46 protein-coding genes and 1 pseudogene (2 of these 47 only partly in view) are annotated in these 57,671 nt (G+C 71.1%); 27 read left to right on the forward strand and 20 right to left on the reverse strand.

Annotation, left to right across the window (positions count from 1 at the left end; genetic code table 11):
- From ACX25U_RS11030 to ACX25U_RS11060, 7 genes are all read left to right on the forward strand, one after another.
- Positions 1 to 103, forward strand: partial view of an ABC transporter ATP-binding protein gene (locus ACX25U_RS11030; protein WP_454391056.1) — the 3' portion only. 1,901 nt of this gene lie to the left of the window's left edge; only the last 103 of its 2,004 coding nucleotides appear in the window; its start codon lies off the left edge, out of view; its stop codon occupies positions 101 to 103.
- Positions 100 to 1,959: an ABC transporter ATP-binding protein gene (locus ACX25U_RS11035; protein ID WP_454391058.1), complete on the forward strand. Its 1,860-nt coding sequence runs from the start codon at positions 100 to 102 to the stop codon at positions 1,957 to 1,959. The genes ACX25U_RS11030 and ACX25U_RS11035 overlap by 4 nt, the downstream gene beginning before the upstream one ends.
- Before the next feature lie 25 nt (positions 1,960 to 1,984).
- The gene (locus tag ACX25U_RS11040; protein ID WP_454391060.1) at positions 1,985 to 3,715 is read left to right on the forward strand and encodes an ABC transporter transmembrane domain-containing protein; all 1,731 of its coding nucleotides are present in this window, start codon (positions 1,985 to 1,987) and stop codon (positions 3,713 to 3,715) included.
- On the forward strand, positions 3,712 to 5,478 hold the full coding sequence (locus ACX25U_RS11045) for an ABC transporter ATP-binding protein (RefSeq protein ID WP_454391061.1): 1,767 nt from the start codon (positions 3,712 to 3,714) through the stop codon (positions 5,476 to 5,478). Before ACX25U_RS11040 ends, ACX25U_RS11045 begins: the two co-directional genes overlap by 4 nt.
- Positions 5,479 to 5,758: 280 nt before the next feature.
- Positions 5,759 to 7,810 (forward strand): M4 family metallopeptidase, encoded by a 2,052-nt coding sequence (locus ACX25U_RS11050; protein ID WP_454391063.1) that lies wholly within the window; start codon positions 5,759 to 5,761, stop codon positions 7,808 to 7,810.
- Between the two features lie 242 nt (positions 7,811 to 8,052).
- Positions 8,053 to 9,711, forward strand: coding sequence for a M4 family metallopeptidase (locus ACX25U_RS11055; protein WP_454391065.1), 1,659 nt, complete (start codon positions 8,053 to 8,055; stop codon positions 9,709 to 9,711).
- A 71-nt stretch (positions 9,712 to 9,782) separates the two neighbouring features.
- Positions 9,783 to 10,301, forward strand: a complete 519-nt coding sequence (locus ACX25U_RS11060; protein ID WP_454391067.1) for a DUF1990 family protein — start codon at positions 9,783 to 9,785, stop codon at positions 10,299 to 10,301.
- Between the two features lie 192 nt (positions 10,302 to 10,493).
- On the opposite strand, the gene ACX25U_RS11065 is transcribed toward ACX25U_RS11060, so the two are convergent.
- Positions 10,494 to 13,142: a glycosyltransferase family 1 protein gene (locus ACX25U_RS11065; protein ID WP_454391069.1), complete on the reverse strand. Its 2,649-nt coding sequence runs from the start codon at positions 13,140 to 13,142 to the stop codon at positions 10,494 to 10,496.
- A gap of 352 nt (positions 13,143 to 13,494) precedes the next feature.
- Here ACX25U_RS11065 and ACX25U_RS11070 point away from each other — a divergent pair, with 352 nt between their 5' ends.
- The 4 genes from ACX25U_RS11070 to glgB all read left to right on the forward strand — a co-directional run bounded on the left by ACX25U_RS11070 (position 13,495) and on the right by glgB (position 21,483).
- Positions 13,495 to 15,645, forward strand: coding sequence for an alpha-1,4-glucan--maltose-1-phosphate maltosyltransferase (locus ACX25U_RS11070; RefSeq protein WP_454391071.1), 2,151 nt, complete (start codon positions 13,495 to 13,497; stop codon positions 15,643 to 15,645).
- Positions 15,642 to 17,345, forward strand: coding sequence for a maltose alpha-D-glucosyltransferase (gene treS, locus ACX25U_RS11075; protein WP_454391073.1), 1,704 nt, complete (start codon positions 15,642 to 15,644; stop codon positions 17,343 to 17,345). Before ACX25U_RS11070 ends, treS begins: the two co-directional genes overlap by 4 nt.
- A 93-nt stretch (positions 17,346 to 17,438) precedes the next feature.
- The gene (locus tag ACX25U_RS11080; RefSeq protein ID WP_454391075.1) at positions 17,439 to 18,836 is read left to right on the forward strand and encodes a maltokinase N-terminal cap-like domain-containing protein; all 1,398 of its coding nucleotides are present in this window, start codon (positions 17,439 to 17,441) and stop codon (positions 18,834 to 18,836) included.
- A gap of 43 nt (positions 18,837 to 18,879) precedes the next feature.
- Positions 18,880 to 21,483, forward strand: a complete 2,604-nt coding sequence (gene glgB / locus ACX25U_RS11085) for a 1,4-alpha-glucan branching enzyme (protein WP_454391077.1) — start codon at positions 18,880 to 18,882, stop codon at positions 21,481 to 21,483.
- Between the two features lie 9 nt (positions 21,484 to 21,492).
- Here the strand turns inward: glgB and ACX25U_RS11090 are convergent, their stop codons facing one another.
- The 4 genes from ACX25U_RS11090 to ACX25U_RS11105 all read right to left on the reverse strand — a co-directional run bounded on the left by ACX25U_RS11090 (position 21,493) and on the right by ACX25U_RS11105 (position 26,397).
- Complete coding sequence (locus ACX25U_RS11090; RefSeq protein WP_454391079.1) at positions 21,493 to 23,793, reverse strand: HelD family protein; 2,301 nt, start codon at positions 23,791 to 23,793, stop codon at positions 21,493 to 21,495.
- A 168-nt stretch (positions 23,794 to 23,961) separates the two neighbouring features.
- A complete protein-coding gene (locus tag ACX25U_RS11095) occupies positions 23,962 to 24,294 on the reverse strand; it encodes a thioredoxin family protein (protein ID WP_454391081.1) in 333 nt (110 codons plus the stop codon).
- Positions 24,291 to 24,797, reverse strand: coding sequence for a MerR family transcriptional regulator (locus ACX25U_RS11100; protein ID WP_454391083.1), 507 nt, complete (start codon positions 24,795 to 24,797; stop codon positions 24,291 to 24,293). The genes ACX25U_RS11095 and ACX25U_RS11100 overlap by 4 nt, the downstream gene beginning before the upstream one ends.
- A gap of 193 nt (positions 24,798 to 24,990) precedes the next feature.
- Entirely contained in the window at positions 24,991 to 26,397 is a 1,407-nt protein-coding gene (locus ACX25U_RS11105) for a cation:dicarboxylate symporter family transporter (protein WP_454391085.1), read from the reverse strand.
- A gap of 151 nt (positions 26,398 to 26,548) precedes the next feature.
- On the opposite strand from ACX25U_RS11105, the gene ACX25U_RS11110 reads away from it, so the two are divergent.
- Together ACX25U_RS11110 and ACX25U_RS11115 are read left to right on the forward strand one after the other, a co-directional pair.
- Positions 26,549 to 28,195, forward strand: a complete 1,647-nt coding sequence (locus ACX25U_RS11110) for a sensor histidine kinase (protein WP_454391086.1) — start codon at positions 26,549 to 26,551, stop codon at positions 28,193 to 28,195.
- Positions 28,192 to 28,884 (forward strand): response regulator, encoded by a 693-nt coding sequence (locus ACX25U_RS11115; protein ID WP_454391088.1) that lies wholly within the window; start codon positions 28,192 to 28,194, stop codon positions 28,882 to 28,884. Before ACX25U_RS11110 ends, ACX25U_RS11115 begins: the two co-directional genes overlap by 4 nt.
- A gap of 24 nt (positions 28,885 to 28,908) precedes the next feature.
- Here the strand turns inward: ACX25U_RS11115 and ACX25U_RS11120 are convergent, their stop codons facing one another.
- Entirely contained in the window at positions 28,909 to 29,934 is a 1,026-nt protein-coding gene (locus ACX25U_RS11120; RefSeq protein ID WP_454391090.1) for an ATP-dependent 6-phosphofructokinase, read from the reverse strand.
- A gap of 189 nt (positions 29,935 to 30,123) precedes the next feature.
- Here ACX25U_RS11120 and pta point away from each other — a divergent pair, with 189 nt between their 5' ends.
- From pta to pyk, 3 genes are all read left to right on the forward strand, one after another.
- The gene (gene pta, locus ACX25U_RS11125) at positions 30,124 to 32,205 is read left to right on the forward strand and encodes a phosphate acetyltransferase (RefSeq protein WP_454391092.1); all 2,082 of its coding nucleotides are present in this window, start codon (positions 30,124 to 30,126) and stop codon (positions 32,203 to 32,205) included.
- A gap of 27 nt (positions 32,206 to 32,232) precedes the next feature.
- Positions 32,233 to 33,456: an acetate kinase gene (locus ACX25U_RS11130; protein ID WP_454391094.1), complete on the forward strand. Its 1,224-nt coding sequence runs from the start codon at positions 32,233 to 32,235 to the stop codon at positions 33,454 to 33,456.
- Positions 33,457 to 33,557: 101 nt separating this feature from the next.
- Positions 33,558 to 34,988, forward strand: coding sequence for a pyruvate kinase (gene pyk / locus ACX25U_RS11135; protein ID WP_454391096.1), 1,431 nt, complete (start codon positions 33,558 to 33,560; stop codon positions 34,986 to 34,988).
- Between the two features lie 99 nt (positions 34,989 to 35,087).
- Here pyk and ACX25U_RS11140 read toward each other — a convergent pair whose 3' ends face one another.
- From ACX25U_RS11140 to ACX25U_RS11155, 4 genes are all read right to left on the reverse strand, one after another.
- Positions 35,088 to 36,509: a hypothetical protein gene (locus ACX25U_RS11140; protein ID WP_454391098.1), complete on the reverse strand. Its 1,422-nt coding sequence runs from the start codon at positions 36,507 to 36,509 to the stop codon at positions 35,088 to 35,090.
- Positions 36,499 to 37,047, reverse strand: a complete 549-nt coding sequence (locus ACX25U_RS11145) for a DUF6114 domain-containing protein (RefSeq protein WP_454391099.1) — start codon at positions 37,045 to 37,047, stop codon at positions 36,499 to 36,501. The genes ACX25U_RS11140 and ACX25U_RS11145 overlap by 11 nt, the downstream gene beginning before the upstream one ends.
- 131 nt (positions 37,048 to 37,178) lie before the next feature.
- A complete protein-coding gene (locus ACX25U_RS11150) occupies positions 37,179 to 37,814 on the reverse strand; it encodes a DUF6230 family protein (protein WP_454391101.1) in 636 nt (211 codons plus the stop codon).
- 679 nt (positions 37,815 to 38,493) lie between these two features.
- Positions 38,494 to 39,465: a tetratricopeptide repeat protein gene (locus ACX25U_RS11155; protein WP_454391103.1), complete on the reverse strand. Its 972-nt coding sequence runs from the start codon at positions 39,463 to 39,465 to the stop codon at positions 38,494 to 38,496.
- Between the two features lie 231 nt (positions 39,466 to 39,696).
- Here ACX25U_RS11155 and ACX25U_RS11160 point away from each other — a divergent pair, with 231 nt between their 5' ends.
- Positions 39,697 to 40,311, forward strand: a complete 615-nt coding sequence (locus tag ACX25U_RS11160) for a TetR/AcrR family transcriptional regulator (protein WP_454391105.1) — start codon at positions 39,697 to 39,699, stop codon at positions 40,309 to 40,311.
- 71 nt (positions 40,312 to 40,382) lie between these two features.
- Here the strand turns inward: ACX25U_RS11160 and ACX25U_RS11165 are convergent, their stop codons facing one another.
- The 8 genes and pseudogenes from ACX25U_RS11165 to ACX25U_RS11200 all read right to left on the reverse strand — a co-directional run bounded on the left by ACX25U_RS11165 (position 40,383) and on the right by ACX25U_RS11200 (position 44,587).
- Entirely contained in the window at positions 40,383 to 42,083 is a 1,701-nt protein-coding gene (locus ACX25U_RS11165; protein ID WP_454391107.1) for an acyl-CoA mutase large subunit family protein, read from the reverse strand.
- Positions 42,084 to 42,157: 74 nt separating this feature from the next.
- Positions 42,158 to 42,499 carry a DUF3817 domain-containing protein gene (locus tag ACX25U_RS11170; RefSeq protein ID WP_454391109.1) on the reverse strand — a complete coding sequence of 114 codons (342 nt, stop codon included), beginning with the start codon at positions 42,497 to 42,499 and terminating at the stop codon, positions 42,158 to 42,160.
- A 55-nt stretch (positions 42,500 to 42,554) separates the two neighbouring features.
- The gene (locus tag ACX25U_RS11175; RefSeq protein ID WP_454391111.1) at positions 42,555 to 43,064 is read right to left on the reverse strand and encodes a MarR family winged helix-turn-helix transcriptional regulator; all 510 of its coding nucleotides are present in this window, start codon (positions 43,062 to 43,064) and stop codon (positions 42,555 to 42,557) included.
- Between the two features lie 11 nt (positions 43,065 to 43,075).
- Positions 43,076 to 43,324 (reverse strand): annotated as a pseudogene (locus ACX25U_RS11180) (MFS transporter); the annotation flags it as partial.
- 23 nt (positions 43,325 to 43,347) lie between these two features.
- On the reverse strand, positions 43,348 to 43,551 hold the full coding sequence (locus tag ACX25U_RS11185; protein WP_454391113.1) for a toxin-antitoxin system HicB family antitoxin: 204 nt from the start codon (positions 43,549 to 43,551) through the stop codon (positions 43,348 to 43,350).
- Positions 43,552 to 43,701: 150 nt separating this feature from the next.
- On the reverse strand, positions 43,702 to 43,929 hold the full coding sequence (locus ACX25U_RS11190; RefSeq protein ID WP_454391115.1) for a hypothetical protein: 228 nt from the start codon (positions 43,927 to 43,929) through the stop codon (positions 43,702 to 43,704).
- Between the two features lie 23 nt (positions 43,930 to 43,952).
- Entirely contained in the window at positions 43,953 to 44,246 is a 294-nt protein-coding gene (locus ACX25U_RS11195) for an MTH1187 family thiamine-binding protein (protein WP_454391117.1), read from the reverse strand.
- Entirely contained in the window at positions 44,243 to 44,587 is a 345-nt protein-coding gene (locus tag ACX25U_RS11200) for a DUF3817 domain-containing protein (protein ID WP_454391119.1), read from the reverse strand. Before ACX25U_RS11200 ends, ACX25U_RS11195 begins: the two co-directional genes overlap by 4 nt.
- Positions 44,588 to 44,781: 194 nt before the next feature.
- On the opposite strand from ACX25U_RS11200, the gene ACX25U_RS11205 reads away from it, so the two are divergent.
- The 4 genes from ACX25U_RS11205 to ACX25U_RS11220 all read left to right on the forward strand — a co-directional run bounded on the left by ACX25U_RS11205 (position 44,782) and on the right by ACX25U_RS11220 (position 47,435).
- The gene (locus tag ACX25U_RS11205) at positions 44,782 to 45,414 is read left to right on the forward strand and encodes an AIM24 family protein (RefSeq protein WP_454394205.1); all 633 of its coding nucleotides are present in this window, start codon (positions 44,782 to 44,784) and stop codon (positions 45,412 to 45,414) included.
- 1 nt (position 45,415) lies between these two features.
- A complete protein-coding gene (locus ACX25U_RS11210) occupies positions 45,416 to 46,066 on the forward strand; it encodes an AIM24 family protein (protein WP_454391121.1) in 651 nt (216 codons plus the stop codon).
- Positions 46,063 to 46,866, forward strand: a complete 804-nt coding sequence (locus ACX25U_RS11215) for an AIM24 family protein (protein WP_454391123.1) — start codon at positions 46,063 to 46,065, stop codon at positions 46,864 to 46,866. Before ACX25U_RS11210 ends, ACX25U_RS11215 begins: the two co-directional genes overlap by 4 nt.
- 92 nt (positions 46,867 to 46,958) lie before the next feature.
- On the forward strand, positions 46,959 to 47,435 hold the full coding sequence (locus ACX25U_RS11220; protein ID WP_454391125.1) for a MarR family winged helix-turn-helix transcriptional regulator: 477 nt from the start codon (positions 46,959 to 46,961) through the stop codon (positions 47,433 to 47,435).
- A 222-nt stretch (positions 47,436 to 47,657) separates the two neighbouring features.
- On the opposite strand, the gene meaB is transcribed toward ACX25U_RS11220, so the two are convergent.
- Together meaB and ACX25U_RS11230 are read right to left on the reverse strand one after the other, a co-directional pair.
- Positions 47,658 to 48,614, reverse strand: a complete 957-nt coding sequence (meaB, locus tag ACX25U_RS11225; protein ID WP_454394207.1) for a methylmalonyl Co-A mutase-associated GTPase MeaB — start codon at positions 48,612 to 48,614, stop codon at positions 47,658 to 47,660.
- A 96-nt stretch (positions 48,615 to 48,710) separates the two neighbouring features.
- The gene (locus ACX25U_RS11230) at positions 48,711 to 49,928 is read right to left on the reverse strand and encodes an acetyl-CoA C-acetyltransferase (RefSeq protein ID WP_454391127.1); all 1,218 of its coding nucleotides are present in this window, start codon (positions 49,926 to 49,928) and stop codon (positions 48,711 to 48,713) included.
- Between the two features lie 147 nt (positions 49,929 to 50,075).
- Between ACX25U_RS11230 and mce the strand changes: the two genes are divergently transcribed.
- The 6 genes from mce to ACX25U_RS11260 form a co-directional block, all read left to right on the forward strand.
- Positions 50,076 to 50,516 (forward strand): methylmalonyl-CoA epimerase, encoded by a 441-nt coding sequence (mce, locus tag ACX25U_RS11235; protein WP_454391128.1) that lies wholly within the window; start codon positions 50,076 to 50,078, stop codon positions 50,514 to 50,516.
- Positions 50,517 to 50,726: 210 nt separating this feature from the next.
- Positions 50,727 to 54,575: a polarized growth protein Scy gene (scy, locus tag ACX25U_RS11240; protein WP_454391130.1), complete on the forward strand. Its 3,849-nt coding sequence runs from the start codon at positions 50,727 to 50,729 to the stop codon at positions 54,573 to 54,575.
- 182 nt (positions 54,576 to 54,757) lie between these two features.
- On the forward strand, positions 54,758 to 55,693 hold the full coding sequence (locus ACX25U_RS11245) for a cellulose-binding protein (protein ID WP_454391132.1): 936 nt from the start codon (positions 54,758 to 54,760) through the stop codon (positions 55,691 to 55,693).
- Positions 55,694 to 55,790: 97 nt separating this feature from the next.
- Positions 55,791 to 56,768, forward strand: a complete 978-nt coding sequence (locus ACX25U_RS11250; RefSeq protein ID WP_454391134.1) for an ABC transporter ATP-binding protein — start codon at positions 55,791 to 55,793, stop codon at positions 56,766 to 56,768.
- A 3-nt stretch (positions 56,769 to 56,771) separates the two neighbouring features.
- Positions 56,772 to 57,539 (forward strand): ABC transporter permease, encoded by a 768-nt coding sequence (locus ACX25U_RS11255; protein ID WP_454391136.1) that lies wholly within the window; start codon positions 56,772 to 56,774, stop codon positions 57,537 to 57,539.
- A gap of 113 nt (positions 57,540 to 57,652) precedes the next feature.
- A protein-coding gene (locus ACX25U_RS11260) for an ABC transporter ATP-binding protein (RefSeq protein ID WP_454391138.1) crosses the window boundary here: on the forward strand, positions 57,653 to 57,671 show its 5' end (the start). It continues 1,253 nt past the right edge of the window; only the first 19 of its 1,272 coding nucleotides appear in the window; the start codon lies at positions 57,653 to 57,655; its stop codon lies beyond the right edge, outside the window.

The raw sequence follows: 57,671 nt of genomic DNA on the forward strand, positions 1-57,671 counted from the left end.
CGCCGCCGTGGGCACGCATCACGAACTGCTGCGCACAAACGCCGAGTACGCCCACCTGATGTCAGGAGGGCACTCGCCCGAAGAGGAGGACGAGGACCGATGACGGCCCCCACGACGTCCGTCCCCACCCCCGCGGACGAGGAGGACCCACCGCGCCCCGGGAGCGCCGACGACCCCTTCGACCGGGACGTCCTGCCCACCCCGCCGGGCGCCACGGCGGCGTTGCTGCGTTCCCTGCTCGCCCCCATGAAGGCCCGCGTGGCCGGCACCACGCTCCTGCTGCTGCTCCAGCAGGCGGCGGTCCAGGCGGGCCCGCTGCTGGTGGCGTACGCGATCGACACCGCCGTACCGGCGTTCCGCGACCACGACCACGGGCCGCTGGTCGCGGTGGCGGTCGCCTATCTGCTGTGCGCGGTCGCCTCCGGCGGACTGCAGTGGGCGTTCATCACCGCCGCGGCCCGGGTCAACCAGGACGTGCTGCTCGACCTGCGCGGCCGTATCTTCCGCCACGCCCAGGCGCTCAGCGTCGACTTCCACGAGCGCTACACCTCCGGCCGGCTCATCTCCCGCTCCACCACGGACGTCGAGTCGCTGCGCGAGCTGCTCGACGAGGGCCTCCAGGAACTGGTCACGGTCGTCCTGTCCTTCGTCTACATCTCGGCGATGCTGCTGTGGCTGGACCTGAGCATGGGCGCGGTCGCGGTGGCCTCCTTCGTGCCCCTGTACCTGCTGGTCCGGCTCTACCGGCGGCGCGCCGGGCGGGTGTTCCGGGAGCGGTCGACGGCGATCGCCGCGGTGATCGTGAAGTTCGTGGAGACGATGAACGGCATCCGGCCGGTGCGCGCGTTCCGCCGCGAGGCCGCCAACGACGCCGACTTCCGCGTCCTCAACCGGCGCCACGAGCGCACCAACGGCGACGCGCTCCTGGAGATGGCCCGCTATGTCGTCGGCTCCCGCCTGGTGGCCAACACGGCGGTCGCGTTCATCGTGCTGTGGGGCGCCTACCGGGTGGCGGACGGCTCGCTGGAGCTGGGGGTGCTGGCGGCGGCGGTGCTGTATCTGCGCCGGCTGTACGACCCGATCGACCGGCTCGGCATGTTCCTCAACTCCTACCAGTCGGCGGCGGCCTCGCTGGAGAAGATCGCGGGCCTGCTGGCCCAGACCCCGTCGGTCCCGGAGCCGTCGGCGCCCAGGCGGCTCCCGGCGCTCGCGTCGGACCTGCCCGGCCGCGAGGTCGTCTTCGACGGCGTCCGCTTCGGCTACCGCACGGGCGGCGAGGTGCTGCCCCGCTTCGACCTGACCATCCCGGCCGGCCAGACCGTCGCCGTGGTCGGCTCCACCGGCGCGGGCAAGTCGACCCTGGCCAAGCTGCTGGCCCGCTTCTACGACCCGACCGATGGCCGCGTGCTGCTGGACAGTGTGGACCTGCGCGACCTGGCCGTTCCCGAGCTGCGGCGCGGGGTCGTCATGGTCACGCAGGAGGCGTTCCTGTTCTCCGGCACGGTCGCCGAGAACATCGCCGTCGGCCGCCCGGACGCGACCCGTGAGGAGATCGAGCGGGCCGCGAAGGCGATCGGCGCCCACGACTTCGTCAGCGCCCTGCCCGACGGCTACGACACGGACGTACGCAAGCGGGGCGGCCGTATCTCCGCGGGCCAGCGCCAGCTGGTCTCCTTCGCACGGGCGTTGCTCGCCGACCCGTCCGTGCTCATCCTCGACGAGGCCACCAGCTCGCTCGACATCCCGGGCGAACAGGCCGTGCAGCGCGCGATGGCCACCGTCCTGCGGGGCCGTACGGCCGTGGTGATCGCGCACCGGCTGTCCACGGTGGAGATCGCCGACCGGGTGCTGGTGATGGAGCACGGCCGGATCGTGGAGGACGGCACGCCGGCCGACCTCGTCGCCGGCACGGGCCGCTTCGCCGACCTGCACCGGGCGTGGCGGGACAGCCTGGCCTGACGGCCGGACGGGAACGGGGAGAGCAGTGATCGACGCGTACGAGGACCCGGGCACGCCCGACCACCGGGGCGGGTGGTGGTACCTGTGGTGGCTGGTGAGGTGCCAGCCGGGCCGGTCGGCGGCCGGTGCGGCGCTGGCCAGCGTCTGGATGGTGCTGATGGCGGCGACGCCGTACCTGATGGCCCGGGCGATCGACGACGGCCTGCAGCCGGGGAACATGACGGCGCTGACCGGCTGGACCGGGGTTCTGGTGGCGGTCGGGGCGTTCAACGCCTGGGTGAGCGTCATGCGGCACCGCACGATGACCCGGCTGCGGATGGACGCCAACTTCCGCACGGTCAAGGCCGTCGTCGACCACGTGGTCCGGCTGGGCGCCGCGCTGCCCCGCCGGGTAGGGGCCGGGGAGGTCGTCACGATCGGCGTCGGGGACGTCCAGACCATCAGCCAGTGCCTGACGGTGGTCGGCCCGGGGGCGGGCGCGGTCGTCGTCTACGCGGTCGTGGCCGGGCTGCTGATGTCGGTCTCGGTGCCGCTGGCGGTCGTCATCCTGCTGGGGGTGCCGCTGATCGCGGTGCTCGTCGGGCCGCTGATGCGCCGGCTGCAGGGTGCCGAGGGCGAGTACCGGGAGCGGCAGGGGGTGCTGACCGCGCGGATCGGCGACCTCGCGGGCGGACTGCGCGTGCTCAACGGGCTGGGCGGCAAGGGGCTGTTCGCGGACGCCTTCCGCCGGGACTCGCAGCGGCTGCGGGCGCAGGGCTACAGGGTGGGCGCCGTCACCAGCTGGATGCAGGCGCTCGGGGCGGGTCTGCCGACGCTGTTCCTGGCCGTGGTGACCTGGCTGGCGGCCCGGCTGGCCGCCGAGGGGCGGATCACCGTGGGCGAGCTGGTGTCGGTGTACGGCTATGTGGCGGTCCTGGTGTTGCCGGTGGCGTTCTTCATCGAGATGGGCTACCAGCTCAGCCGTGGCGTGGTGGCCGCCCGCCGGGTGGTGGGGCTGTTGCGGGTGGAGCCGGACGAGGACACCGGAACGCGGGACGCGCCTGCCGAACCCTCGGTGCTGTACGACCCGGAGTCCGGCGTCCGGGTGGTACCGGGGCGGCTGACCGCGCTGGTGTGCGCCCGCCCCGCCGAGGCGGCGGCGGTGGTCGACCGCCTGGGCCGCTACGAGCCGTCGGCGGCCACGTGGGGCGGGGTCCGGCTGGACGAGATCGAGCTGTCCGCCGTGCGGGAGCGGATTCTGGTCGCCGACAACGAGGCCGACCTGTTCGCCGGGACCCTGCGGGAGCTGGTGTGCGGGCGCCGTGACCGTGCGGACGCCGACGTGGCACGGGCGGTGCGCGCGGCCGTCGCCGACGACATCGTGCAGGGGCTGCCCGACGGGCTCGACTCGGCCGTGTCCGCACAGGGCCGCAGCCTGTCCGGCGGCCAGCGGCAGCGGGTCCGGCTGGTGCGGGCGCTGCTGGCCGATCCGGAGGTGCTGCTGGCGGTGGAGCCGACCTCGGCGCTCGACGCGCACACCGAGGCCGCGGTCGCGGACCGGCTGCGCCAGGTGCGCGAGGGCCGTACGGCGGTCGTCACCACCACCTCCCCGCTGGTGCTGGCCCGCGCCGACATTGTCCACTACCTGGTCGACGGCAAGGTCGTGGCCGGCGGCAGCCATCGCGAACTCCTCGACGCCGAACCGGGCTACCGGGCACTGGTGGCGCGGGACACGGAGGACACCGACGCTCTCACCGCAGAGGAGACCGTGCGATGACAGCTCAGGCTCCGGGGCGGCTGCCGGTCGCCGGACCCGCGGACGTGCGACGGGCCGCGGTCCTGCTGATCCGGGCCGACGGGCGGTCCTTCACGACCGTCCTGCTGCTGAACGCGCTGGCCGCCGGCGCCGGCCTGGCCGGTCCGTGGCTGCTCGGCCGGATCATCGACCACGTCCGGGCCGGGGGCGGGGTCGGTGCCGTGGACCGGATGGCGGTCGCCATCGTGGTGTGCGCGCTGGCGCAGTTGCTGCTGGCGCGCTGGGCGCGGTACGTGGGGCACCGCTTCGGCGAACGCACGCTGGCCCGGGTGCGCGAGAAGTTCGTCGACCGGGCGCTCGGGCTGCCCGCGTCGGTGGTGGAGCGGGCCGGCACCGGTGACCTGACCACGCGGGGCACCGCCGACGTGGCCACCGTCGGCACCACGCTGCGGGACGTGGGACCCGAGTTCCTCGTGTGCGTGGCGCAGGCGCTGTTAGTGCTGGTCGCGGTGTTCGTGCTGGACCCGCTGCTCGGCGTCGTCGGGGTGCTCGCGCTGACCCCGATCTGGTGGGTGCTGCGCTGGTACCTGCGCCGGGCGCGGGACGGCTACCTCGCCGAGGGCGCGGCCACCTCGGAGGTCGCCGAGATCCTCGCGGCGACCGCGTCCGGGGCCCGTACGGTCGAGGCGTTCCGCCTGTCCGGGCAGCGGGTCTCGGCGAGCCGGGACGCGCTGGACACGTCCCGGCGCACCCGCTTGTACACGCTGTTCCTGCGCAGCGTGTTCTTCCCGGTGGTCGAGGTGTCGTACATCCTCCCGGTGGCCGGGGTGCTGCTGGTGGGCGGTGTCCTGCACGCGCGGAGCGCGGTGAGCCTGGGCGCGGTGGTGGCCGCGGCGCTGTACCTGCGGCAGTTCACCGAACCGCTGGACCAGATCCTGATGCACGTGGAGCAACTGCAGAGCAGCGGAGCGTCGTTCGCCCGCGTGGAGGGCCTGGCCCGCGCCCCGCGGTCCGCCCGGACCGGCTCCTCCGCCCCCGCTCCCGCGGACGACCGCATCGACGTGACCGGGGTGCGCTACGCCTACGAGCGCGGCGGCGAGGTGCTGCGCGGGGTCGACCTGACCGTGCGGCCCGGCGAACGGCTGGCCGTGGTGGGCCCGTCCGGCGCCGGCAAGACGACCCTGAGCAGACTGCTGGCGGGCGTCGACGCGCCGACCGAGGGCTCGGTCACGGTGGGCGGCGTGCCCGTGGCCGGCCTGGAGCCGGAGCGGCTGCGCCGCCAGGTCGTCCTGGTCACCCAGGAGCACCACGTGTTCCTCGGCACGGTCCGCGACAACCTGCGCGTCGCCGAACCCGCGGCCACGGACGAGCAGGTGTGGTCGGCACTGGCCGCCGTGGGCGCCGACACCTGGGTGCGGGAACTCCCGCACGCCCTGGACACCGAACTCGACACCTCCGCCCACCGCACCGACGGCTCCCAGGCCCAGCAACTCGCCCTCGCCCGCGTGGTCCTGGCCGACCCGCACACCCTGATCCTGGACGAGGCCACGGCCCTGCTCGACCCCACCACGGCCCGCCACGCCGAACGCGCCCTCGCCGCCGTCCTCCGGGGCCGCACGGTCATCGCCATCGCCCACCGCCTCCACACCGCCCACGACGCCGACCGCGTCGCCGTCATGGAGGACGGCCGCCTCACCGAACTCGGCACCCACGACGACCTGGTGGCATCCGCAGGGGCGTACGCGGCGCTGTGGCACACGTGGCACGGGGGCGCCAACACCTAGCGTTCGCATACAGAACACGAATATCCGGACAACGAACGATTTCCGGCCAAGTTTGTGACGTGCTCCTGACAGAGTGGGTCATCTGCTGTCACTCTTCCCCTCGGCCCAGTCACAGCCGCGCCACCCCACAGCACCCCCACAGATCCAAGGCTCCACGGCTGTGCTGCCGCCGGCACCTCGCACCTGGTTCCGCGCTCCGCCCCGTTCTGCCCGGACGGCCGGCCCGCCGTCCGGATCTCCCCTGGTCGCGCGCCCCGCGGCCACGCAGAAGGAGTCAGTGTTGAGAAGCAGCAGTTCTCACAGACGCACCCCCCACATCACGCACCGCCGGACGGCGGGCGTCGCCCTCGCCGGTGTGGCCGCGCTGATCGCCGCGGCCGTGCAGGCCGGCGCCGCGAGCGCCGCCCCCGCCCAGGCGGCCCCCGCCGGGAAGATCAACCCGGCCCATCCGGCCGTGAGGCTCACGCCCTCGCAGCGTGCCGAGCTGATCCGGGACGCCGACGGCGCCAAGGCGCGCACGGCCAAGGACATCGGCCTCGGGGAACAGGAGCAACTGGTCGTCAAGGACGTCGTGAAGGACGGCGACGGCACGCTTCACACCCGTTACGAGCGCACCTACGCCGGACTGCCCGTCCTCGGCGGCGATCTGATCGTCGACACCGCCACGTCGGGGAAGACCGAGCGGGTGCTCAAGGCCACGGGCGCGGCCGTCGAGGTCGGCAGCCTCACCCCCGCCGTGTCGAAGGCGGCCGCCGAGCAGCAGGCCGTTCGGCGCGCCAAGGCGCTCGGCGGCACCGAGGCCGGCGCCGACCAGTCCTCCCGCAAGGTGATCTGGGCGGCGAGCGGCAAGCCCGTACTGGCGTACGAGACGGTGATCGGCGGTTTCCAGGACGACGGGACGCCGAACCGGCTGCACGTCGTCACGGACGCGAACACCGGCAAGGAGCTCCACCGCTACCAGGGCATCGAGACCGGCGTCGGCAACACCCAGTACAGCGGCCAGGTCCCGCTGACGACGACCCAGTCGGGCTCGACGTACACGCTGAACGACGGCGCGCGCGGCGGCCACAGGACGTACAACCTCAACCGGGGCACCTCCGGCACCGGCACGCTGTTCTCACAGGCCGACGACACCTGGGGCAACGGCACCACGTCGAACGCCGCCACCGCGGGCGCCGACGCGCACTACGGCGCCGCGGTCACGTGGGACTTCTACAAGGACTCGTTCGGCCGCAGCGGCATCCGCAACGACGGCAAGGCGGCCTACTCCCGCGTGCACTACGGCAACGCGTATGTGAACGCGTTCTGGGACGACAGCTGCTTCTGCATGACGTACGGCGACGGGTCGGGCAACGCGCGCCCGCTGACCTCGCTGGACGTGGCCGGCCACGAGATGAGCCACGGCGTCACCTCCAACACCGCGGGCCTCAGGTACAGCGGTGAGTCCGGCGGCCTGAACGAGGCGACCTCCGACATCTTCGGCACCGGCGTGGAGTTCTACGCCGGCAACAGCTCCGACCCCGGTGACTACCTCATCGGCGAGAAGATCGACATCAACGGCAACGGCACCCCGCTGCGCTACATGGACAAGCCCAGCAAGGACGGCGCGTCCAAGGACAGTTGGTACTCGGGGATCGGCTCGGTGGACGTGCACTACTCCTCCGGCCCGGCGAACCACTTCTTCTACCTGCTGAGCGAGGGCAGCGGCGCCAAGGTCATCGGCGGCGTCAGCTACAACTCGCCCACGGCGGACGGGCTTCCGGTCACCGGCATCGGCCGGGACAAGGCACTGCAGATCTGGTACCGGGCGCTGACCACCAAGTTCACCTCCACCACCAACTACGCGGGCGCCCGCACCGGCACGCTGGCGGCGGCCGGCGAGCTGTACGGCACCTCCGGTGCCGAGTACAAGGCCGTACAGGACGCCTGGGCGGCGGTCGCGGTCGGCTCCCGCTCCGGCGGGGACGACGGCGGGGGTGGTGGCGGTTCGGCCTTCGAGAACACCACCGACGTGGCGATCCCCGACTACGGCGCGGCGGTCACCTCGTCCGTCACGGTCTCCGGGCGCAGCGGCAACGCCCCGTCGAACCTTCAGGTTTCGGTCGACATCGTGCACTCCTGGCGCGGTGACCTCCAGATCGACCTGGTCGCCCCGAACGGGTCGACGTACCGGCTGAAGAACACCGGTTACGACCCGACGCCGGACGTACACCAGACGTACACGGTCAACGCCTCCTCCGCTCCGGCCAACGGCACCTGGAAGCTGCGCGTCCAGGACCGCGGTCCGGGCGACACCGGCTACATCGATGGCTGGAAACTGACCTTCCCGTAGCCCGCCCGGGCGCCCGGGTGCAGGGCGCCGCTCCGAGGTCCCGCGCCCCGGGACGGCGCCCGTTCATGACGCCGAAACGTTTACCGGACCGTCATTTTTCAGCCAACATCACTTGGCACCGCTGACATGTACGCGTCCTCGGTGTCACTCTTCCTCCACCCGCCGCACGAGCACAGCACCCCCACCACCGCTCCGGCCCGGCATCCCCACGCCGACCGGACACCCCCACATAAGGAGCTTGTGTGACTCCCCTCTACGCGCGTCACAAGCGCACCACTCTGGCCCTCGCCACCGCTGTCGCGGCCGGAGCCCTCCTCAGCACCGCTCTGAGCACCAGTGCTTCGGCCCAGACCCCGGCCGACTCCACCGGCGCGGCACCCCTCGCCGCGGCCCCCGTCCTGCTCTCCGACACGGCCCGCACCTCCCTGATCCAGCAGGCGCAGGCCGACGCCTCCGGCACGGCCCGGGAGATAGGCCTCGGCGCCCAGGAGAAGCTGGTCGTCAGGGACGTCGTCAAGGACGCCGACGGCACGGTGCACACCCGCTACGAGCGCACCTACGCCGGCCTGCCCGTCCTCGGCGGCGACCTGGTCGTCCACACCTCCAAGGCGGGCAAGACCCAGGGCGTCACCAGAGCCACCAAGGCGACCATCAAGGTGGCCACGCTCACGCCGAAGATCGCCGCCGCCAAGGCGGAGAAGCAGGCGCTGACCCTCGCCAAGGACGCCGGCTCGGAGAACACCGCCCCCGACCAGGCCCCGCGCAAGGTCGTCTGGGCGGGCGACGGCACTCCGGTCCTCGCCTACGAGACGGTCGTCGGCGGCCTCCAGGACGACGGCACCCCGAACGAGCTGCACGTCATCACCGACGCGGCCACCGGCGAGACGCTCCACGAGTACCAGGGCGTCCACACCGGCACCGGCAAGACGCTGTACTCGGGCAGCGTCACCCTCGGCACCGCCCTGTCGGGGTCGACGTACCAGCTGTACGACACCACGCGCGGCGGCCACAAGACGTACAACCTGGCCCGCGGCACCTCCGGCACCGGCACCCTGTTCACCAACACCACCGACGTGTGGGGCACGGGTACGGCCTCCAGCTCGTCCACCGACCAGACGGCCGCCGCCGACGCCGCCTACGGCGCCCAGATCACCTGGGACTTCTACAAGAACACCTTCGGCCGCAACGGCATCAAAAACAACGGCGTGGCCGCCTACTCGCGGGTCCACTACGGCAACGCCTACGTCAACGCCTTCTGGCAGGACAGCTGCTTCTGCATGACGTACGGCGACGGCGCGGGCAACGTCAAGCCGCTGACCTCGCTGGACGTGGCCGGCCACGAGATGAGCCACGGCGTCACCGCCAACACCGCCCGTCTGAACTACTCGGGCGAGTCCGGCGGCCTGAACGAGGCCACCTCCGACATCTTCGGCGCCGGTGTGGAGTTCTACGCCAACAACGCGTCCGACCCCGGTGACTACCTCATCGGCGAGAAGATCAACATCAACGGCAACGGCACCCCGCTGCGCTACATGGACAAGCCCAGCAAGGACGGCGCCTCCGCCGACTACTGGTCCTCCAGCCTGGGCAGCAAGGACGTGCACTACTCGTCCGGCCCGGCGAACCACTTCTTCTACCTCCTCGCGGAGGGCAGCGGCGCGAAGACGATCAACGGCGTCAGCTACAACTCGCCGACGTACAACGGCTCCACGGTCACCGGCATCGGCCGCGCCAAGGCGCTGCAGATCTGGTACAAGGCGCTGACCACGTACATGACGTCCACCACCAACTACAAGGGCGCCCGCACGGCGACCCTGAACGCGGCGGCGGCGCTGTACGGCTCCGGCAGCACCGAGTACAACACGGTGGCGGCGGCCTGGACCGCGATCAACGTCACCTGACCTCCGGACAGTTGATCTGCGCGGCCCCCGGGAGGAAGCCCCTCCCGGGGGCCGCCCTACGCTTGGGTCCCATGTCTACCGAGGACTTCACCTACGAGGAGGTCGGCGCGACCCGCGAGCAGGGCCTCTGCCCGCCGGGCTTCCACCCCCTGCACGTGCGTACGCGCATCGGCGAGGGCGAGGAGGTGTTCCGGCGGGCGTCCGAGGCGGTGCTGACGTGGGAGATGCACCGGGCTCTCGGCGTGGGCATCGACACGAGTGCGGAGCGGGCGACGGCCGGTGTCGACGTGACCGTCAGTGTCGCCGGGGTCGTCAAGGCGCCGTGCCGGGTGGTCTGGACGGTCGAGGAAGGCCGTCGTGTCGGGTGGGCGTACGGCTCGCTGCCGGGGCATCCGGAGTGCGGCGAGGAGGCCTTCGTGGTGGACCGTACGGGGGATGGGACCGTGTGGCTGACGGTCAGCGGGTTCAGTCGGCCGGCGAAGTGGTACGCCCGGGCGGCGGGGCCGGCCGCCCGGGGGTTCCAGCACGCGTATGCCCGTCGGTGCGGTGTGGTGCTGCGGAGGCTGTGCGGCGACGTGGCGGAGCCGTGACGCTGTCGGGCGGGGGGGGGAACGCTCGCCCGCGCTTGCGGGGTGCCTCCCTCGAGCTCTTCGAGCAGGGACACCCCCAGCGTCCACCCTCCCCCAGGCTCTCGGCTTCGCTCGAGCCTGGGGGACCCCCATCGTCCCGGGGCCCCCAGGCGTTCAGCACTGGGGGAGGCACGACCGTCCGCAGCTGTCCAGTTACCGCAGTAGTACGCCCGCTCCCTCGCCCGTTTCCTCCGAGGGGACCGTCACCAGGCCCAGTTCCGCCGGGGACGTCAGGAGGGGGTGGGCCGGGAGGATGCGGACCGTGTAGCCGTAGGGGCCGGTGCGGTCCAGGGAGAGCGGGCCCTCGTAGACCCAGCGGCCGTCGGGGTCGGGGGCTCCCGTGGGTTTCAGGGGGACGGCGGTGGCGTCGGTGATGCGGTCCTCCTCGTCGACCCGGCCGGAGACGGCCTGCGCCTCCACGTCGTCCGGGCCGAGGCTGCCCAGGCCCACGCGCACCCGCAGGCCGAGGGTGGTGCCGAGTTCGGCGGGGGCCGTGGACGGGGGTCCCTCCGTGCGTTCAGCAACGGGGGAGGAGGTCTCCACGTGGTCCACCGTCACCTCGTGCCAGGCGCCGCGCACCCGCGCCTTCCACTCCGCGAGCTCGCGCGCCGCGTCCGGGTCCAGGGCGCGGTGGGCGTGGGCGGCGGGGACGTAGAGCCGCTCGACGTACTCGCGGACCATGCGGCCCGCCAGCACCTTCGGGCCGAGCAGGGTCAGGGTCTGGCGGACCATCTCGATCCACCGGTCGGGCAGTCCGTCCCGGCCGCTCTCGTAGAAGCGGGGCGCGACCCGCTGCTCCAGCAGGTCGTACAGCGCGGCGGCCTCGACGTCGTCGCGGTGGTCGGGGTCGTAGCCGACCCCGTCCGCGGTCGGGATGGCCCAGCCGAAGTCGGGCTGGTACCACTCGTCCCACCAGCCGTCCAGCACGGAGAGGTTGAGGCAGCCGTTGAGCGCGGCCTTCATGCCGGACGTGCCGCACGCCTCCAGCGGCCGCAGCGGGTTGTTCAGCCAGACGTCGCAGCCGTGGTACAGCTTCTGCGCCATCGCCATGCCGTAGTCCGGCAGGAAGACGATCCGGTGGCGTACCCGCGGGTCGTCGGCGAAGCGGACCAGCTCCTGGATGAGCCGCTTGCCGCCGTCGTCCGCCGGGTGCGCCTTGCCCGCGACCACGATCTGGACCGGCCGCTCGGGATGCAGAAGGAGGTCCATCAGCCGGTCGCGGTCGCGCAGCATCAGTGTCAGACGCTTGTACGACGGCACCCGGCGCGCGAAGCCGATCGTCAGCACGTCGGGGTCGAGCACGCCGTCGATCCAGCCCAGCTCGGCCGTACCCGCGCCACGCTGCCGCCAGGAGGCCCGCAGCCGGCTGCGCACCTCCGTCACCAGCTGTTCGCGCAGGTCGCGGCGCAGGTCCCAGATGTCCTGGTCGGGGATGTCGGCGACCGCGTCCCAGCGTTCGGAGCCGCCCGTGGTCAGCGCGTCCTCGGTGCGCTGGGCGCCGATCTGCCGGGCGCCCAGCCGGAAGACCTCCGGGGCCACCCAGGTCGGGGCGTGCACGCCGTTGGTCACGGAGGTGATCGGCACCTCCTCGGGGTCGAACCCCGGCCACAGTCCGGCGAACATCTCCCGGCTGACCGTTCCGTGCAGCAGCGAGACGCCGTTGGCGCGCTGGGCCAGCCTGAGGCCCATCACCGCCATGTTGAACAGGTTCGGCTCGCCACCCGGGTACGTCTCCATGCCCAGCTGGAGAATCCGCTCGACGTCGATGCGCGGCAGCTCGGCGTCGGGCCCGAAGTGGCGGGCGACCAGCTCCCGGTCGAAGCGGTCGATGCCGGCCGGGACGGGTGTGTGCGTGGTGAAGACCGTGCCCGCGCGCACCGACTCCAGTCCCGCGTCGAAGTCCAGCCCCTGGTCGCACAGCTCGGCGATGCGCTCCAGGCCGAGGAAGCCCGCGTGGCCCTCGTTGGTGTGGAACACCTCGGGACCGGGGTGGCCGGTGAGCCCGCAGTACGTCCGTACCGCCCGCACCCCTCCTATGCCCAGCAGCATCTCCTGCAGCAGCCGGTGCTCGCTGCCGCCGCCGTAGAGCCGGTCGGTCACCCCGCGCTCGCCGAGATCGTTCTCCTCGACGTCGGAGTCCAGCATCAGCAGCGGAATCCGGCCGACTTGGGCCACCCAGATCCGGGCGTGCAGGGACTTGCCGCCGGGCAGCGCCAGTGAGACCCGAGCCGGGGTGCCGTCGGCCTCCTTCAAAAGGGTGACGGGCAGCTCGTTGGGGTCGAGGACCGGGTAGTGCTCCTGCTGCCAGCCGTCCCGGGACAGGGTCTGCCGGAAGTATCCGTGCCGGTAGAGCAGCCCCACCCCGATCAGCGGTACGCCGAGGTCGCTGGCCGCCTTCAGATGGTCGCCGGCGAGGATGCCGAGGCCGCCGGAGTACTGCGGCAGCGCGGCCGTGATGCCGAACTCGGGTGAGAAGTACGCGATGGCGGCGGGCAGGCCCTCCGGCCGGCTCTGGTACCAGCGGTCGCCGGTCACGTAGTCGTGCAGGTCGTCGGCGACGGCGGTCAGCCGACGCAGGAAGCGGTGGTCCTCGGCCAGCTCGGCCAGCCGCGCGGGACTCACGCTGCCGAGCAGGCGTACGGGGTCGCCGCCCGAGGAGGCCCAGCGCTCGGGGTCGACGGACTGGAAGAGGTCACGGGTCTCGGCGTGCCAGGACCAGCGCAGGTTGCGGGCCAGCTCACTGAGCGGGCGCAGGGGCTCGGGGAGAACGGGACGGACGGTGAACCGACGGATCGCCTTCACTTGCCACCTCGGCGCGTTCGCTGGATGGACGCACTGCGCTGTGCGCCCCGTCACTGAAAACCGTACCGGTCCGGGAGCGGCCGCCGCTGGGTATGGACACCGCCGGGCGCCGCCGTGCCCGGAAGGGACCGGGTCGGTGCCCGGAAGGGACCGGGTCGGTGCCGGTCTCGGCCGTGTCCGGACCGGGCCGGTCTTGTGTGTCGACATACGCGCGGGTAGTTAACAAAGTGCCGGATTGCTCACCCGAATAGGGTGGGAAGGCTCCTCCGGTACACCCGACAGGTAGACCACGCAGGACCCACCTCCCCACAGACATCCGCCCACACCCTCGTTGACGCGGACAGGAGCGGTCATGCCCGCCAAGCACCACTCGGCAGCACCACCGACAACCAGCACGAGCAGCGCAAGCAGCGCAAGCGGGGCCTCCGGCAGGTCCGGCGCCGACGCGCCACCCGGGCACCCCCGCGGCCCCGGCCGGCAGGCCTCACCGGCCTCGGAGCGACCCTCCGCGGGCGGGGCCACCGCCGTGGGCCGGATCCCCGTCCTCGACGTCCGCCCGGTCGTCCAGCACGGCCGCAGGCCCGCCAAGGCGGTGACCGGGGAGTCGTTCCAGATCTCGGCCACCGTCTTCCGCGAGGGCCACGACGCCGTGGCCGCGAACGTGGTCCTGCGCGACCCGGAGGGCCGCCCCGGCCCCTGGACGCCGATGCGCGAACTGGCCCCCGGCACCGACCGCTGGGGCGCCACCGTGACCGCCGGTGAGCCCGGCCTGTGGACCTACACGGTCGAGGCCTGGGGGGACCCGGTCACCACCTGGCGGCATCATGCGCGGATCAAGATTCCCGCCGGACTGGACACCGGCCTCGTCCTGGAGGAGGGCGCACGCCTGTACGAGCGGGCCGCCGCCGGGGTGCCGGAGGACGACGGCCGGGACGTGATCCTGGCCGCCGTGGCGGACCTGCGCGACGAGAACCAGCCGGCCGCCACCCGTCTGGCGGCGGCGTTGACGCCGGAGGTGGACGCGGTCCTGGCCCGGTATCCGCTGCGGGAGCTGGTCACCGCCTCCGAGCCGCTTCGTCTGCTGGTGGAGCGGGAGCGGGCCCTGTACGGGGCCTGGTACGAGTTCTTCCCCCGCTCCGAGGGCACCGCCGAGCAGCCGCACGGCACCTTCCGCACCGCCGCCCGCCGCCTGCCCGCGATCGCCGCGATGGGCTTCGACGTCGTCTACCTGCCCCCCATCCACCCCATCGGCACCACCTTCCGCAAGGGCCGCAACAACTCCCTGGACGCCGGCCCCGACGACGTCGGCGTGCCCTGGGCCATCGGCTCCCCCGACGGCGGCCACGACGCCGTCCACCCCGCCCTGGGATCGCTGGAGGACTTCGACCGCTTCGTGGCCCGGGCCGGCGAGCTGGGCCTGGAGGTCGCCCTGGACCTCGCCCTGCAGTGCTCCCCGGACCACCCCTGGGTGCACAAGCACCCCGAGTGGTTCCACCACCGCCCCGACGGCACCATCGCCTACGCCGAGAACCCGCCGAAGAAGTACCAGGACATCTACCCCCTGGCCTTCGACGCCGACCCGGACGGCCTGGTCGCCGAGACCCTGCGCGTCCTGCGGCACTGGATGGCGCACGGGGTGCGGATCTTCCGGGTGGACAACCCGCACACCAAGCCGGTGGTCTTCTGGGAACGGGTGCTCGCCGACATCAACGCCACCGACCCCGACGTGATCTTCCTGGCCGAGGCGTTCACCCGCCCGGCGATGATGCACACCCTGGCCCAGATCGGCTTCCAGCAGTCCTACACCTACTTCACCTGGCGCAACACCAAGCAGGAGCTGACCGACTACCTCACCGAGCTGTCCGGCCAGGCGGCCGCCTGGATGCGGCCGAACCTGTTCGCCAACACCCCCGACATCCTGCACGCCTACCTGCAGCACGGCGGCCGGCCCGCCTTCGAGGTCCGCGCCGTGCTGGCCGCCACCCTCTCCCCCGCCTGGGGCATCTACAGCGGCTACGAACTGTGCGAGAACATCCCCCTGCGCGAGGGCAGCGAGGAGTACCTGGACTCGGAGAAGTACCAGCTCAAACCCCGCGACTGGGCAGCCGCCGAACGCGAGGGCCGCACCCTCACCCCCCTCATCACCCAACTCAACGACATCCGCCGCCGCAGCCCGGCCCTGCAACAGCTGCGGGACCTGCACTTCCACCACGCCGACAAGGAAGCGGTGATCGTCTACTCGAAGCGGAGCGGATCGAACACGGTTCTGGTGGTCGCCAACCTCGACCCTCACCACACCCAGGAGGCCACGGTCTCGTTGGACATGCCGCAACTCGGCCTGGACTGGCACGAGTCGGTGCCGGTGCGCGACGAGCTCACCGGCGAGACCTATCACTGGGGCAGGGCCAACTACGTGCGTCTCGAACCGGGCCGCCGGCCCGCGCACGTCTTCACGGTTCTGCGACCGTCCACCCCGCAGATCGGAGGGTCACCCACAACATGATCGTCAATGAGCCCGTTCCGGACACCTTCGAGGACACTCCGGCCATGGACCGGGACCCGGAGTGGTTCAAACGCGCCGTCTTCTACGAGGTCCTCGTCCGCTCCTTCCAGGACAGCAACGGCGACGGCGTCGGCGACCTGAAGGGCCTGACCGCCAAACTCGACTATCTGCAGTGGCTGGGCGTCGACTGCCTGTGGCTGCCGCCGTTCTTCAAGTCCCCCCTCAGGGACGGTGGTTACGACGTCTCCGACTACACCGCCGTCCTCCCGGAGTTCGGCGACCTGGCCGACTTCGTGGAGTTCGTCGACGCCGCCCACCAGCGCGGCATGCGCGTGATCATCGACTTCGTGATGAACCACACCAGCGACCAGCACCCGTGGTTCCAGGAGTCCCGCAAGGACCCCGACGGCCCCTACGGCGACTTCTACATGTGGGCCGACGACGACAAGCAGTACCAGGACGCGCGGATCATCTTCGTCGACACGGAGGTGTCCAACTGGACCTACGACCCGGTGCGCAAGCAGTACTACTTCCACCGGTTCTTCTCCCACCAGCCGGATTTGAACTACGAGAACCCGGCCGTGCAGGAGGAGATCCTGGCCGCCCTCCGCTTCTGGCTGGACCTGGGCATCGACGGCTTCCGGCTGGACGCGGTGCCGTATCTCTACGCGGAAGAGGGCACCAACTGCGAGAACCTGCCCGCGACCCACGAGTTCCTCAAGCGGGTGCGCCGCGAGATCGACGCCCAGTATCCCGACACCGTGCTGCTGGCGGAGGCCAACCAGTGGCCGGAGGACGTCGTCGACTACTTCGGCGACTACGCCGCCGGCGGCGACGAGTGCCACATGGCCTTCCACTTCCCGGTCATGCCCCGCATCTTCATGGCCGTCCGCCGCGAATCCCGCTACCCCGTCTCCGAGATCCTCGCCAAGACCCCCGCCATCCCCTCCGGCTGCCAGTGGGGCATCTTCCTGCGCAACCACGACGAGCTCACGCTGGAGATGGTCACCGACGAAGAGCGCGACTACATGTGGGCCGAATACGCCAAGGACCCCCGCATGCGCGCCAACATCGGCATCCGCCGCCGCCTGGCCACCCTGCTGGACAACGACCGCAACCAGATCGAACTCTTCGGCTCCCTGCTGCTCTCCCTGCCCGGCAGCCCGATCCTCTACTACGGCGACGAGATCGGCATGGGCGACAACATCTGGCTCGGCGACCGCGACGCGGTGCGCACCCCCATGCAGTGGACCCCGGACCGCAACGCCGGCTTCTCCTCCTGCGACCCCGGCCGCCTATTCCTGCCCGCCATCATGGACCCGGTCTACGGCTACCAGGTCACCAACGTCGAGGCGTCGATGTCCTCCCCCTCGTCGCTGCTGCACTGGACCCGCCGCATGATCGAGATCCGCAAGCAGAACCGCGCCTTCGGACTGGGGTCCTACCGGGAGCTGCAGTCGTCGAACCCCGCGGTCATCGCGTTCCTCCGGGAGTACGAGGACGACCTGGTCCTGTGCGTCAACAACTTCTCCCGCTTCCCCCAGCCCACCGAGCTGGACCTGAGCGCCTTCCGCGGCCGGCACCCGGTCGAGCTGTTCGGCGGGGTGCGCTTTCCGGCCATCGGAGAGCTGCCGTACCTGCTGACCCTGGCGGGACACGGCTTCTACTGGTTCCGGCTGCGCAAGGACGCGGCGGCCTAGTACCCCGGGGTGGGGCGGTTTCCTCCGCCCCACCCGTGGGCACGCGTCAGTCACACCCGACCAGCGATTGGACGCGACGCCATGTCGGAAGCCATGTCGGAAGCCGTCACACGCTCTGTCACCGCCGGCGGCCCCGGCCTGCTCGCCTCACTGGACCCGCTGCTGCGCGAGTGGCTGCCACGCCAGCGCTGGTTCGCGGGCAAGGGACGCCCGGTCACGGGCTTCTCGCTGGTCGCCGCCACCGAACTGCTGCCGATCGTCGACGGGAAGCTCGGCCTGTACCACATGCTCGTACGCGCCCACCAGCCGCTGGTGAACCTGTCGGGCGCCGAGTCGCACCCCGGCGACTGCTACCAGCTGCTCATAGGCGTGCGCGAGGCGCTGCCCCCGCGGCTGGCGCCCGCGCTGATCGGCCATGTGCACGAGGGCCCGCTCGCCGGACGCACGGTGTACGAGGCCCTGTACGACACCCGGCCCGCCGAGGTGATCCTGGAGGCGCTGCGCACCCAGGCCCGTATCGGCGGGCTGCGTTTCGAGCGGCGGGAGGAGATACGCCCCGACCTGGTCCCCAGGGTGGTGACCGCCGAGCAGTCCAACTCGTCGGTCGTCTACGGCGATGCGTTCATCCTCAAACTGCTGCGCCGGGTGGTGCCCGGCATCAACCCCGACCTGGAACTGCCGCTGGCCCTGGCCCGCGAGGGCTGCCCCCGGGTGCCGCCGCCGACGGCGTGGATGACGGCGGAGGTGGACGGCGAGCCGTACGTCCTCGGGGTGCTCCAGCCCTTCGTGCAGGGCGCCTCGGACGGCTGGGAGCTGGCGCTGCGCGAGCTGGCCAAGGGCGAGGACTTCAGCGCCGAGGCGCGGGCGCTGGGCCGCGCCACCGCCGAGGTGCACACCGCGCTGGCCCGCGCGCTGCCCACGGTCACGCTCGGCCACACCCAGCTGCAGGCCATGGTGGCGGGCATGACCGAGCGGCTGGAGGCGGCCGCGCAGGCGGTGCCCGCGCTGGGGCCGTACGTCCCCGGGCTGCACTCCGCGTTCGAGGCGCTGGCCGATCTGGCGGCCGAGGGCCACACCTGGACCGCCCAGCGCATCCACGGCGACCTGCACCTCGGGCAGTGCCTGCGCTCCCCCTCCGGTGAGTGGTGGCTGATCGACTTCGAGGGCGAGCCGGCCAAGCCGCTGGCCGAGCGGCGGATGGCCCAGCCGGTGGTGCGGGACGTGGCCGGGATGCTGCGCTCCTTCGACTACGCGGCGCACTCGGCGGGCGGCCCGCCGGCACCGGAGTGGGCGGCGGCCTGCCGGGCCGCGTACTGCACCGGATACGCCGAGGTCAGCGGGACCGACCCGCGCACCGATCCGGTTCTGCTGCGCGCCTGTGAGACGGACAAGGCGATCTACGAGGTCGTCTACGAGGCCCGGCACCGGCCCGACTGGCTCCCGGTGCCGCTGTCCGCGGTGCGCCGCCTGGCCGGCCCCGACTCCGTCTGAACCCCACCTATCGCACCTGACCTGCGCCGAGGAGGCTCCGCCCGTGACCCCCCGCCCCCCGTCCAGCGGTTCGGATCCGAAGAAGACAGCCGAGGCTGCCGGTGCCGAGCAGCCGACGGCCACGAAGAAGAGCGCCACACGGAAGACGGCGGCGCCGCCGGAGAAGGCCACGCCGGAGAAGGCCACGGCGAAGAAGGCAGCCGCGAAAAAGACCACGGCCAAGAAGGCGGTGGCGAAGAAGGCGGTGGCGAAGAAGGCGGCCACGAAGACGACGGCCACGACGAAGGCGACGACGAAAGCAACGGCCACAAAGGCCGCCGCGAAGAAGGCCGCCAGGAAGGCACCGGCGAAGAAGGCACCGACGAAGGCAGCGGCGAAGGCACCGGTCACCCCGAAGCCGGTCACGCCCGCGGCGCCCGAGCCCGTCGCCGCGCCCCCGGCGGAGCCCGTGCCCGGAATCGACCTCGTCCCCGCCGGGGCCGCCGACCGCGAACGGCTGCTCAGCGGCACGCACCACGATCCGCACTCCGTGCTCGGGGCGCACCCCGTGCCCGGCGGGGTCGCCTTCCGGGCGTTCCGGCCGTACGCGCTCGGCGTCAGCGTGGTCGTCGGGGAGCAGCGGACCGAGCTGAACGACGACGGGGACGGGTTCTTCTCGGGTCTGCTGCCGCTGCGGGACGTACCGGAGTACCGGCTGGAGGTGGCGTACGAGGGGACGGTGCAGCACATCGCGGACGCCTACAGCTTCCTGCCCACGCTCGGCGAGCTCGATCTGCACCTGATCGGCGAGGGCCGGCACGAGCAGCTGTGGCAGGCGCTCGGGGCGCACCCGACGACCCTCCGGGGTGTGACCGGCACCCGGTTCGCGGTGTGGGCGCCCAACGCCCGGGGGGTGCGGGTGGCCGGCACCTTCAACTTCTGGGACGGCACCGGGTGTCCGATGCGCTCGCTCGGCTCGACGGGCGTGTGGGAGCTGTTCGTGCCCGGCATCGGCGAGGGCGAGCTGTACAAGTTCGAGATCACCCGGCCGGACGGTTCGAAGACGCTGCGCGCCGACCCGCTGGCCCGCCGTACCGAGGCGCCGCCGGCCACGTCGTCCGTCATCCACGCCTCGCACCACGAGTGGGGCGACGAGGAGTGGCTGGCCCGCCGGGCCGAGCGGCCGGCGCACGAGGCGCCGTTCTCGGTGTACGAGGTCCATCTTCCCTCCTGGCGACCGGGGCTGACGTACCGTCAACTCGCCGAACAGCTCCCGGCCTACGTCAAGGAGCTCGGCTTCACCCACGTGGAGCTGATGCCGGTCGCCGAGCACCCCTTCGGCGGCTCCTGGGGCTACCAGGTCACCGGCTTCTACGCGCCCACCGCGCGCCTGGGCGCCCCGGACGACTTCAAGTACCTGGTCGACGCCCTGCACCAGGCGGGCATCGGGGTGCTGATGGACTGGGTGCCGGCGCACTTCCCACGCGACGACTGGGCGCTGGCCGAGTTCGACGGGCGCCCACTGTACGAGCACGCCGATCCGCTGCGGGCCGCGCACCCGGACTGGGGCACCCTGGAGTTCGACTTCGGCCGCCGCGAGGTGCGCAACTTCCTCGTCGCCAACGCCCTGTACTGGTGCGAGGAGTTCCACATCGACGGCCTGCGCGTGGACGCGGTCGCCTCCATGCTCTACCTGGACTACTCGCGCGAGCCGGGCCAGTGGACGCCGAACGAGCACGGCGGCCGGGAGAACCTGGACGCGGTGGCGTTCCTGCAGGAGATGAACGCGACCGTGTACCGCAAGGTGCCGGGCGTGGTCACCATCGCGGAGGAGTCGACGGCCTGGGACGGGGTCACCCGGGCCACCCACCACCGGGGCCCGAGCGGTTTCGGCGGCCTGGGCTTCGGGCTGAAGTGGAACATGGGCTGGATGCACGACTCGCTGCAGTACATGAGCCACGACCCCGTCCACCGCAAGTACCACCACGGTGAGATGACGTTCTCGATGGTGTACGCCTACAGCGAGAACTACGTCCTGCCGATCTCCCACGACGAGGTGGTGCACGGCAAGGGCTCACTGGTGTCGAAGATGCCCGGCGACTGGTGGCAGCAGCGCGCCGACCTGCGCGCCTACCTCGGCTTCATGTGGTCCCATCCGGGCAAGCAACTCCTCTTCATGGGCCAGGAGTTCGCCCAGGGCTCGGAGTGGTCCGAGGTCCGCGGCCCGGACTGGTGGCTGCTCGACCCGGGGTACGGCGCGGAGGCCGACCACCGGGGCGTACGGGACCTGGTCCGCGACCTCAACGCCGTCTACCGCGCCACCCCCGCCCTGTGGACGCGGGACGTCCACCCCGACGGCTTCCAGTGGGTCACCGGGGACGCGGCGGACGACAACGTCTTCGCCTTCCTGCGCTACGACGCCGACGGCACCCCGCTGCTCGCGGTGTCCCACTTCGCCCCGGTCGTCCGCCCCGACTACCGCATCGGCGTCCCCGACGACGTGCCCGCCTGGCTGGAGGTCCTCAACACCGACGCGGCCCGCTACGGCGGCAGCGACGTCGTCCATCCGGACCCGGTCAAGCCGGAGCCGCAGGGGCGGCACGGCCGTCCGGCGAGTATCCGGCTGACCCTGCCACCACTGGCGACGGTGTGGCTGCGGCCGGCCTGACCGGCCCGCTCAGGCCAGGACGTCCGCCAGGGCCTTCGGCAACCCGCCGGTGTGCAGCACACCGAGCCGCTGCGTGGCCCGGGTCAGGGCCACGTACAGGTCGCTCGTGCCGTACCGGCCCGGTTCGACCACCAGGACGGAGTCGAACTCCAGGCCCTTGGCCTGGCGCGGGTCGAGCAGGACGACCGTCCGGGTGAGGTCGGGCTCGGCGCCGGCCGTGACCCCGTCCAGCCGGGCGGCCAGCCCGCGGTGCAGGTCACGCGGGGCGATCACCGCGAGCCGGCCCATGGGGGCACCTCCCTGCTCATGGGGGTCCCCCCTGTTCGAGCGGGGTCGAGAGCTTGGGGGAGAAGCCGAGAGCCTGGGGGACGGGGTGAGCTCGGCGACGGCCTTCTCCACCGCGCCGGGCAGGTCGTCGGTGGCGCGGGCCCAGGGCCGTACGCCCGTGGAGCGGACCGAACTGGGCGGCTCGAAGCCGGGGTGCTCGGCGCGGACCACGGCCGCGGCGACGTCCATGATCTCGGCGGGGGTGCGGTAGTTGACGCCGAGGCGGGTGTGCTCCCAGCGGTCCTCGACGTACGGCTGGAGAATGTCCGCCCAGGAGCCGACACCGGCCGCCTCCGCGGTCTGCGCGGGGTCGCCGACCAGGGTCATGGAGCGGGTGGGGCTGCGCCGCATCAGCAGCCGCCACGCCATCGGTGACAGCTCCTGCGCCTCGTCGACGATGATGTGCCCGAACGCCCAGGTGCGGTCGGCCGCCGCGCGCTCGGCGGCGCTGCGGTGGTCCTCCTCCTCCTGCCGCTCGGCGAACCGTTCGGCGTCGATGATGTCGTGCGCGGACAGCACCTCCGAGTCCTCGTCGTCCACGTCCTCGAACTCGTAGGTCCGGGAGGCGTACGACACGTCCAGCACGCCCTGCGCGTAGGCGACCTCGTTCGCCCGCTCGCGCTCGGCGCGGGTGCGGGCCACGCGGTCGTCCTCGCCGAGCAGTTCGGCGGCCTCGTCGAGCAGGGGGACGTCCGCGACGGTCCAGGCCCGGGTCACCGGGCGGCGGATCGCGGCCGCGTCCTCGTCGCTGACGTATCCCTCCGGGTCGGCCAGGAAGTCCGCGACCAGCCGCTGCGGGGTCAGCCGCGGCCACAGCTGGTCGATGGCCGACCAGACCTCGGTGTTCTGGGCGAGTTCGTCGCGGATCTGGGTGATGTCACTGGCGTCGAGGAGGTTGGAGCCGTCGTAGGGGTCGGTGCCGATGCGCTCGGCGACCATCTCGGTGAGCGTGTTGAGGATGTGGCCCTCGAAGTGCTCGCGGGCCACGTTGTGCGGGAGCTTCGTGGCGCGGGTCCGCTCACGGGCGACGTTCACCAGGCCGTCGTCGAGCATCAGGACCTCGCGGTCGTGCTCGATGGCGATGACCGGGTCGGGCAGCGCCTGCCGGTCGCGTACGACGGCGGCGAGCACGTCGGCCATGTCGGCGCGGCCCTTGACGGCGGCCGCCTCGGGTGTGTCGGTGGCCGTCGCCTTGACGCCGGGGAACAGCTCGCCGACGGTGGCCAGCAGCACGCCGGTCTCGCCGAGGGAGGGCAGCACCTCGCCGATGTAGCCGAGGAAGGCGGGGTTGGGGCCGACGATGAGGACGGCGCGCTTGGCGAGCAGTTCGCGGTGCTCGTACAGCAGGTAGGCCGCACGGTGCAGGGCGACCGCGGTCTTGCCGGTGCCCGGCCCGCCCTCGACCACGAGCACTCCGCGGTGCGGGGCGCGGATGATGCGGTCCTGGTCGGCCTGGATGGTCCGCACGATGTCGCCCATCCGGCCGGTGCGCGCGGAGTTGAGCGCGGCGAGCAGCACCGCGTCGCCGGTCGGGTCCTCGTGGCCCGTGCGGGTGGTGTCGCCGAGGTCGAGGATCTCGTCGTGCAGGGCGCTGACCCGGCGCTCCTCGGTGGAGATGTGCCGGCGGCGGCGCAGGCCCATCGGGGTGTGGCCGGTGGCCAGGTAGAAGGGGCGGGCGACGTCGGCCCGCCAGTCGATCAGGACCGGCGTACGGTCGGCGTCGTCGGCGCGCAGGCCGATACGGCCGATGTGATGGCTGTCGCCTTTCGTGAGGTCGATCCGTCCGAAGCAGAGCGAGCCGTCCACGGCGTTCAGCGCGGCCAGCAGCCCCGACCGCTCGGCGACGAGGATGTCCCGCTCCAGCCTTGCCTGCATGGGCGTGTCGCCCTGCGCGAGCGCGTCCGCGACGGAGGCTTCGGCGTCACCGCGCAGCGCGTCCACGCGTGCGTACAGCCCGTCGATGAATTCCTGTTCCTGCCGCAATTCACCGTCTGGAAAATCGGTGTTTGACAATTCGGCTCCCGCCCGGATATACTGTGTTCAGTGAACTTCTTCGCGACCCATTCCATTTGAAGTCGCGAATCACCGAATATACGCAAGGAAATCCCCCGGACGCAATTACCCGGGGGATTCCTTTTGGCGCGGGACGGGTCACAGCACGTCGGACAGCTCCTCCAGCAGCCGCCTCTTGGGGCGTGCCCCCACCATGGACTTCACGGGTTCGCCGGCGCGGAAGACCATGAAGGTCGGCATGGACAGCACCTTGTACGCGTTCGTGGTGTCCGGGTTGGTGTCCACGTCCAGCTGGACCACCTTCAGCCGGCCGCCCTCCTCGGCGGCCAGAGCGCTGAGCACCGGCCCCATCTGCCGACACGGCGGGCACCAGCCGGCGGTGAACTCCACCAGTACCGGCCGGTCCGAGCCGAGCACCTCCGCCTCGAAGTCCGCGTCCGTCACCTCTGCCACGCCCGCCGCCCTGATCATCGCTGCTGCCCTCCCAGCTCGCACCTCGGCTCCGGACCACCCGGAACCAGCGCATCGGCGGCCAGATCGTCCCGCGCCCTCCCCCGAGCTCTCGACTCCTCCCCCAAGTTCTCGACTCCGCTCGAACAGGGGGGACCTCCATGAGCAGGGGGTGCCCCCATCGCCCGTGCGAGCTGCGCGCCGACCTGCGCCCGCACCGCCCGCAGCTCGCCGATGAGCGCGTCGAGCTCGTCCAGCTTGCGCCGGTAGGCCGCGAGCGACGCCGGACAGGAGTCGCCCTCCGGGTGCCCGGCCCGCAGGCACTCCACGAACGGCCGGGTCTCCTCCAGGTCGAACCCGAAGTCCTGCAGCGTCCTGATCTGCGTGAGCAGCCTCAGATCGCGCTCGTCGTACGTGCGGTACCCGTGGACGTCCCGCCGCGCGGGCAGCAGCCCCCGCGACTCGTAGTACCGCAGGGCCCGTGCCGTCGTACCGGCCCGCGCGGCCAGCTCACCGATTCGCATGTCCCGACCGTACGGCTTGACGTCGGCGTCAAGGCAACGCTTCCCGTCATGAACGACGGCCTGCCTGCCCCGCGGAGAAGGCCGAGCGGCCGGGCCCACGGGGAGGGCTCGGCCGCTCGGCGGCTTCTTCGTGTGCCGGGCGCCCGGCCCGGGTTCAGGCGGGGCCGGGCGCCCGGAGCGGGGCGGCCCGGAGTCAGGCCTTGGCGAGCTCCTTCTCGGGCCGGTCGGGCAGCTCGGCCGGGGTTCCGGCGTCGTCGGAGTCGTCGAGCAGGGTCTTCTCGTCGAAGGGCAGCTCACCGGCGAGCACCCGCCGCACCCGGTCCTTGTCGACCTCGCCGGTCCAGGTGCCGATCAGCAGGGTGGCGACCGCGTTGCCCGCGAAGTTGGTCAGGGCGCGGGCCTCGCTCATGAAGCGGTCGATGCCGACGATCAGGCCGACGCCGTCGACCAGGGCGGGCTTGTGGGACTGCAGGGCACCGGCGAGGGTGGCCAGGCCGGCGCCGGTGACACCGGCCGCGCCCTTGGAGGCGACCATCATGAACAGCAGCAGAGTGATCTGCTGGCCGACGGACAGCGGCTGGCCCATCGCGTCGGCGATGAACAGCGAGGCCATGGTCAGGTAGATCATCGTGCCGTCGAGGTTGAAGGAGTAGCCGGTCGGCACGGTGATGCCGACGACCGGACGGCTCACGCCCAGGTGCTCCATCTTGGCGATGAGCCGGGGCAGCGCGGACTCGGACGACGACGTGGACACGATCAGCAGGAACTCACGGCCCAGGTACTTCAGCAGATGGAAGATGTTGACCCCGGTCACGATCCGGGTCAGCGCGCCCAGCACCACGATCACGAACAGCACGCAGGTGACGTAGAAGCCGAGCATGATCGTGGCGAGTGCCTTCAGGGCGTCGATGCCCGTCTCGCCGACGACGGCGGCGATGGCGCCGAAGGCGCCGATGGGGGCGGCCCACATGATCATGGCGAGGACGCGGAAGACCAGCCGCTGGATGTGCTCCACCCCGCGCAGGATCGGCTCGCCCTTGCTGCCCATGGCCTGCAGCGCGAACCCGACGAGCAGGGCGACCAGCAGGGTCTGCAGCACCTGGCCCTGGGTGAACGCCGACACCAGCGTGGTCGGGATGATGCCGAGCACGAAGTCGACCGGGCCCTCGCTCCCGGCCTCGGCCTGTGCGTGGCCGACGCCCTTCACCGCCTCGGTCAGGTGCATGCCGCTGCCCGGGTGGATGATGTTGCCGACCACGAGTCCGATGGCCAGCGCGACGAACGACATCACGATGAAGTAGCCGAGCGCGAGCCCGCCGACCTTGCCGACCTTCGCGGCCTTCCGCACCGAACCGACGCCGAGCACGATCGTGCAGAAGATGATCGGCGAGATCATCATCTTGATCAGGTTCACGAAGCCGGTGCCGAGCGGCTTGAGCTCCTTGGCGAGGTCCGGCGCGGCGAACCCGACGGCGATTCCCAGGACCGCCGCGGCGATCACGGCTATGTACAGATAGTGGGTGCGGTCCCGCTTGGCCGCGGGCGCGGGCCCGGGTTCGGGTGCGGGTGCGGCAGGTGCCGTATCGGCTGCGCTGCTCACGGCGGCCCTCCTTGACGACGTCGTCGGCATCACCGGCGTGCGGCTCACGTCCGGGGTTTTCGGGGAATGCCGTGACTATCTCGTGCCGTGTGAGGGCGGTCACCCTTCCGTTCATTTAGTTCACGCCAGAACGGAGAGGCAGACTGACGGCATGCGCATACCCGCCCTTCCGAGACCTCGCAGCCTGGCGGGCCAGCTGTTCGCGATGCAGGCGGTGCTGCTCGCGCTCGTCGTGGCCGGATATGCACTGTTCACGTACGTCAACGATCAGGGCCAGGCCGAGGAGGCGGCCCGCCGTCAGGCCACCGCGGTGGCCCGCTCGATCGCCGACGCGCCGTCGGTCCGGACGGCGATCCACACCTCCGACCCCTCGGCGGAACTCCAGCCGTACGCGCTGAGGGTGCAGAAGGACACCGGGGTCGACTTCGTCACGATCATGACTCCCGGGGGCATCCGCTGGACGCACCCGGACCCGAACCAGATCGGCAAGCCCTTCCTCGGCAACATCGCCCGCGCCCAGCGCGGCGAGACTTTCACCGAGACCTACACGGGCACCCTCGGCCCGTCCGTCCGCGCGGTCACGCCCGTCGAGGAGGGCGGCCGCGTGATCGGGCTGGTCAGCGCCGGCATCAAGGTCGAGGCGATCACCGAGCGGGTGCGGGAGCAGGTCACCGCGCTGTTCTCGGTCGCCGCCGGGGTGCTCGCGCTCGGCGCCATCGGTACGTACGTGATCAACGCCCAGCTGCGCCGGCACACCCACGGCATGAACGCGGCCGAGCTCAGCCGGATGCACGACTACCACCAGGCCGCGCTGCACGCGGTGCGCGAAGGGCTGCTGATGCTGGACGCGCAGCGCCGGGTGGCGTTGATCAACGACGGGGGGCGGGAGTTGCTGGGAGTGGGGAGTGGGGAGGATGTCGTGGGGCGGTCGGTGACGGACCTGAGCCTGCCGACTCCGCTGACGGGCGCGCTGCTGGCCTCCGGGCCTCGGACGGACGAGGTGCACCTGACCGCGTCGCGGGTGCTGGTGGTCAACACCTCGCCCGTGTCGGGCGGGGAGCGCCGGGGCACGGTGGTGACCCTGCGGGACGTCACCGAACTGCAGTCGCTGATGGGCGAGCTGGACTCCGAACGCGGTTTCACGCAGGCGCTGCGCTCCCAGGCGCACGAGGCCGCGAACCGCCTGCACACCGTGGTGTCGCTGATCGAGCTGGGGCGGGCGGAGGAGGCCGTGGAGTTCGCCACGGCGGAGTTGGAGCTGGCCCAGGCGCTGACCGACCAGGTGGTCTCGGCGGTGAGCGAGCCGGTGCTGGCCGCACTGCTGCTCGGCAAGACCGCGCAGGCCAACGAGCGGGGCGTGGAGCTGGTGGTGTCCGAGGACAGCGGCCTGGACGACGGGCTGCTCCCTGGGAGCCTGCCGTCCCGGGACCTGGTGACGATCCTCGGCAACCTCATCGACAATGCGGTGGACGCGGCGCAGGGCAGCCTGCGGGCGCGGGTGACGGTGACGGCTTGCGCGGAGGGCGCGGAGCTGGTGCTGCGGGTCGCGGACACCGGGCCGGGGGTGGATCCGGCCCACGCCGACCTGGTGTTCCAGCGCGGCTTCTCCACCAAGCGGACGGGGCGAGGCGGGCGGGGGCTGGGCCTGGCGCTCGTACGGCAGGCGGTGCGGCGGCACGAGGGGACGTTGACGGTGACGGAGGCCGAGGGGGGCGGCGCGGTGTTCGAGGCGCGGTTGCCGTTGGGGGACGGGGGCGCGGGCCGCGTGTCCGGAGGCGGGGCATGGAGGGAGGCATGACGAGCGGGCAGCCCATTCGCGTCCTGGTGGTCGAGGACGACCCGGTCGCGGCGGACGCGCACGTGATGTACGTCGGCCGAGTGCCGGGGTTCGTCGCGGTCGGCAAGGCGCACACGGGCGCGGAGGCCCGGCGGGCGCTGGACCGCACTCCGGTGGACCTGCTCCTGCTCGACCTGCATCTGCCGGACGTGCACGGCCTGCGACTGGCCCGTTCCCTGCGGGCCGCCGGCCATCACGCGGACGTGATCGCGGTGACCTCGGCGCGGGACCTGGCGGTGGTGCGCGAAGGGGTCTCGCTGGGCGTGGTCCAGTACGTGCTGAAACCGTTCACCTTCGCCACGCTGCGGGACCGGCTGGTGCGGTACGCCGAGTTCCACGCGGCGGCCGGAGAGGCCAGCGGGCAGGCGGAGGTCGACCGGGCCCTCGCGACGCTGCGCGCCCCGGGCCCGGCCACCCTCCCCAAAGGGCTGAGTGCGCCGACCCTGGAGCGGGTCACGGGCGCGTTGCGGGAGGTGGAGGAGGGCCTCACGGCGGCCGGGGTCGCCGAGGCGGTCGGCATCTCCCGCATCACGGCCCGGCGCTACCTGGAGCACCTGGTCGACGCGGGCCGAGCCGACCGCAGCCCCCTGTACGGCCAGGTGGGCAGACCGGAGCTGGTCTACCGCTGGGTCCCGGGCCCGGGGCGGTAGGCGGGGGCAAGTGGAGGACTGCGGTCAGAACACCGACTCGGCCTCGTCCATGCGGTCCTTCGGGACCGTCTTCAGTTCGATGACCGCCTCGGCGAGCGGGACCATCACGATGTCGGTGCCGCGCAGCGCGGTCATGTGGCCGAACTCGCCGCGGTGTGCGGCCTCCACCGCGTGCCAGCCGAAGCGGGTGGCGAGGACGCGGTCGTAGGCCGTGGGGACGCCGCCGCGCTGGACGTGGCCGAGGATGACCGGCTTGGCCTCCTTGCCGAGCCGCTTCTCCAGCTCGTACGCCAGCGCTGTGCCGATGCCCTGGAAGCGCTCGTGGCCGTACTGGTCGATCTCGCCCTTGCCGTAGTCCATGGTGCCCTCGGCCGGGTGGGCGCCCTCGGCGACGCAGATCACGGCGAACTTCTTGCCGCGGGCGAAGCGCTCCTCGACCATCTTGACCAGGTCGGCCGGGTCGAAGGGGCGCTCGGGCAGGCATATGCCGTGGGCGCCGGCCGCCATGCCGGACTCCAGGGCGATCCAGCCCGCGTGGCGGCCCATGACCTCGACCACCATCACGCGCTGGTGGGACTCGGCGGTGGTCTTGAGGCGGTCCATCGCATCCGTGGCCACGCCGACGGCCGTGTCGAATCCGAAGGTGCGGTCGGTGGAGGAGATGTCGTTGTCGATCGTCTTCGGCACGCCCACCACCGGCAGCCCCGCGTCCGACAGCATCCGCGCCGCCGTCAGCGTGCCCTCGCCGCCGATCGGGATGAGCGCGTCGATGCCGAACCGGTGGATCATGTCGGAGGCGTTCTCGCACGCCTCGCGGAGCCGGTCGCGCTCCAGCCGGGAGGAGCCGAGGATGGTGCCGCCGCGGGCCAGGATGCCGCCCACCGCGTTGAGGTCCAGGCTCCGGTAGCGGCCGTCGAGCAGACCGGCGTAGCCGTCCTCGAAGCCGATGACCTCGTCGCCGTACGTCGTGACCGCTCGGTGCACGACCGACCGGATCACCGCGTTCAGCCCCGGACAGTCGCCGCCTGCCGTGAGAACTCCGATACGCATCGTGCTGTGTCTCCTGCTCACTGTTGACACCGGTGATCCTGTCCGATTGTTCCACGTCCGGGAGGTGCCATCGTCCTGACGGGCGCCTTATCTGTCGAGCGGGGTAGTGTCAAGAGGGTTCTGCCCAGTTCCGCTCGCCCCTGTGGGCGTTTTTCGTAGGACGCCACCCCGAGGAAACGGAGAGCCCGCGTGACCCGCAGCGTGTACGTGACCGGCATCGACCGCGGCGACGGCCGGCAGGTCGTCGAGCTGGGAGTCATGGAGCTGCTGACCCGTCAGGTCGACCGGGTGGGCGTCTTCCGCCCCCTCGTGCACGACGGCCCGGACCGCCTCTTCGAACTGCTGCGCGCCCGCTACCGGCTCCCCCAGGACCCGGCGACCGTCTACGGCATGGACTACCACGAGGCGAACACGCTCCAGGCCGAGCAGGGCACGGACGAGCTGGTCTCCGCTCTTGTCGACCGCTTTCATCTGGTCGCCCGGGACTACGACGTCGTCCTGGTGCTCGGCACCGACTTCGCCGAAACGCAGCTCCCCGACGAGTTGTCGCTCAACGCCCGGCTGGCGAACGAGTTCGGCGCCTCCGTGCTGCCGGTCGTGGGCGGCCGCAAGCAGACCGCCGAGTCCGTGCTCGCCGAGACCCTCAACGCCTACCGCGCCTACGACGGCCTGGGCTGCGACGTCCTCGCCATGGTCACCAACCGGGTGGTCCGCGAGGACCGGGACCTGATCGCCGAACGGCTGGCCGGGCGGCTGCCGGTGCCCTGCTGGGTGGTGCCCGACGAGCCCGCCCTGTCCGCGCCGACGGTCTCGCAGATCACCCACGCCCTGGACGGCAAGGTCCTGCTCGGCGACGACTCGGGGCTGGCCCGCGACGTCCTCGACTTCGTCTTCGGCGGCGCCACGCTGCCCAATCTCCTCACCGCGCTGACCCCGGGCTGCCTCGTCGTCACCCCCGGCGACCGGGGCGACCTGGTCGTCGGCTCGCTCGCCGCGCACAGCGCCGGGACCCCGCCGATAGCCGGCGTGCTGCTGACCCTCGACGAGGTGCCGCGGCAGGAGGTCCTCACCCTCGCCGCCCGGCTCGCCCCGGGCACCCCGGTCGTCTCGGTGGCCGGCAACAGCTTTCCCACCGCCGAGCGGATCTTCTCCCTGGAGGGCAAGCTGAGCGCGGCCACCCCGCGCAAGGCGGAGACCGCGCTCGGCCTGTTCGAGCGGTACATCGACACCGCCGACCTCAGCAAGCGGGTGTCCGCGCCGAGCAGCGACCGGGTCACACCGATGATGTTCGAGCACAAGCTGCTCCAGCAGGCCCGCTCCGACAAGCGGCGTGTGGTCCTGCCGGAGGGCGCCGAGGAGCGCATGCTGCACGCGGCGGAGGTGCTGCTGCGCCGCGGCGTGTGCGACCTGACGCTGCTCGGGCCGGTGGACGCCATCCGCAAGAAGGCCGCCGACCTCGGCATCGACCTCGGCGACTCGCAGCTGATCGACCCGGCCGTCTCCGAGCTGCGGGACGCCTTCGCCGAGCAGTACGCCCGGCTGCGCGGCCACAGGGGCGTCACGGTGGAGCTGGCGTACGACGTCGTCTCGGACGTCAACTACTTCGGCACCCTCATGGTCCAGGAGGGCCTCGCCGACGGCATGGTGTCGGGCTCGGTGCACTCCACCGCAGCGACCATCCGGCCCGCCTTCGAGATCATCAAGACCAAGGAGGACGCCTCGATCGTGTCCTCCGTGTTCTTCATGTGCCTGGCCGACAGGGTGCTCGTCTACGGCGACTGCGCGGTCAACCCCGACCCGGACGCCGAGCAGCTGGCCGACATCGCCATCCAGTCGGCGGCCACCGCCGCCCAGTTCGGCGTTCAGCCGCGGATCGCCATGCTGTCGTACTCCACCGGCACCTCCGGCTCGGGCGCCGACGTGGACAAGGTGCGCGAGGCGACCGAGCTGGTCCGGCGGCGCCGCCCGGACCTGCTGATCGAGGGGCCGATCCAGTACGACGCGGCCGTGGAGCCGTCGGTGGCCGCCACCAAGCTGCCGGACTCGGAGGTGGCCGGGCAGGCCACCGTGCTGATCTTCCCGGACCTGAACACCGGCAACAACACCTACAAGGCCGTGCAGCGCTCGGCCGGCGCGATCGCGGTCGGCCCGGTCCTGCAGGGTCTGCGCAAGCCGGTCAACGACCTCTCGCGCGGCGCCCTGGTGCAGGACATCGTCAACACCGTCGCCATCACCGCCGTCCAGGCCCAGGCCCAGTCGCCCGCCAACTGACGTCCGAACAGGGAGCTTTCGAACACCGTGCACGCGACCCGCGTCCTCGTCCTCAACTCCGGCTCCTCGTCGGTGAAGTACCAGCTGCTCGACATGCGCGACGCGACCCGGCTCGCCGTCGGCCTGGTCGAGCGCATCGGCGAGCAGACCTCCCGCCTCCAGCACACCTGCGTCGGCACGGGTGCCACCCGTGAGCACCACGGCCCGATCGCCGACCACGACGCCGCGCTGAAGGCCGTGGCCGAGGAGCTGGCCAGGGACGGGCTCGGCCTGGACTCCCCCGAGCTGGCCGCGATCGGGCACCGGGTGGTGCACGGCGGCATGTTCTTCACCGAGCCCACCGTCGTCGACGACGACGTACTCACCGAGATCGAGCGGCTGATCCCGGTGGCGCCCCTGCACAACCCGGCCAACCTCACCGGCATCCGCACGGCCATGGCACTGCGCCCGGACCTGCCGCAGGTCGCCGTCTTCGACACGGCGTTCCACACCACCATGCCGGAGTCCGCGGCCCGCTACGCGATCGAGACGAAGGTCGCGGACCGGTTCCGGGTGCGCCGCTACGGCTTCCACGGCACCTCGCACGCGTACGTCTCCCGGGCCACGGCCGAACTGCTGGGCAAGGCGCCCGAAGACGTCAACGTGATCGTGCTGCACCTGGGCAACGGGGCGTCCGCCTCGGCGGTGCGGGGCGGACGGTGCGTGGACACCTCCATGGGGCTCACCCCGCTGGAGGGGCTGGTGATGGGAACGCGTTCGGGTGACCTGGACCCGGCCGTCATCTTCCATTTGCGGCGCGTTGCTGGAATGTCCATGGACGAGATCGACACTCTTCTCAACAAGAGGAGCGGACTGTTCGGTCTGTGCGGCGACAACGACATGCGGGAGATACGGCGCCGGATGGACGAGGGCGACGACGAGGCACGGCTCGCGTTCGATATCTACGTCCACCGGCTGAAGAAGTACATCGGCGCCTATTACGCGGTACTCGGCACGGTGGACGCGGTCGCCTTCACCGCCGGGGTCGGCGAGAACGCCGCCTTCGTGCGCGAGGCCGCCGTCGCGGGCCTGGAGGGGCTGGGCCTGGCGGTGGACGGCGAGCGCAACGCCGTACGGGGCGGCGGGGCGCGGCTGATCTCGCCCGAGGGCGCGCGGGTGGCCGTGGCCGTGGTTCCGACGGACGAGGAAATGGAGATAGCGACACAGACGTACGCACTGGTGGGAAACGCACTGGCGGGAAACAACGACTGACAACGGCTGATTTTCAATGCGCGGCTGAGCACGGCTCCGCACATTTGTATCTTCCGCCAGACGGAATATTCCGCAGCGAAACAAACCGATAGGATCGCCCCATGCGCCGTTCGAAAATCGTCTGTACTCTCGGCCCCGCGGTCGACTCCCACGAGCAGCTCGTCGCCCTGATCGAGGCGGGCATGAACGTGGCCCGTTTCAACTTCAGCCACGGCACGCACGCCGAGCACCAGGGACGGTACGACCGCGTCCGCGCCGCCGCCAAGGAGACCGGCCGGGCCATCGCGGTCCTCGCCGACCTGCAGGGCCCGAAGATCCGCCTGGAGACCTTCGCCGAGGGTCCGGTCGAGCTCGAGCGGGGTGACGAGTTCACCATCACCACCGAGGACGTCCCGGGCGACAAGCACATCTGCGGCACGACGTACAAGGGACTGCCGGGCGACGTCTCGCGCGGCGACCAGGTCCTCATCAACGACGGCAACGTCGAGCTGAAGGTCCTGGACGTCGAGGGCCCGCGGGTGAGGACGATCGTCATCGAGGGCGGCGTCGTCTCCGACCACAAGGGCATCAACCTGCCCGGCGCGGCGGTGAACGTGCCGGCGCTGTCCGAGAAGGACATCGAGGACCTGCGCTTCGCGCTGCGCATGGGCTGCGACATGGTCGCCCTGTCCTTCGTCCGGGACGCCAAGGACGTCGCCGACGTGCACCGGGTCATGGAAGAGGAAGGCCGCCGCGTCCCCGTCATCGCCAAGGTGGAGAAGCCGCAGGCGGTGGAGAATATGCAGGACGTCGTGATGGCGTTCGACGGCGTGATGGTCGCCCGCGGGGACCTGGCCGTCGAGTACCCGCTCGAGAAGGTCCCCATGGTGCAGAAGCGCCTGATCGAGCTGTGCCGGCGCAACGCCAAGCCGGTGATCGTGGCGACCCAGATGATGGAGTCGATGATCACCAACTCGCGGCCGACCCGCGCCGAGGCCTCCGACGTGGCCAACGCGATCCTGGACGGCGCCGACGCGGTGATGCTGTCGGCCGAGTCGAGCGTGGGCGCGTATCCGATCGAGACCGTCAAGACGATGTCGAAGATCGTCAAGGCGGCCGAGGAGGAACTGCTCTCCAAGGGCCTGCAGCCGCTGGTGCCCGGCAAGAAGCCGCGTACACAGGGCGGTTCGGTGGCCCGTGCCGCGGCCGAGATCGCCGACTTCCTGGGCGGCAAGGGCCTGGTGGCCTTCACCCAGTCCGGCGACACGGCCCGCCGGCTCTCCCGCTACCGCGCGGTCCAGCCGATCCTGGCGTTCACCACCGACGAGTCCACCCGCAACCAGCTGGCGCTCAGCTGGGGCGTGGAGCCGCACGTGGTGCCGTTCGTCAACAGCACCGACGAGATGGTCGAACTGGTCGACCAGGAGATGATCAAGCTCAACCGCTTCGCCCCCGGCGACACGGTCATCATCACCGCCGGCTCGCCCCCCGGCGTCCCCGGCACCACCAACATGGTCCGCGTCCACCACCTGGGCGGCGGCGACCGCGACTGACCGCGCACGCGGCCGTCTTCCACGGCACTGAGGGCGCCCCCCGCGAACTGGGGGCGCCCTCTGGCGTGTCGCGGCTCCCGGACGGGCCGGTGCGGACGCTCAGCCGGTGGTGAAGACGTGCATGCCGGGGACGTGCAGGTTGCCGCCGAACTGGGCTGCCTGGACCACGTGGACCTTGGTGAAGTAGATCAGCGGGATGTTCAGCGGGGGCGGGTTGTCCGGGCTGAACGTGACCGGGATCAGGCCGAGCAGGTTGCCGGAGATGCTCTCGGTGTACATCACCGTGTCGCCGCCGGTGATCGTGGACTTGGAGCCCCTGGCCGCCTGCACGTGGTAGGTCTTGCCGGACTGCTTGTCCTTCACCGTCTGGTGCAGGTCGCCGATGTCCGTGCCCTTGGAGATGACGTACTTCAGCACCTTCTTCACGGTGCCGTTGGCGGTCCTGACCTCGACGATGCCCTGGTAGTCGGCGCCCTTCAGGGTCAGCGAGCTGGCGTCCAGGTACCAGGGGTCGTCGGCCAGCAGCACCTTGTTGTCCACGCCGCCCACGGCGTCGGTGGCGACCGGGCAGTCCTTCAAGTCCGTCGCGGCGCTCGCGGACGGGCTCGGCGAGGCGGTGGCCTCGTCGGCCGCGCCGGCTGCGTCCTCTACGGCCTTCCTGGCGTCCTCGGCCGCCTTGGACGCCGTGTCGGTCGTGCCCTTCACGGTGTCCTCGACCGTGCCGGTGACCTTCTCGGTGGTGTCCTTGACGGTGTCGGACGCGCTCCTGCCCGCGGAGCCGGAGGAACTGTCCGTGGCGTCCTTCGTCCCGTCCGCCGAGGGCGTGGCGGAGGCGGACGGCGTGGCGGAGGCGGACGGCGTGGCCTCGGAGGCGGAGGACGCCTCGGAGTCCGACTTGCCGCCGGTGAGGATGCCCCCGAGCGCGTCGCCGACGGTCTCCAGCAGGCCGCCGCCCTTGCTCGCGGACTCCGACGGGGCCGACGTGGCGGCGTCACCGGCACCCGAGCCGCCCGGCTTGCTCTCCGAGGCGGTGGCAGACGGCTTGGGCGCGGCCTTGTCGTCGGAACCTGAATCCGACGAAGAGGACGTACCCGAAGAGCTCTTGTCTCCCTTGTCCGCCGTGTCCGCGGAGGACGTCGCCGAGGGCGTCGGCTCCGCGTTGCCGTCCTTGCCGTCCTTGCCGCCCTCGGCGGACTCACCGGCGCTCGCGGAGGCGGACGGCGTCGGCGAGGCCGAGGACTCGTCCTTGGAGTCGTCCAGCGCCGCGACGCAGTCCTCGTACTCCTTGATCGTCAGGTTCTTGGCGGACGGCGTCGAGGAGTTGTTGTCGGCGACGGCGAGCGTCGACGTGAACCCCATCCCCACGAGGACCGCCGTCGGCATCGCCGCCATGGCTATGGCCTTGCCTGCCGGCATGTGGAACCTGGTGAACAGCGGCTTCTTGGGTGCCGCATGGCGGGGCCCGGTTCTCGCACGGGACTCGTCCACCTCAGTCCCGTGGGCCACCTCGTCAGCCGGCACTTTGCCTCCCGTTCGCCCCGTTGGCCGGGCTCGTTCCTGACAGGTCGTTCGACTCGCTCATCCCGTCCACCGCCGTCTCGGTCGCGGCCTCCGGAGCACCGCCCTGGACCGGGCCGTCCTCCTCGACGCTCTCCGGCGCGGGCGGCACGCCCTCCGCCCACGCCACGGCCATCGCGCCGCCGATGAGCGCGAGCAGGAAGCCGACGACGAAGCCGCCGAAGTTGGACACGGGGATGGACACCAGCGCCAGCAGGATCGCCGCGACACCCGCGAAGACCCTGATGTGCTTCTGGAACCAGAGGCTGATGCCCAGGACGACGAGCAGCACGCCGATGATCAGGGAACCGGCTCCCGCGGTGGTCGCCATCGCCAGGGTCAGGTGACCGAGCTGGAGATGGGCGTACGGGAAGTACATGATCGGAAAGCCGCCGAGCAGGACGAGCAGCCCGGCCCAGAACGGACGTGTGCCCCGCCAGGCGCGGAACTGCAGCCTCCGGCGGGTGAACTGGCCGGATACGGCAGGAGTCTCGGCGCTCATGGAAAACAGCTCCCTGGTGCGGCGTTGCTGTGATGAGGGTGGTGCTTCGCGGTGTGGGGGGTGTGTGAAGGAGCGGGCGGAGGGTGGAACGGGCGGGGGCGCCGTCGGCTCCCCCGCCCATCACCGAGTGCCTAGTAGCACTCCTTGGCCTTCGTCGACAACGACATCTTCAGGCCGCTCAGCTCGAAGGTTCCGGCGGTGGTCGCCCACGCCGTCTGCTTCACGTCGGTCAGCGTGGCCTTCTCGGCCTGCTGGGCGAACCCGAACGGGTTGGCCTGCTCGCTGCCGCCCTTCATACCCGGGCCCTTGCGGGCGTCCTTGGCCGCAACACCGATGTCGATGTTGCTGAACGTGGCGTCGGCCTGGAGGTCGGCGACGTCGATGTAGATGTTGTGGGCCTTGACCGGGGTCTTGCCGCCGCCGGCCTTGAGGATGAGGCTCACCGAACCGAAGACCGGAACGTTCGGGGTGACCACGGACTGGCAAAGGTTCGTGATCTTGGCGTCCGTGAACGCCGACACAGCGACGGGGTGCACCGTCTCCTTGCCCTCGAGGGTGTACCCCTTGTCGACCGCCCCGTACTGAGAGAACCCCTCACCTTCCAGCCTGTCGGCCGACACCTTGAACGACTGACCCGACACGCTGAACGACGCGGCGAGGGCACCCTGCGCCAGGGCCACGCCTATCGCTGCCGTGGCGGCCACGCTGGGCACCATGACCACAGCGAACCGCTTCCATCTGGTCCCGCCACGCACCTGGGACTCCATATTTCCTCCTTCTCGGACGTACATCTCCTGCTTCCGGCTCGCCGCCGGTCGGCGGCTCGGCCGGGCAGGGATGGGAGAAGTGCTACGCCCTCGGGAAGGAGAGCGCCCGTGCTCGGTGGCGCGAACCACGTCCGAATCACCGGCGATCACCCCCGAGCGACAACCACTGGTCGCGCCTGACACACATCACGCACAACCTTGCTGGACAGGCTCCGCCGCAAAGCGAAGACCCCCCTGCCCAAGGGACGGCGCCACTGCCGCCGGCCCTGCTCGGTGGGGACCCAGACACCCCGCGCCCCGACCGGCTGCCGGGATTACGGGAACGGACCGAGCGTCGCCGATCGTGGTGCATTCTCGCCGCCCGCACAAGGGGGTTCGTTACTGGCTAGTAACGGCCGGATCACCGGGACACGACTCACCGGTCCCGGATGGCGACACTCGGTGGCAACACAGGGCAGAACAAAACGGTTGACCCTTGGACGGAACCGGGCAGAACCATGCCCTCGACTTACTCCCAGTAACAGCGGCCGCGTTTACCAAGTTTTGGTAAAGCGCGGCCGCATTGACGCCTCGTCGGCCAATCTTTCACTCGGGCATCACAGGCCCTGGCGTTTAACGACTGGTCAGCACAAGGCCCTTGACCCGGACACCCGGACCGGAACCCGGGCCGGAGCCCGGCTCAGAACAGCGCCCGCGCCAACGCCCGGCGCGCCGCCGTCACCCGCGGGTCCTCGGCCCCCACGACCTCGAAGAGCTCCAGCAGCCTCAGCCGCGCCGCGTCCCGGTCCTCACCGGCGGTGCGCCGCACGGTCTCGATGAGCCGCCCGAACGCGTCCTCGACGTGCCCGCCCACCAGGTCCAGGTCGGCGGCGGCGATCTGCGCCTGTACGTCGGTCGGCCTCTCGGCCGCCTCCTTCCGCACCCGCTGCGGGTCCGCATCCTGCACCCGCTGGAGCAACTCAGCCTGGGCGAGGCCCAGTTTGGCCTCCGGGTGGGCCGGGTCGTCGGCCAGTACGTTCTTGTACGCCTGGACGGCGCCGCCCAGGTCACCGGCGTCCAGGGCCTGCGCGGCCGCGTTCAGCAGCGAGTCGTACGGGCCGGCCGGGACCTGCGGGGCCGCCTGGCCGCCCGGCTCGGCGTCCGGATCGACGGTCAGGCCGGTCAGCCCGAAGCGCTGCTCGGCGACCTGCACCAACTGGTCCAGCGTCTGCCGGATCTGCGCCTCGCCCGCGGCCCCCTGGAACAGGGGCAGGGCCTGGCCCGCGACCACCGCGAAGACCGCGGGGATTCCCTGGACTCCGAACTGCTGCATCAGCAGCTGGTTGGCATCGACGTCGATCTTGGCGAGGAGAAAGCGTCCGTCGTACTCGACGGCCAGCCGCTCCAGGACCGGGCTCAGCTGCTTGCAGGGCTGACACCATTCGGCCCAGAAGTCGATGACGACGGGCACCTCGGCAGAGCGCTGCAAAACGTCGCGCTCGAACGTGGCCTCCCCGACGTCGATGACGAGATCGGCCGGGGAGACCGCCCCCGCGCCGCCCTCCCTGGCCGCTTGCGCGCGCACCTGCTCCGCTTTCGCCTTTGCCTCCTGGGCCGCTTTCACCGCGGCGAGGTCGACGACTCCGCTCATGGACATGTTCCGTGGCTGCATGCGTCTATCCTCCCCCGTTCGGCGCGCGCATGTGAAAACAGCGGTGTACGGTTCGGCGCCGGGTCCCCACCGGGCGCCTGATGGTCGTCGTGCGTGGTCGTCGCTCGGGCGCGGGCTCACGCCCACGCTTTCGCTACGACCCGTAGCGTAATGGCGCTGAGTGCATCCGCGAAACCCCACCCCGGTGATCTCCCTCACGACCGCGCAGGATCAGCCGGTTAGGGTCATGGCATGCAGAGCCGCACCCAGTCCGCCCGCGTCGGCCGCCCGCGCAGCGCCGCCGCGGACGCGGCGATCCTGGCCGCCACCCGGGCGGCCCTGGTCGAGCTGGGCTGGTCCAAACTCACCCTGGGGGACGTGGCCACCAGGGCCGGGGTCGCGAAGACGACGCTGTACCGCCGCTGGGCGGGCAAGAACGAACTCGTCGTCGACGCCGTCGCCGAGCTCTTCGACGAACTCCGCCTCCCCGACCGCGGCAGTCTCGCCGCCGACATCGAGGGCGTGGTCCTGCAGTTCGCGGCGCTCCTGGCCCGCCCGGAGGCCAGGAGCGGCCTGATGGCGGTGGTCGCCGAGTCCACCCGCGACGAGGCCCTGCGGGAGCGTATCCGCACCTCCATCGTCGACCGCCAGAAACGCCTGGTCCTGGAGGGCCGCGCCCGCGCCCAGGCCCGCGGCGAACTCCCCCCGGAACCGGCCCCGGAAGAAGCCGCCCGCACAGCCGACCTGATCTTCGACATGGTCGCGGGCGCGGTGGTCCACCGCACCCTGGTCAGTGCGGAACCGGCGGACGAGGACTGGGTACGGAACTTCACGCGGGTGCTGTTGCTGGGACTCACCTCGTCGTAGCTGCGGGCAGTCGCGCCTCCCCGCAAGCGCGGGCAGGCACACCCACCCGGCGCCCACCCCAACTCCGGTCACTAGAATCCCGCAGGCTCTGTGTACACCCCCCACTCCTCCCGCAGCGCGCCACAGATCTCGCCCAACGTCGCCTCGGCACGCACCGCTTCGAGCATCTGCTCGATCATGTTCGCCCCGGAGCGCGCAGCGCTCAGCATCCCGTCCAGTGCTGAGCGCACAGCGGCCTCGTCCCGCCCGGCCCTGCGCTCACCCAGCACCCGGACCTGCTCCCGCTCCACCTCATGGCTCACCCGCAGGATTTCCAGATCCCCGGTCACCGACCCGGTGTGGACGTTCACCCCGACGACCTTCTTGTCGCCCTTCTCCAGCGCCCGCTGGTACCGGAACGCCGACTCCGCGATCTCCCCCGTGAACCACCCGTCCTCGATCCCTCGCAGGATCCCGGACGTGATCGGCCCGATCGGGTGCTGCCCGTCGGGGTGCGCCCGCAGCCCCCGCTCCTTGATCTGCTCGAAGATCTTCTCCGCGTCCGCCTCGATCCGGTCCGTCAGCTGCTCGACGTACCACGAACCGCCCAGCGGATCGGCGACGTTGGCGACACCCGTCTCCTCCATCAGCACCTGCTGGGTGCGCAGCGCGATCTCCGCGGCCTGCTCGCTGGGCAGCGCGAGGGTCTCGTCGAGCGCGTTGGTGTGCAGCGAGTTGGTGCCGCCGAGCACCGCCGCGAGCGCCTCCACGGCCGTGCGCACGACGTTGTTGTACGGCTGCTGGGCGGTCAGCGAGACTCCCGCGGTCTGCGTGTGGAAGCGCAGCCACTGCGCCTTCTCGGACTTCGCGCCGTACACGTCCCGCATCCACCGCGCCCAGATCCTGCGCGCCGCGCGGAACTTGGCGATCTCCTCGAAGAAGTCGACGTGCGCGTCGAAGAAGAAGGACAGGCCGGGCGCGAAGACGTCGACGTCCAGGCCTCGGCTCAGCCCCAGCTCGACGTACCCGAAGCCGTCCGCCAGCGTGTACGCCAGCTCCTGTGCGGCCGTCGCCCCCGCCTCGCGGATGTGGTAGCCGGAGACCGACAGCGGCTTGTAGGCGGGGATGCGGGAGGCGCAGTACTCCATCAGGTCGCCGATGAGGCGCAGGTGCGGCTCGGGCTGGAAGAGCCACTCCTTCTGCGCGATGTACTCCTTGAAGATGTCCGTCTGGAGCGTGCCGTTGAGGACGGAGGCGTCCACGCCCTGGCGCTCGGCGGCGACCAGGTACATGCAGAAGACGGGGACGGCCGGCCCGCTGATCGTCATGGAGGTGGTGACGTCGCCGAGCGGGATGTCCCTGAACAGCACCTCCATGTCGGCCGCCGAGTCGATCGCCACCCCGCAGTGGCCGACCTCGCCCAGCGAGCGCGGGTCGTCGGAGTCATGGCCCATGAGCGTCGGCATGTCGAAGGCGACCGAGAGCCCGCCTCCGCCGTTGCCGAGGATCATCTTGTAGCGCTCGTTGGTCTGCTCGGCGTTGCCGAACCCGGCGAACTGCCGGATCGTCCAGGTGCGCCCTCGGTAGCCGGTCGGGTACAGACCGCGGGTGAAGGGGTACTCCCCGGGCCAGCCGATCCGCTCGAAGCCCTCGTACCTGTCCCCGGGTCGGGGTCCGTACACCGGCTCCACGGGGTCGCCGGAGAGCGTGGTGAAGTCCGCGTCGCGCTTGCGTGCGGTGTCGTACCGGGCCTGCCAGCGGCGGCGGCCTTCCTCGATGGCGTCAGCGTCCATACCCTCGAATTTACTAGGACGTCCAAGTAAATGTCGACGGCTGACCGCCGTACGGCGTTCGTACGGCGGTGTGGTTACGCCTCGGCGACCGCGGGAGCCTCGTCCTGCGCGAGCTTGGACTCCAGCTCGTGGGTGATCCTGCGCTCGACGAAGAAGGCGGCGGTCGGGATGGTCCCGGCCAGCAGGACCCACAACTGCTTGGCGACCGGCCACTTCGCCTTGGAGCCCAGGTCGAAGGCGAAGATGAGGTAGACGACGTACAGCCAGCCGTGCGCGATGCCCACCAGGCGCGTGAAGTCCGCCGCGCCGTTGATGCCGAGCATGTACTTGCCGATCATGCCGAGAACCAGCAGGACCAGCAGCACACCAGTGACGTAGGCCATGACACGGTAGCGGGTCAGCACGCTTCGTTTCATGGAGACGAGCGTAACCGCCCGTTCCGGGAGATCTTGCCCCGGGTCGCCTCTCGCGTCAGTCCTCCTCGAAGTCGTGCGCGGCGATCCGCAGCGGGCGCAGCATCGCGAAGATCTCCGCGCACTCCTCGGCGTCGTAGGCCCCGAGTCCGAAGTCCATCGCCATCAGGTCGCGGGTGGCCGACTCGACCACCTCGCGGCCCTTGTCGGTGATGACGGCGAGCGTGCCGCGCCCGTCGTTGGGGTTGGGGCGCTTGGCCACCAGGCCGGACTTGACCAGGCGGTCCACCGTGTTCGTCACGGATGTGGGGTGGACCATCAGGCGCTCGCCGATCTTGGACATCGGCAGCTCGCCGGCCTTGGAGAACGTGAGCAGCACCAGGGCCTCGTAGCGCGCGAACGTCAGCCCGTACGGCTTGACCACCGCGTCGACCTCGGCCAGCAGGATCTGGTGGGCACGCATGATCGAGGTGATCGCGGCCATGGAGGGTACGTTTCCCCAGCGCTGCTTCCAGAGCTCGTCGGCACGGGCGATGGGGTCGAAGGGGAGACTGAGGGGCTTCGGCACGTCACCAGACCCTACCCGTCGGTCATATCGTGGTCAGCTCTGTCTCGCCTTTCGGTCCTGCGGGCGGCCACGGCGAGACAGGCGCAGCAGGCCGTCCCCAGCACGCCGGTACCCGCCACCGTGGCCGTCACCCCGGCGAACTCCGCCGCCACCCCGGCCAGCGCCATGCCCACCCCCTGGATCGTCATGAGCCCGGCGGTGAGCAGCGTCATCGCCCGGCCGCGCAGCTCCTCCGGCACGGCCCGCACGAACCACCAATCGTTCCGGGCAGGGGCCGGGTCCTTCAGGGCCGGGGGAAGTGCCGGCTCCCGCGTGGCGGGGCAGGGGTGGCCGGATCGCCGCCGGGGCGGCTCGGTGTCCCGCCCGACTCCACGGTGCGTCGCACAACGGCGACGAGCCACGAGTTCAGGGAGCGGTCGTCGTCGGCGGCGGCGGCCTTCGCCTGGTCGTGCAGATCGTCGGGAAGTCGCACGTTTATGTGCTTCATGGTCCCATTGTCAAGCTAGAAAGGGCGGGATCCTCCGCCCCCGGCGATCAGCCGGTGCCGGAGGGGCGACAGCGGCCACCGGCCGCTCGAGCGCCCGTGAACCTCAACCCACCCGGGTTGGAATCCCCCTCTTTTGAGAGGGGGAGGATGTCAATGGTCCAGGCCCAGCCTGTACGCCGCCCCGGCGCCCGATAGCAGGAGGAGGAAGACGGGGAGGTTCGGGTGCAGGGTGTAGCCGAGGTACGGCAGCAGCGTGAGGCAGACCACGACCCCTTCCGCCATCACGCGGGTGCGGGCCCGCACAGCTGCGGGCAGTCGTGCCGCCGGCGGCACGGGTGGGCGCAGCGGCACCCCGCGAGCGCGGGTGAGCGCACCCATCCCCACAGAGCAACGCCGGGTGCCTAGTCCGCGAGGTGCCTCTCGACCGTCTCCACCTTGGCCGTGAGACCGTCCGTCACGCCGGGGCGGATGTCCGCCTTGAGGACCAGGGAGACCCGCGGAGCACGTGCCTCCACCGCGGCTACGGCGCGTTTCACGACGTCCATGACCTCGTCCCACTCGCCCTCGATGGAGGTGAACATCGCGTCGGTGCGGTTGGGGAGGCCGGACTCGCGGACGACCCGGACCGCGTCGGCCACATGGGAACCCACGTCCTCACCGACGCCCAGCGGCGTCACGGAGAAGGCGACGATCACGCGTTCACGACTCCTTCGTGGCGGGCGCGGGAGGCGATCACCGCGTCCTCGGCCTCCCGCTTGAGCTTGCGCTCGGCGAAGAAGCCGCCGGTCGGCAGGACCGAGAGGACGAAGTAGAGGGCGGCGGTCTTGAACGACCACTTCGCCCGGTTCCACGCGTCGGCCCAGAAGATCACGTACAGGATGAACAGGATGCCGTGGATCGCGCCCATCACGGGCACCGCGTTGAAGTCCGTGGTCCGCTTCAGGACCGAGCAGACCAGGAGCAGGAGGAAGGAGACCGCCTCTGGGCCGGAGACCAGGCGGAGGCGGCGGAGGGCGGTGGCGGTCTTGATGTCCACGGGTCACCTTCGGTGGGAGACGGGCTGACGCAGCTTGTGAATGTGAGCACAAGCATTCGTCCATTGTGGCAAATCGTCGGGTGAGGGCGGGGAGGGGGGTGGGCGCGGCCGACCCTTAAGGGTGCGATCAGGGTCGTTCTCCCTCGCGGACCCTGTCCGCCTCCCCCGTCCGCCGCTACCGTCGCTTCGTGACGATGTTCCGACTTCAAGGCAGCAGAGTGCTCGCCGTCGACATGACCGGGGACGCCGTGAAGGCGAAGAACGGGTCGATGGTCGCGTACGACGGACAGATGTCCTTCAAGAGGCTGACCGGTGGTGGCGAGGGCCTGCGCGGCATGGTGACCCGGCGGCTCACCGGTGAGCAGATGACCGTGATGGAGGTGCGGGGGCAGGGGACCTGCTGGTTCGCCGATCGGGCGTCGGAGATCAATCTTGTGCGGCTGTCCGGGGACAAGTTGTACGTCGAGTCGAGCAATCTGCTCGTGACGGAGGCCGGGCTGAGGACGGGGACCACGTTCACCGGCCTGCGTGGCGCCTCGCAGGGCAACGGGCTGTTCACGACCACGGTCGAGGGACACGGGCAGGTGGCGATCATGTCGGACGGGCCGGCGGTCGTGCTCAGGGTGAGCCCGCAGTATCCGTTGATCGTCGATCCGGGGGCGTACATCGCGCATCAGGGGAACGTGCGGCAGTCCTTCCAGTCCGGTGTGACCTTCCGCACCTTCCTCGGGGAGGGCGGCGGAGAGGCCTTCCAGATCCGGTTCGAGGGGGACGGGCTGGTGTACGTGCAGCCGAGCGAGCGGAACACGATCGCGGGTGATGTGTGAGATGGCGTTCCGTGAGATCAACTCCAGGATGGTCGAGGCGACGGTCGTACCGGGGCAGCGGCTGTTCAGTCAGCGCGGGGCGATGCTCGCCTACAAGGGCGATGTCTCCTTCACTCCCAACATCCAGGGCGGTCAGGGCGGTCTGATGTCGATGATCGGGCGCCGGGTGGCGGGCGAGGCCACCCCGCTGATGACCGTGGAGGGCAGTGGCACGGCCTACTTCGGGCACGGCGGCCATCATGTGCACGTGATCGGCCTGACGGGTGACACGCTGTATGTGGAGGCGGACCGGCTGCTCGCCTTCGAGGGCACGCTCGAGCAGGGGACGATGTTCATGGGCTCGCAGGGCGGGGTCATGGGCATGGTGCGGGGCCAGGTGACGGGTCAGGGGCTGTTCACGACCACGCTGAGGGGCCATGGGGCGGTGGTCGTGATGGCGCACGGCGGCGTCTTCGAGCTGCCGATCACCCCGCAGCGTCCGGTGCATGTCGACCCGCAGGCCTACGTCGCCCATCACGGCGACGTCCGCAACAAGCTGTCCACCGCGCTGGGCTGGCGCGAGATGGTGGGCCGCGGCTCCGGGGAGGGCTTCCAGCTGGAGCTGAGCGGCAACGGCATGGTCTACGTCCAGGCGTCGGAGGAGAAGCTGTGAGCGCGTACGGAACGCCCGGTGCCGGGCCCGTGGTCCACGACCCGACGACCCTGCCGGCCGACGACAACGTGAACCCGTACACCTTCTGCGTGGACCTCAAGGGGAGCCAGTGGTTCCTGCAGAAGGGGAAGATGATCGCCTACTACGGGTCGATCGAGTTCAACGGCATCGGGCACGGCCGGCTGGACCGTCTGGTCCGTACCGCCTTTCATTCGCCTCTGCACGCGAGCGACTGGGTGGTGGCCGAGGGTTCGGGGCGGATGCTGCTCGCCGACCGGGCCTTCGATGTCAACTCCTTCGACCTGGACGACGGCAATCTGACCATTCGCTCCGGCAATCTGCTCGCTTTTCAGCCAACTCTCGCACTCAAACAGTCGATCGTGCCGGGCTTTCTGACGCTCATCGGAACCGGGAAGTTCGTGGCCGCGTCCAACGGGCCGGTGGTGTTCATGGAACCCCCGATCCGGGTGGACCCGCAGGCGCTCGTCGGATGGGCCGACTGCCCGTCCCCGTGCCATCACTACGACCACGGGTACCTGACCGGCGTATGGGGCGGTCTACGTGCGATGACGGGCCTCGGGCCGGTCTCCGGAGAGGAGCATCAGTTCGAGTTCGTGGGAGCCGGCACGGTCCTGCTGCAGTCGAGCGAGACCCTCATGGCCGAGCAGGCCGCGGGGGTACTCCCGGACGAGCCCGGGGTACCCGGAGCCGGGAGGGTGTCCAGAACCGGCGGACAGCAAGCCGGCGCACCGAGCCTTCCCGGACAGCTGGGAGGGCTCCAGCGTCGCTTCGGGCTGTGAGCGGTAGTCTGCGGAGTGTGACTTCGAACGCGTGCGCACAGTCACACCACCCTCACTAGTTCGCCTTTCAACTTCTTAGGTAGACTTCATTCATGGAGACCGAGACGGCCACGCGCTGGCTGACCGATGCGGAGCAGTGCGCCTGGCGCACCCACCTGGAGGTCAACAGGCTGTTGACGTACCAGCTCGAAAAGGACCTGCAGCCGTTCGGCCTGACAATGAACGACTACGAGATCCTGGTGAATCTCTCCGAGTCGGAGGACGTACGGATGCGGATGAGCGACCTCGCGTCCGCCACCCTCCAGTCCAAGAGCCGCCTCTCGCACCAGATCACGCGTATGGAGAACGCGAATCTGGTGCGCCGTGAGAACTGCGAGTCCGACCGCCGGGGGCTGTACGCGGTCCTCACCGAGCACGGCTTGGAGACCATGCAGAAGGTCGCGCCGCATCACGTGGCGTCCGTGCGGAGGCATTTCATCGATCTGCTGGACCCCGAGGCGCTGATGGAGCTGGACAAGGCGCTGAAGCCGGTCGCCGAACACCTGCGGGACCAGCGGGGCCGGATGTAGCACTGTTGCCCGGCCTGCGGGCAGTCGTGCCTCCCCCAGTGCTCGAGCGAAGCCGAGAGCCTGGGGGAGGGTGAGCGCTGGGGGTACCCCCTGCTCGAAGAGCTCGGGGGAGGTACCCCGCCGGCGCGGGTGAGCGCACCCACCCCTGGCACCAACACCGCCGCACAGAGCAGGCAGGCGGGGCCCCAAGGAGCCCCGCCCGTTGTTCTTGCCCGCAGCCGCCTAGGCGTTTGTCAGGCCCGCCACCAGTTCGTCCGCCGCGCCGTACGGGTCCAGCTCTCCCGCCACGATCCTCTCCGCGAGAGCGGTCAGGCGGCGGTCGCCGTGGAGGTCGCCGATGCGTTCGCGGAGGGCCGTGACCGCGATCGTCTCCACCTCACGGGCGGCACGGGCCCGGCGCCGCTCCGCCAGGATGCCTCGCTCCTCCATCCAGGCGCGGTGCTTCTCCAGGGCCTCCACGACCTCGTCGACGCCCTCGGCGCGGGCCGCCACCGTCTTGACGATGGGCGGGCGCCAGTCGCCGGGGCCGCGGGCCTCGCCGAGGCCCAGCATGTGGTTCAGCTCGCGGGCGGTGGCGTCCGCGCCGTCACGGTCGGCCTTGTTGACGACGAAGACGTCGCCGATCTCCAGAATGCCGGCCTTGGCCGCCTGGATGCCGTCGCCCATGCCCGGGGCCAGCAGGACGACCGAGGTGTCCGCCTGGGAGGCGATCTCCACCTCCGACTGGCCCACGCCGACCGTCTCGACCAGGATCACGTCGCAGCCCGCCGCGTCCAGCACGCGGATCGCCTGCGGGGCGGCCCAGGCGAGGCCGCCCAGGTGACCGCGGGTGGCCATGGAGCGGATGTAGACGCCCGGGTCGGAGGCGTGCTCCGACATGCGGACGCGGTCGCCGAGCAGGGCGCCGCCGGAGAAGGGCGAGGACGGGTCGACGGCCAGGACGCCGACCCGCTTGCCCTGCTTGCGGTACGCCGTCACCAGCGCCGAGGTGGACGTCGACTTGCCCACGCCCGGGGAGCCGGTGAGGCCGACGACGTAGGCGTTGCCGGTCAGGGGCGCGAGCGTCCGCATGACCTCCCGCAACTGCGGGGACGCCCCCTCCACCAAGGAGATCAGCCGGGCCACGGCCCTCGGCCGGCCTTCCCTGGCCTGGGCCACCAGAGAGGAGACGTCCTGCATCACAGCTCCGTTCACGTGATCCTCGTACGCCGTGCGCGTACGAGGGGGTCGTACGAGAGGGGTCGGTCGAAAGGGGGCTTGCGCCTTCGGTACCCGTTACGCCTTCGGTACCCGGACGATCAGCGCGTCACCCTGACCGCCGCCGCCGCACAGCGCGGCCGCGCCGACCCCGCCGCCGCGCCGCTTCAGCTCCAGGGCCAGGTGCAGTACGAGACGGGCGCCGGACATCCCGATCGGGTGACCCAGAGCGATCGCACCACCGTTCACGTTCACCTTTTCGGTGGACACGCCGAGGTCCTTCATTGACTGCACGGCGACCGCGGCGAACGCCTCGTTGATCTCGATGAGGTCGAGGTCGGAGACCTCCAGGCCCTCCTTCTTCAGGGCGTGCAGGATCGCGTTGGACGGCTGGGACTGCAGGGAGTTGTCCGGTCCCGCCACATTGCCGTGGGCGCCGATCTCGGCGATCCAGTCCAGGCCCAGCTCCTGCGCCTTGGCCTTGCTCATCACGACCACGGCGGCGGCGCCGTCGGAGATCTGCGAGGAGGAGCCGGCCGTGATCGTGCCGTCCTTGGCGAAGGCCGGGCGCAGCTTGCCCAGCGACTCCGCGGTGGTGTCGCCGCGGATGCCCTCGTCCTTGCTGAACAGGGCCGGGTCGCCCTTGCGCTGCGGGATCTCCACCGGGGTGATCTCGGCCTCGAAGACGCCGTTCTTCTGCGCGGCGGCGGCCCGCTGGTGGGACAGGGCGGCGATCTCGTCCTGCTCGGCGCGCTCGATGCCCAGGCGGGTGTTGTGCTTCTCCGTCGACTCGCCCATGGCGATGCCCTCGAAGGAGTCGGTCAGGCCGTCGTGGGCCATGGCGTCCAGCACCTGGACGGCGCCGTACTTGTAGCCCTCGCGGGACTTGGGCAGCAGGTGGGGGGCGTTGGTCATGGACTCCTGGCCGCCGGCGACGACCACGTCGAATTCACCCGCGCGGATCAGCTGGTCGGCCAGCGCGATGGCGTCCAGGCCGGACAGACAGACCTTGTTGATGGTGAGCGCCGGGACGCTCATCGGGATGCCGGCCTTGACCGCGGCCTGGCGTGCCGGGATCTGTCCCGTCCCGGCCTGGAGCACCTGCCCCATGATGACGTACTGCACCTGGTCGCCCCCGATCCCCGCACGGTCGAGGGCGGCCTTGATCGCGAAGCCGCCGAGGTCGGCTCCCGAGAAGGACTTGAGCGAGCCGAGCAGTCGTCCCATGGGCGTACGGGCGCCCGCGACGATCACCGAGCTGTTCGTTCCGGACGTTCCTGAGGTTCCAGAAGTCATGAGCTGCGATCCCCTTCCGGCTGGAGAGCCGAGGAGTGAACGAGGGTTTACTTCGAATGTACTGAGGGGTAGTCCACCCCGTCATCCGGCGGCGAGTGTGATCGCGCGCACGTTGCGTAACCACCCGATGCGCGCTGCACTGAATCCATGCTGACGCGAATCGACCACATCGGGATCGCCTGCCACGACCTCGACGCGACCGTCGAGTTCTACCGGGCCACGTACGGCTTCGAGGTGTTCCACACCGAGGTCAATGAGGAGCAGGGCGTGCGCGAGGCCATGCTCAAGATCAACGAGACGTCCGACGGCGGGGCGTCCTACCTGCAGCTTCTCGAGCCCACCCGCGAGGACTCCACCGTCGCCAAGTGGCTCGCGAAGAACGGCGAGGGCGTGCACCACATCGCCTTCGGTACGGCAGATGTCGACGCAGAGGCCGCGGACGTCCGCGCCAAGGGCGTACGCGTTCTGTACGACGAGCCGCGACGTGGCTCCATGGGGTCACGGATCACCTTCCTGCACCCCAAGGATTGTCACGGTGTGCTGACAGAACTGGTCACTTCAGCGCCTGTTGAGTCGGCTGGGCACTGACCCACGTACAAAAGGGCCGGTAGGGTTGGGGGCGGTCGTGTCCCAAGCGGGTACGGCCGCTTTCCGGGGTCCGGGTTTCGGGGGACGTGCGTCGGGGCAGCAGCCCGTGCTCCGCCGTTGATCTGACACCATTCCCCGGGGGCCCCGTTCGGCGGATGGACGGAGCTCGTTTGGACAGGCTTGCGACCAGGGGACGGATGGGACCGCGCAGTGCGGGGCTACGAACGCCAGGAGCGAGAGCCGGCGGCTGACGTCGACCACCTCTCTCGGTTCGAGGCCGAGATGGAGCGGCTGAAGACCGAGCGGGAAAAGGCGATCCAGCACGCCGATGACCTCGGCTACCAGGTCGAGGTGCTGCGCGCCAAGCTGCACGAGGCGCGCCGCACCATCATGTCCCGGCCCGCCTACGACAGCGCCGACATCGGCTACCAGGCCGAGCAGTTGCTGCGCAACGCGCAGATGCAGGCCGACCAGATCCGCGCGGATGCCGAGCGCGAGCTGAGCCAGGCCCGGACGCAGACCCAGCGCATCCTCCAGGAGCACGCCGAGCAGGCCGCGCGGCTGCAGGCCGAGCTGCATCAGGAGGCGGTGACCCGCCGCCAGCAGCTCGACCAGGAACTCGCCGAGCGCCGGCAGACCGTCGAGTCGCACGTCAACGAGAACGTGGCGTGGGCCGAGCAGCTGCGCGCCCGCACCGAGCAGCAGGCCCGCCGCCTGCTCGACGAGTCCCGCGCGGAGGCCGAACAGGCGATGGCCGCCGCCCGCGCGGAGGCCGAGCGGCTGGCCGCGGAGGCCCGGCAGCGGCTGCAGAGCGAGGCCGAGGCGGCCCGCGCGGAGGCCGAGCAGATCCTGCGCCGCGCCCGCACCGACGCCGAGCGGCTGCTGAACGCCGCCTCCACCCAGGCCCAGGAGGCCACCGACCACGCCGAGCAGCTGCGCAGCTCCACGGTGAGCGAGTCGGACGCCGCCCGCCGCCAGGCCGCCGAGCTGAGCCGGGCCGCCGAGCAGCGCATGGCCGAGGCCGAGGAGGCGCTGCGCAAGGCGCAGACCGAGGCGGAGAAGCTGGTCGCCGAGGCCGAGGAGTCCGCGTCGAAGGCGCTGACCAGTGCCGAGGCGGCCAACGAGCAGCGCACGCGCACGGCCAAGGAGCAGGTCGCCCGGCTGGTCGAGGAGGCCACCAAGGAGGCCGAGACCACCAAGTCCGAGGCCGAGCAGCTGGTCGCGGACGCCCGTGCCGAGGCGGAGAAGATCGTCGCGGAGGCCGCCGAGAAGGCCCGTACGATCACCGCCGAGGAGAGCGCGACCCAGCTGTCCAAGGCGGCGAAGACCGCCGAGGACGTGCTGAACAGGGCGTCGGAGGACGCCCGGCGGACCACCGGGGCCGCGGCCGAGGAGGCCGAGCGGATCCGCAAGGAGGCCGAGGCCGAGGCCGACCGGCTGCGCGCCGAGGCGCAGAGCATCGCCGAGCAGCTCAAGGGCGCAGCCAAGGACGACACCAAGGAGTACCGCGCCAAGACGGTCGAGCTGCAGGAGGAGGCCCGCCGGCTGCGCGGCGAGGCCGAGCAGCTGCGGGCCGACGCGGTCGCCGAGGGCGAGCGGATCCGCGCCGAGGCCCGGCGCGAGGCCGTGGTGCAGATCGAGGAGGCGGCCAAGTCCGCCGAGGAGCTGCTGGCCAAGGCCAAGGCGGACGCCGACGAGCTGCGCTCCACCGCGCAGAGCGACAGCGAGAAGGTCCGCACCGAGGCCATCGAGCGGGCCACCACGCTGCGCCGGCAGGCCGAGGAGACCCTGGAGCGCACCCGCAAGGAGGCCGAGCGGCACCGCGAGGAGGCCGCCGAGCAGGCCGAGTCGGTCCGGGCGGACGCCGAGCGGGCCGCGCGCGAGCTGCGCGAGGAGACCGAGCAGGCGGTGGCGGCCCGGCGGGCGGAGGCCACCGAGGAGCTCACCCGGCTGCACACCGAGGCCGAGGAGCGCCTCGCCGCCGCCGAGCAGGCGCTGGCCGACGCCCGCGAGGAGGCGTCCCGCATCCGCCGTGAGGCCTCGGAGGAGGCCGAGCGGCTGCGCGGCGAGGCCGCCGAGCGGATCCGGACGCTGCAGCAGCAGGCGGAGACGGAGGCCGAGCGGCTGCGCACCGAGGCCGCCGCCGACGCGTCCGCCTCCCGCGCGGAGGGCGAGGCCGTCGCCGTACGGCTGCGGTCGGAGGCCGCGGCGGAGGCCGAGCGGCTCAAGACGGAGGCCCAGGACACCGCGGACCGGGTCCGCGCGGAGGCCCGGGCCGCGGCCGAGCGGCTGGGCACGGAGGCGTCCGAGACGCTGGCCGCCGCCCAGGAGGAGGCGGCCCGGCGCCGCCGCGAGGCCGAGGAACTCCTCGGTGCCGCGCGCGACGAGGCCGACCAGGAGCGCGAGCGGGCCCGCGAGCAGAGCGAGGAGCTGCTGGCCTCCGCGCGCAAGCGCGTGGAGGAGGCGCAGGCCGAGGCCACCCGTCTGGTGGAGGAGGCCGACCGGCGCGCCACCGAGATGGTGTCCGCCGCCGAACTCCACGCCCAGCAGGTACGGGACTCCGTGGCCGGGCTGCACGAGCAGGCGCAGGAGGAGATCGCCGGGCTGCGTTCGGCCGCCGAGCACGCGGCGGACCGTACCCGCCGGGAGGCCCAGGAGGAGGCGGACCGGGTCCGCGCCGATGCCTACGCCGAGCGGGAGCGGGCCAGTGAGGACGCGGGCCGGCTGCGGCGCGAGGCGCAGGAGGAGACCGAGGCCGCCAACGCGCTGGCCGAGCGCACGGTGTCCGAGGCGATCGCGGAGGCGGACCGGATCCGCGCCGATGTCGCCGAGCACGCCCAGCGGGTGCGCACGGAGGCCTCCGACGCCATCGCGCAGGCCGAGCAGGACGCCTCGCGCACCCGCGCGGAGGCCCGCGAGGACGCCAACCGCATCCGCTCGGACGCGGCGACCCAGGCGGACACGCTCATCTCCGAGGCCCGGTCGGAAGCGGAGCGGCTGCAGTCGGAGACGGTCGCGGAGGCGGACCGGGTCCGGGTCGAGTCCGTCGCCAAGGCGGAGAAGCTGATCTCGGACGCCACCGGGGACGCGGAGCGGCTGCGTGCCGAGGCCGCCGAGACGGTCGGCTCCGCGCAGGCGCACGCCGAGCGGATCCGCAAGGAGTCCGAGCGGGTCGGGGCCGAGGCGGAGGCGGAGGCCGAGCGGCTGGTCTCCGCGGCCCGCGCGGAGGCCGAGCGGACCCTGGACGAGGCCCGCAGGGACGCCAACAAACGGCGTTCGGAGGCCGCCGAGCAGGTCGACACGCTCATCACGGAGACCACGGCCGAGGCCGACAAGCTGCTCACCGAGGCGCAGGCGAGCGCGGTCAAGACGAAGGCGGACGCGGAGTCCCAGGCCGACACGATGGTGGGCGCGGCCCGCAAGGAGGCCGACCGGATCCTGTCCGAGGCGAGGGTCGAGGGCAACACGACGGTGGAGAGGGCCCGTACGGACGCGGACGAGCTGCTCGTCGGCGCCCGCCGGGACGCGACCCAGATCCGGGAGCGCGCGGAGGAGCTGCGCGAGCGCCTGACGAGTGAGATCGAGGAGCTGCACGAGCGGGCCCGCCGCGAGGCCGCCGAGACGATGAAGTCGGCGGGCGACCGCTGCGACGCGCTCATCAAGGCGGCCGAGGAGCAGCTGGCCAAGGCGCAGGCCAAGGCCAAGGAGATCGTCTCGGAGGCCAACTCCGAGGCGGGCAAGGTGCGTATCGCCGCGGTGAAGAAGGCCGAGGGGCTGCTGAAGGAGGCCGAGCAGAAGAAGGCGACGCTCGTGAAGGAGGCCGAGGAGCTGAAGGCCGAGGCGATCCGCGAGGCGCGGCGCACGGTCGAGGAGGGCAAGCGCGAGCTGGAGGTCCTGGTGCGCCGGCGCGAGGACATCAACGCCGAGATCTCCCGGGTCCAGGACGTCCTGGAGGCGCTGGAGTCGTTCGAGGCTCCGTCGTCCGGAAAGGACGGCGGGGTCAAGGCGGGCGCGACGGTGGGGGCACCCCGGTCGGGTGGCAAGTCGTCAGACGGCTAGCCTTAGGGGCGGATTCCGGTCGTTCGGGAGGTTTTGGCCTGCTTCTTGGCAAGCCTTCCGGCGGTCAGCCACTCAAAAGAGGTGTCATTCTCCGGATCAAACACGTATCCGCTCGATGACACACCGCTTCGGCCCCTAGGATTCCACCTATCACCTCACCGGTCTCTTTCGACAGGAACCCCATGAGCGACACTTCCCCCTACGGCTTCGAGCTTGTGCGGCGTGGGTACGACCGCGCTCAGGTGGACGAACGTATCTCCAAGCTCGTCTCCGACCGTGACAGTGCTCTCGCCCGCATCACCGCCCTGGAGAAGCGCATCGAGGAGCTCCATCTCGAGACGCAGAACGCCCAGGCCCAGGTCAACGACGCCGAGCCGTCGTACGCGGGTCTCGGCGCGCGGGTCGAGAAGATCCTCCGCCTCGCCGAGGAGGAGGCCAAGGACCTGCGTGAGGAGGCCCGGCGCGCGGCCGAGCAGCACCGCGAACTGGCCGAGTCCGCGGCCCAGCAGGTCCGCAACGACGCCGAGTCCTTCGCCTCGGAGCGCAAGGCCAAGGCCGAGGACGAGGGCGTCCGGATCGTGGAGAAGGCCAAGGGCGAGGCCTCCCAGCTGCGTGCCGAGGCGCAGAAGGACGCGCAGTCCAAGCGGGAGGAGGCGGACGCCCTCTTCGAGGAGACCCGCGCCAAGGCCGCGCAGGCCGCCGCCGACTTCGAGACGAACCTCGCCAAGCGGCGTGAGCAGTCCGAGCGCGACCTGGCGTCCCGTCAGGCCAAGGCGGAGAAGCGGCTGGCGGAGATCGAGCACCGCGCCGAGCAGCTGCGCCTGGAGGCGGAGAAGCTGCGCACCGACGCCGAGCGCCGCGCCCGCCAGACGGTGGAGACCGCGCAGCGTCAGGCCGAGGACATCGTGGCCGACGCCAACGCCAAGGCGGACCGTATCCGTTCGGAGTCCGAGCGCGAGCTCGCGGCGCTGACCAACCGCCGCGACTCCATCAACGCCCAGCTGACGAACGTGCGCGAGATGCTGGCGACCCTCACCGGTGCCGCGGTGGCCGCCGCGGGCACGCCGGCCGAGGACGAGCCGATCTCCCGTGGGGTTCCGGCTCAGCAGTCCCGGTAACAGCTAGGTCACCGGGGCCCGGCAAATACGGATATGTCGCGAAGCTCTCCGCATTCAGGACTGGCGGAGAGCTTCGCGACTGTCTTAGCGTGGCCGCATGATCGAGCTTGAGGGGCTGACCAAGCGTTACGGGGACAAGGTGGCGGTCGACAACCTCACCTTCACCGTCCGGCCGGGCACCGTCACCGGCTTCCTCGGCCCCAACGGCGCCGGGAAGTCGACGACCATGCGGATGATCCTCGGCCTGGACCACCCCACCGCCGGGAACGTGCGCGTCGACGGCCGGCGTTACCAGGAACTCAAGGACCCGCTGACGTACATAGGCGCCCTGCTGGACGCCAAGGCCGTGCACGGCGGGCGCAGCGCCTACAACCACCTGCTGTGCCTGGCGCAGAGCAACGGCATCCCGGCCCACCGGGTGCACGAGGTCCTGGACACCGTCGGACTGACCCCGGTCGCCGGGAAGAAGGCGAAGGGCTTCTCGCTCGGCATGAGCCAGCGGCTCGGCATCGCCGCCGCGCTGCTCGGCGACCCGCGGATCCTGATGTTCGACGAGCCGGTCAACGGCCTCGACCCCGAGGGCATCCACTGGATCCGCGGTCTGATGAAGTCGCTCGCCGCCCAGGGCCGTACGGTGTTCGTCTCCTCACACCTGATGAGCGAGATGGCGCTGACGGCGGATCACCTCGTGGTCATCGGCCAGGGCCGGCTGCTCGCGGACACGTCCATGGCCGACTTCATCGAGCAGAACTCCCGGTCCTGTGTCCGGATTCGCACCCCGGAGCGCGAGCGGCTGCTCGACGTGCTGTCCACGGCCGGGATCACGGCCGTGGAGAAGGACGGCGGGCTGCTCGAGGTGGAAGGCGGCAAGGCGGAGCGCATCGGTGAGCTGGCCGCCCAGCACCGTGTCGTGCTGCACGAGCTGAGCAGCCGGCAGTCCTCGCTGGAGGAAGCGTTCATGCAGCTGACGGCCGGGTCGGTGGAGTACCACGCGCACACCGGGCAGGCCGGACAGGCCGAGCCCGCCGCGGTGCCCGCCCAGCCCGCGGTCGCGGACATGAAGAAGGAGAGCTGAGCCATGACGACCCAGGTCATCAGGTCCGAGTGGACCAAGATCCGGTCGGTGGCGTCCACCGTGTGGACACTGTCGCTGACCGCGGTCGTCACCATCGCGCTCGGCATGCTGGTCTCGGCCCTGACCAGGCACGAGTTCGACAACATGGGGAAGCAGGACCAACTCTCCTTCGACCCGACCTACATCAGCTTCGCCGGCATGGGGCTCGGCCAGCTGGCGATGATCGTGTTCGGTGTGCTGGTGGTGACCAACGAGTACAGCACCGGCATGATCCGCACCTCGCTGGCCGCCGTGCCGCGGCGCGGCGCCTTCCTGGCGAGCAAGGTGGCGGTGGCGACCGCGCTGGCGCTCGTGGTCGGCATGGTCACCAGCTTCGCCGCGTTCTTCCTCGGGCAGGCGCTGCTCGGCTCGCTGAGCACCTCGATCGGCGAGGAGGGCGTACTGCGGGCGGTGATCGGCGGCGGCCTGTACATGGCGCTGATCGCGATGTTCTCCATGGGCGTCGCCATGATGCTGCGCTCGCCGATGCTGTCGCTGGGCATCCTGATGCCGTTCTTCTTCCTGGTCTCCAACATCCTCGGCGTCGTCCCGGCGACGAAGAAGTTCGGCCGGTTCCTGCCCGACCAGGCCGGCAGCCACGTCATGCAGGTGGTCACCCCGGTCGGCGACGACACGCCCTACGGCCCCTGGGGCGGCCTCGGGATCATGGCGCTGTGGGTGATCGCGGCGCTCGCCGGCGGTTACCTGCTGCTGCGGAAGCGGGACGCCTGACGGCCGGGAACTTTTACTTTCTTTTGGGTGGAACCGTCAGCGCCCGGTTATCCTCCTAACCCTTACGGGGGGCGTGTGCCCCGCTGACCTGAATCTTTCGATGGGTGCGGAGCATGATCGAGGCAGTCGGCC

The organism is Streptomyces sp. JNUCC 63 (assembly GCF_054366325.1).

What these genes read in the sequence shown, in the direction of transcription:
- ACX25U_RS11035 (WP_454391058.1), top strand. Translation starts at nt 100, where the DNA reads ATGACGGCCCCCACGACGTCCGTCCCCACCCCCGCGGACGAGGAGGAC.
- ACX25U_RS11045 (WP_454391061.1), top strand. Translation starts at nt 3,712, where the DNA reads ATGACAGCTCAGGCTCCGGGGCGGCTGCCGGTCGCCGGACCCGCGGAC.
- ACX25U_RS11060 (WP_454391067.1), top strand. Translation starts at nt 9,783, where the DNA reads ATGTCTACCGAGGACTTCACCTACGAGGAGGTCGGCGCGACCCGCGAG.
- ACX25U_RS11070 (WP_454391071.1), top strand. Translation starts at nt 13,495, where the DNA reads ATGCCCGCCAAGCACCACTCGGCAGCACCACCGACAACCAGCACGAGC.
- treS (WP_454391073.1), top strand. Translation starts at nt 15,642, where the DNA reads ATGATCGTCAATGAGCCCGTTCCGGACACCTTCGAGGACACTCCGGCC.
- ACX25U_RS11080 (WP_454391075.1), top strand. Translation starts at nt 17,439, where the DNA reads ATGTCGGAAGCCGTCACACGCTCTGTCACCGCCGGCGGCCCCGGCCTG.
- ACX25U_RS11095 (WP_454391081.1), bottom strand. Translation starts at nt 24,294, where the DNA reads ATGATCAGGGCGGCGGGCGTGGCAGAGGTGACGGACGCGGACTTCGAG.
- ACX25U_RS11100 (WP_454391083.1), bottom strand. Translation starts at nt 24,797, where the DNA reads ATGCGAATCGGTGAGCTGGCCGCGCGGGCCGGTACGACGGCACGGGCC.
- ACX25U_RS11110 (WP_454391086.1), top strand. Translation starts at nt 26,549, where the DNA reads ATGCGCATACCCGCCCTTCCGAGACCTCGCAGCCTGGCGGGCCAGCTG.
- ACX25U_RS11115 (WP_454391088.1), top strand. Translation starts at nt 28,192, where the DNA reads ATGACGAGCGGGCAGCCCATTCGCGTCCTGGTGGTCGAGGACGACCCG.
- ACX25U_RS11120 (WP_454391090.1), bottom strand. Translation starts at nt 29,934, where the DNA reads ATGCGTATCGGAGTTCTCACGGCAGGCGGCGACTGTCCGGGGCTGAAC.
- pyk (WP_454391096.1), top strand. Translation starts at nt 33,558, where the DNA reads ATGCGCCGTTCGAAAATCGTCTGTACTCTCGGCCCCGCGGTCGACTCC.
- ACX25U_RS11145 (WP_454391099.1), bottom strand. Translation starts at nt 37,047, where the DNA reads ATGAGCGCCGAGACTCCTGCCGTATCCGGCCAGTTCACCCGCCGGAGG.
- ACX25U_RS11150 (WP_454391101.1), bottom strand. Translation starts at nt 37,814, where the DNA reads ATGGAGTCCCAGGTGCGTGGCGGGACCAGATGGAAGCGGTTCGCTGTG.
- ACX25U_RS11155 (WP_454391103.1), bottom strand. Translation starts at nt 39,465, where the DNA reads ATGCAGCCACGGAACATGTCCATGAGCGGAGTCGTCGACCTCGCCGCG.
- ACX25U_RS11160 (WP_454391105.1), top strand. Translation starts at nt 39,697, where the DNA reads ATGCAGAGCCGCACCCAGTCCGCCCGCGTCGGCCGCCCGCGCAGCGCC.
- ACX25U_RS11165 (WP_454391107.1), bottom strand. Translation starts at nt 42,083, where the DNA reads ATGGACGCTGACGCCATCGAGGAAGGCCGCCGCCGCTGGCAGGCCCGG.
- ACX25U_RS11170 (WP_454391109.1), bottom strand. Translation starts at nt 42,499, where the DNA reads ATGAAACGAAGCGTGCTGACCCGCTACCGTGTCATGGCCTACGTCACT.
- ACX25U_RS11185 (WP_454391113.1), bottom strand. Translation starts at nt 43,551, where the DNA reads ATGAAGCACATAAACGTGCGACTTCCCGACGATCTGCACGACCAGGCG.
- ACX25U_RS11190 (WP_454391115.1), bottom strand. Translation starts at nt 43,929, where the DNA reads ATGGGTGCGCTCACCCGCGCTCGCGGGGTGCCGCTGCGCCCACCCGTG.
- ACX25U_RS11205 (WP_454394205.1), top strand. Translation starts at nt 44,782, where the DNA reads ATGTTCCGACTTCAAGGCAGCAGAGTGCTCGCCGTCGACATGACCGGG.
- ACX25U_RS11210 (WP_454391121.1), top strand. Translation starts at nt 45,416, where the DNA reads ATGGCGTTCCGTGAGATCAACTCCAGGATGGTCGAGGCGACGGTCGTA.
- ACX25U_RS11220 (WP_454391125.1), top strand. Translation starts at nt 46,959, where the DNA reads ATGGAGACCGAGACGGCCACGCGCTGGCTGACCGATGCGGAGCAGTGC.
- meaB (WP_454394207.1), bottom strand. Translation starts at nt 48,614, where the DNA reads ATGCAGGACGTCTCCTCTCTGGTGGCCCAGGCCAGGGAAGGCCGGCCG.
- ACX25U_RS11230 (WP_454391127.1), bottom strand. Translation starts at nt 49,928, where the DNA reads ATGACTTCTGGAACCTCAGGAACGTCCGGAACGAACAGCTCGGTGATC.
- mce (WP_454391128.1), top strand. Translation starts at nt 50,076, where the DNA reads ATGCTGACGCGAATCGACCACATCGGGATCGCCTGCCACGACCTCGAC.
- ACX25U_RS11245 (WP_454391132.1), top strand. Translation starts at nt 54,758, where the DNA reads ATGAGCGACACTTCCCCCTACGGCTTCGAGCTTGTGCGGCGTGGGTAC.
- ACX25U_RS11250 (WP_454391134.1), top strand. Translation starts at nt 55,791, where the DNA reads ATGATCGAGCTTGAGGGGCTGACCAAGCGTTACGGGGACAAGGTGGCG.
- ACX25U_RS11255 (WP_454391136.1), top strand. Translation starts at nt 56,772, where the DNA reads ATGACGACCCAGGTCATCAGGTCCGAGTGGACCAAGATCCGGTCGGTG.